This window comes from Streptomyces sp. NPDC050508 (genome assembly GCF_040655155.1).
Lineage (GTDB): Bacteria > Actinomycetota > Actinomycetes > Streptomycetales > Streptomycetaceae > Streptomyces.
Genome location: NZ_JBFAJJ010000001.1, coordinates 761,695 through 818,769 on the forward strand (window position 1 = coordinate 761,695; position 57,075 = coordinate 818,769).

53 protein-coding genes (1 of these 53 only partly in view) are annotated in these 57,075 nt (G+C 69.8%); 25 read left to right on the forward strand and 28 right to left on the reverse strand.

The genetic code is table 11. The annotated features are described in order from the left end of the window. Positions 1–319 carry the start of a TetR family transcriptional regulator gene (locus tag AB0I69_RS03435; protein ID WP_363094160.1) on the reverse strand. 371 nt of this gene lie to the left of the window's left edge, so the window shows 319 of its 690 coding nt (coding positions 1–319); it begins with the start codon at positions 317–319; its stop codon lies off the left edge, out of view. A 206-nt stretch (positions 320–525) separates the two neighbouring features. Here AB0I69_RS03435 and AB0I69_RS03440 point away from each other — a divergent pair, with 206 nt between their 5' ends. From AB0I69_RS03440 to AB0I69_RS03450, 3 genes are all read left to right on the forward strand, one after another. Further along, positions 526–1,617, forward strand: a complete 1,092-nt coding sequence (locus tag AB0I69_RS03440) for a substrate-binding domain-containing protein (protein WP_363093816.1) — start codon at positions 526–528, stop codon at positions 1,615–1,617. A 58-nt stretch (positions 1,618–1,675) separates the two neighbouring features. Then, on the forward strand, positions 1,676–2,503 hold the full coding sequence (locus tag AB0I69_RS03445; protein WP_363093817.1) for a hypothetical protein: 828 nt from the start codon (positions 1,676–1,678) through the stop codon (positions 2,501–2,503). 92 nt (positions 2,504–2,595) lie between these two features. After that, positions 2,596–3,246 carry a peptidoglycan-binding domain-containing protein gene (locus AB0I69_RS03450; RefSeq protein ID WP_363093818.1) on the forward strand — a complete coding sequence of 217 codons (651 nt, stop codon included), beginning with the start codon at positions 2,596–2,598 and terminating at the stop codon, positions 3,244–3,246. Between the two features lie 56 nt (positions 3,247–3,302). On the opposite strand, the gene AB0I69_RS03455 is transcribed toward AB0I69_RS03450, so the two are convergent. From AB0I69_RS03455 to AB0I69_RS03475, 5 genes are all read right to left on the reverse strand, one after another. Then, on the reverse strand, positions 3,303–3,677 hold the full coding sequence (locus tag AB0I69_RS03455; RefSeq protein ID WP_019064417.1) for a hypothetical protein: 375 nt from the start codon (positions 3,675–3,677) through the stop codon (positions 3,303–3,305). A gap of 413 nt (positions 3,678–4,090) precedes the next feature. Beyond that, positions 4,091–5,014 carry a MurR/RpiR family transcriptional regulator gene (locus AB0I69_RS03460; RefSeq protein ID WP_363093819.1) on the reverse strand — a complete coding sequence of 308 codons (924 nt, stop codon included), beginning with the start codon at positions 5,012–5,014 and terminating at the stop codon, positions 4,091–4,093. A 67-nt stretch (positions 5,015–5,081) separates the two neighbouring features. Continuing rightward, positions 5,082–6,812 carry a phospholipid carrier-dependent glycosyltransferase gene (locus tag AB0I69_RS03465; protein ID WP_363094161.1) on the reverse strand — a complete coding sequence of 577 codons (1,731 nt, stop codon included), beginning with the start codon at positions 6,810–6,812 and terminating at the stop codon, positions 5,082–5,084. Between the two features lie 92 nt (positions 6,813–6,904). Further along, on the reverse strand, positions 6,905–8,833 hold the full coding sequence (locus AB0I69_RS03470) for a phosphatase PAP2 family protein (protein ID WP_363093820.1): 1,929 nt from the start codon (positions 8,831–8,833) through the stop codon (positions 6,905–6,907). A 199-nt stretch (positions 8,834–9,032) separates the two neighbouring features. Next, positions 9,033–9,932, reverse strand: coding sequence for a BadF/BadG/BcrA/BcrD ATPase family protein (locus AB0I69_RS03475; protein WP_363093821.1), 900 nt, complete (start codon positions 9,930–9,932; stop codon positions 9,033–9,035). 296 nt (positions 9,933–10,228) lie between these two features. On the opposite strand from AB0I69_RS03475, the gene AB0I69_RS03480 reads away from it, so the two are divergent. The 6 genes from AB0I69_RS03480 (at position 10,229) to AB0I69_RS03505 (ending at position 18,452) form a co-directional block, all read left to right on the forward strand. Further along, positions 10,229–11,362 (forward strand): ROK family protein, encoded by a 1,134-nt coding sequence (locus AB0I69_RS03480; RefSeq protein WP_363093822.1) that lies wholly within the window; start codon positions 10,229–10,231, stop codon positions 11,360–11,362. Positions 11,363–11,640: 278 nt separating this feature from the next. Next, a complete protein-coding gene (locus AB0I69_RS03485) occupies positions 11,641–12,963 on the forward strand; it encodes an extracellular solute-binding protein (RefSeq protein WP_363093823.1) in 1,323 nt (440 codons plus the stop codon). A 124-nt stretch (positions 12,964–13,087) separates the two neighbouring features. Continuing rightward, positions 13,088–14,002, forward strand: coding sequence for a sugar ABC transporter permease (locus tag AB0I69_RS03490; protein WP_363093824.1), 915 nt, complete (start codon positions 13,088–13,090; stop codon positions 14,000–14,002). Then, entirely contained in the window at positions 13,999–14,901 is a 903-nt protein-coding gene (locus AB0I69_RS03495) for a carbohydrate ABC transporter permease (protein ID WP_363093825.1), read from the forward strand. Before AB0I69_RS03490 ends, AB0I69_RS03495 begins: the two co-directional genes overlap by 4 nt. A 2-nt stretch (positions 14,902–14,903) precedes the next feature. Beyond that, on the forward strand, positions 14,904–16,610 hold the full coding sequence (locus AB0I69_RS03500) for a hypothetical protein (RefSeq protein ID WP_363093826.1): 1,707 nt from the start codon (positions 14,904–14,906) through the stop codon (positions 16,608–16,610). Between the two features lie 9 nt (positions 16,611–16,619). Beyond that, positions 16,620–18,452, forward strand: a complete 1,833-nt coding sequence (locus AB0I69_RS03505) for a hypothetical protein (RefSeq protein WP_363093827.1) — start codon at positions 16,620–16,622, stop codon at positions 18,450–18,452. Positions 18,453–18,487: 35 nt separating this feature from the next. Here the strand turns inward: AB0I69_RS03505 and AB0I69_RS03510 are convergent, their stop codons facing one another. The 4 genes from AB0I69_RS03510 to AB0I69_RS03525 form a co-directional block, all read right to left on the reverse strand. Continuing rightward, on the reverse strand, positions 18,488–19,981 hold the full coding sequence (locus AB0I69_RS03510) for an MFS transporter (protein WP_363093828.1): 1,494 nt from the start codon (positions 19,979–19,981) through the stop codon (positions 18,488–18,490). 113 nt (positions 19,982–20,094) lie between these two features. Further along, positions 20,095–20,910 carry an alpha/beta hydrolase gene (locus tag AB0I69_RS03515; RefSeq protein WP_363093829.1) on the reverse strand — a complete coding sequence of 272 codons (816 nt, stop codon included), beginning with the start codon at positions 20,908–20,910 and terminating at the stop codon, positions 20,095–20,097. Positions 20,911–20,972: 62 nt separating this feature from the next. Beyond that, positions 20,973–21,431, reverse strand: coding sequence for a cupin domain-containing protein (locus AB0I69_RS03520; protein ID WP_363093830.1), 459 nt, complete (start codon positions 21,429–21,431; stop codon positions 20,973–20,975). Positions 21,432–21,569: 138 nt separating this feature from the next. After that, positions 21,570–22,352: an SDR family oxidoreductase gene (locus AB0I69_RS03525; RefSeq protein ID WP_363093831.1), complete on the reverse strand. Its 783-nt coding sequence runs from the start codon at positions 22,350–22,352 to the stop codon at positions 21,570–21,572. A 209-nt stretch (positions 22,353–22,561) separates the two neighbouring features. Between AB0I69_RS03525 and AB0I69_RS03530 the strand changes: the two genes are divergently transcribed. Next, positions 22,562–23,563 (forward strand): helix-turn-helix domain-containing protein, encoded by a 1,002-nt coding sequence (locus AB0I69_RS03530; RefSeq protein WP_363093832.1) that lies wholly within the window; start codon positions 22,562–22,564, stop codon positions 23,561–23,563. Here AB0I69_RS03530 and AB0I69_RS03535 read toward each other — a convergent pair. The 3 genes from AB0I69_RS03535 to AB0I69_RS03545 all read right to left on the reverse strand — a co-directional run bounded on the left by AB0I69_RS03535 (position 23,555) and on the right by AB0I69_RS03545 (position 26,256). Beyond that, the gene (locus AB0I69_RS03535) at positions 23,555–24,091 is read right to left on the reverse strand and encodes a GNAT family N-acetyltransferase (RefSeq protein ID WP_363093833.1); all 537 of its coding nucleotides are present in this window, start codon (positions 24,089–24,091) and stop codon (positions 23,555–23,557) included. The two genes, AB0I69_RS03530 and AB0I69_RS03535, sit on opposite strands and share 9 nt — an antisense overlap. Before the next feature lie 88 nt (positions 24,092–24,179). After that, positions 24,180–24,845 (reverse strand): nucleoside/nucleotide kinase family protein, encoded by a 666-nt coding sequence (locus tag AB0I69_RS03540; protein WP_363093834.1) that lies wholly within the window; start codon positions 24,843–24,845, stop codon positions 24,180–24,182. A 547-nt stretch (positions 24,846–25,392) separates the two neighbouring features. After that, entirely contained in the window at positions 25,393–26,256 is an 864-nt protein-coding gene (locus AB0I69_RS03545; RefSeq protein WP_363093835.1) for an LLM class flavin-dependent oxidoreductase, read from the reverse strand. A gap of 211 nt (positions 26,257–26,467) precedes the next feature. On the opposite strand from AB0I69_RS03545, the gene AB0I69_RS03550 reads away from it, so the two are divergent. Further along, a complete protein-coding gene (locus AB0I69_RS03550) occupies positions 26,468–27,031 on the forward strand; it encodes a TetR/AcrR family transcriptional regulator (protein ID WP_363094162.1) in 564 nt (187 codons plus the stop codon). A gap of 124 nt (positions 27,032–27,155) precedes the next feature. Further along, the gene (locus AB0I69_RS03555; RefSeq protein ID WP_363093836.1) at positions 27,156–28,790 is read left to right on the forward strand and encodes a TauD/TfdA family dioxygenase; all 1,635 of its coding nucleotides are present in this window, start codon (positions 27,156–27,158) and stop codon (positions 28,788–28,790) included. 25 nt (positions 28,791–28,815) lie between these two features. Here AB0I69_RS03555 and AB0I69_RS03560 read toward each other — a convergent pair whose 3' ends face one another. Next, the gene (locus AB0I69_RS03560; RefSeq protein ID WP_363093837.1) at positions 28,816–29,589 is read right to left on the reverse strand and encodes a GntR family transcriptional regulator; all 774 of its coding nucleotides are present in this window, start codon (positions 29,587–29,589) and stop codon (positions 28,816–28,818) included. A 40-nt stretch (positions 29,590–29,629) separates the two neighbouring features. Next, entirely contained in the window at positions 29,630–30,022 is a 393-nt protein-coding gene (locus AB0I69_RS03565; protein WP_363093838.1) for a DUF5997 family protein, read from the reverse strand. Positions 30,023–30,080: 58 nt separating this feature from the next. Between AB0I69_RS03565 and AB0I69_RS03570 the strand changes: the two genes are divergently transcribed. Beyond that, on the forward strand, positions 30,081–30,848 hold the full coding sequence (locus tag AB0I69_RS03570) for a LysR family transcriptional regulator substrate-binding protein (protein ID WP_363093839.1): 768 nt from the start codon (positions 30,081–30,083) through the stop codon (positions 30,846–30,848). A 31-nt stretch (positions 30,849–30,879) separates the two neighbouring features. Here the strand turns inward: AB0I69_RS03570 and AB0I69_RS03575 are convergent, their stop codons facing one another. After that, entirely contained in the window at positions 30,880–31,887 is a 1,008-nt protein-coding gene (locus tag AB0I69_RS03575; RefSeq protein WP_363093840.1) for a LacI family DNA-binding transcriptional regulator, read from the reverse strand. A 160-nt stretch (positions 31,888–32,047) separates the two neighbouring features. Here AB0I69_RS03575 and AB0I69_RS03580 point away from each other — a divergent pair, with 160 nt between their 5' ends. Genes AB0I69_RS03580 through AB0I69_RS03595 form a run of 4 tightly spaced genes read left to right on the forward strand, consistent with a single transcriptional unit; the run spans position 32,048 to position 36,176 of the window. Then, positions 32,048–33,229 carry a Gfo/Idh/MocA family oxidoreductase gene (locus AB0I69_RS03580; protein ID WP_363093841.1) on the forward strand — a complete coding sequence of 394 codons (1,182 nt, stop codon included), beginning with the start codon at positions 32,048–32,050 and terminating at the stop codon, positions 33,227–33,229. 11 nt (positions 33,230–33,240) lie between these two features. After that, complete coding sequence (locus AB0I69_RS03585; RefSeq protein ID WP_363093842.1) at positions 33,241–34,236, forward strand: sugar phosphate isomerase/epimerase; 996 nt, start codon at positions 33,241–33,243, stop codon at positions 34,234–34,236. A 52-nt stretch (positions 34,237–34,288) separates the two neighbouring features. After that, positions 34,289–35,314, forward strand: coding sequence for a sugar ABC transporter substrate-binding protein (locus AB0I69_RS03590; protein ID WP_363093843.1), 1,026 nt, complete (start codon positions 34,289–34,291; stop codon positions 35,312–35,314). Positions 35,315–35,318: 4 nt separating this feature from the next. Continuing rightward, positions 35,319–36,176 carry a sugar phosphate isomerase/epimerase family protein gene (locus AB0I69_RS03595; RefSeq protein ID WP_363093844.1) on the forward strand — a complete coding sequence of 286 codons (858 nt, stop codon included), beginning with the start codon at positions 35,319–35,321 and terminating at the stop codon, positions 36,174–36,176. A 7-nt stretch (positions 36,177–36,183) separates the two neighbouring features. Here the strand turns inward: AB0I69_RS03595 and AB0I69_RS03600 are convergent, their stop codons facing one another. The 5 genes from AB0I69_RS03600 to AB0I69_RS03620 form a co-directional block, all read right to left on the reverse strand. Then, positions 36,184–37,077 (reverse strand): M48 family metalloprotease, encoded by an 894-nt coding sequence (locus AB0I69_RS03600; protein ID WP_363093845.1) that lies wholly within the window; start codon positions 37,075–37,077, stop codon positions 36,184–36,186. Then, the gene (locus AB0I69_RS03605) at positions 37,074–37,457 is read right to left on the reverse strand and encodes a BlaI/MecI/CopY family transcriptional regulator (protein WP_363093846.1); all 384 of its coding nucleotides are present in this window, start codon (positions 37,455–37,457) and stop codon (positions 37,074–37,076) included. The genes AB0I69_RS03600 and AB0I69_RS03605 overlap by 4 nt, the downstream gene beginning before the upstream one ends. 10 nt (positions 37,458–37,467) lie before the next feature. Beyond that, the gene (locus AB0I69_RS03610) at positions 37,468–37,662 is read right to left on the reverse strand and encodes a hypothetical protein (RefSeq protein ID WP_363093847.1); all 195 of its coding nucleotides are present in this window, start codon (positions 37,660–37,662) and stop codon (positions 37,468–37,470) included. A gap of 45 nt (positions 37,663–37,707) precedes the next feature. Continuing rightward, complete coding sequence (locus AB0I69_RS03615; protein WP_363093848.1) at positions 37,708–40,380, reverse strand: ATP/GTP-binding protein; 2,673 nt, start codon at positions 40,378–40,380, stop codon at positions 37,708–37,710. An 85-nt stretch (positions 40,381–40,465) separates the two neighbouring features. Beyond that, positions 40,466–41,290 carry a GntR family transcriptional regulator gene (locus AB0I69_RS03620; protein WP_363093849.1) on the reverse strand — a complete coding sequence of 275 codons (825 nt, stop codon included), beginning with the start codon at positions 41,288–41,290 and terminating at the stop codon, positions 40,466–40,468. 118 nt (positions 41,291–41,408) lie between these two features. Here AB0I69_RS03620 and AB0I69_RS03625 point away from each other — a divergent pair, with 118 nt between their 5' ends. From AB0I69_RS03625 to AB0I69_RS03645, 5 genes are all read left to right on the forward strand, one after another. Then, a complete protein-coding gene (locus AB0I69_RS03625) occupies positions 41,409–41,672 on the forward strand; it encodes a hypothetical protein (RefSeq protein ID WP_363093850.1) in 264 nt (87 codons plus the stop codon). A 66-nt stretch (positions 41,673–41,738) separates the two neighbouring features. Then, on the forward strand, positions 41,739–42,671 hold the full coding sequence (locus AB0I69_RS03630; RefSeq protein WP_363093851.1) for a zeta toxin family protein: 933 nt from the start codon (positions 41,739–41,741) through the stop codon (positions 42,669–42,671). A 15-nt stretch (positions 42,672–42,686) separates the two neighbouring features. Beyond that, the gene (locus tag AB0I69_RS03635) at positions 42,687–43,532 is read left to right on the forward strand and encodes a zeta toxin family protein (RefSeq protein WP_363093852.1); all 846 of its coding nucleotides are present in this window, start codon (positions 42,687–42,689) and stop codon (positions 43,530–43,532) included. A gap of 450 nt (positions 43,533–43,982) precedes the next feature. Beyond that, entirely contained in the window at positions 43,983–44,708 is a 726-nt protein-coding gene (locus tag AB0I69_RS03640; protein WP_363093853.1) for an SDR family oxidoreductase, read from the forward strand. 296 nt (positions 44,709–45,004) lie between these two features. Next, positions 45,005–47,977: an Ig-like domain-containing protein gene (locus AB0I69_RS03645; RefSeq protein WP_363093854.1), complete on the forward strand. Its 2,973-nt coding sequence runs from the start codon at positions 45,005–45,007 to the stop codon at positions 47,975–47,977. Here AB0I69_RS03645 and AB0I69_RS03650 read toward each other — a convergent pair. The 4 genes from AB0I69_RS03650 to AB0I69_RS03665 all read right to left on the reverse strand — a co-directional run bounded on the left by AB0I69_RS03650 (position 47,926) and on the right by AB0I69_RS03665 (position 50,880). Next, a complete protein-coding gene (locus AB0I69_RS03650; RefSeq protein ID WP_363093855.1) occupies positions 47,926–48,186 on the reverse strand; it encodes a transposase in 261 nt (86 codons plus the stop codon). The two genes, AB0I69_RS03645 and AB0I69_RS03650, sit on opposite strands and share 52 nt — an antisense overlap. A 41-nt stretch (positions 48,187–48,227) precedes the next feature. Continuing rightward, positions 48,228–49,355 (reverse strand): serine hydrolase domain-containing protein, encoded by a 1,128-nt coding sequence (locus AB0I69_RS03655; RefSeq protein ID WP_363093856.1) that lies wholly within the window; start codon positions 49,353–49,355, stop codon positions 48,228–48,230. Beyond that, on the reverse strand, positions 49,340–49,861 hold the full coding sequence (locus AB0I69_RS03660; RefSeq protein WP_363093857.1) for a pyridoxamine 5'-phosphate oxidase family protein: 522 nt from the start codon (positions 49,859–49,861) through the stop codon (positions 49,340–49,342). The genes AB0I69_RS03655 and AB0I69_RS03660 overlap by 16 nt, the downstream gene beginning before the upstream one ends. A gap of 191 nt (positions 49,862–50,052) precedes the next feature. Beyond that, on the reverse strand, positions 50,053–50,880 hold the full coding sequence (locus AB0I69_RS03665) for an oxidoreductase (protein WP_363093858.1): 828 nt from the start codon (positions 50,878–50,880) through the stop codon (positions 50,053–50,055). Positions 50,881–50,976: 96 nt separating this feature from the next. On the opposite strand from AB0I69_RS03665, the gene AB0I69_RS03670 reads away from it, so the two are divergent. Beyond that, complete coding sequence (locus tag AB0I69_RS03670; RefSeq protein WP_363093859.1) at positions 50,977–51,429, forward strand: MerR family transcriptional regulator; 453 nt, start codon at positions 50,977–50,979, stop codon at positions 51,427–51,429. A gap of 664 nt (positions 51,430–52,093) precedes the next feature. On the opposite strand, the gene AB0I69_RS03675 is transcribed toward AB0I69_RS03670, so the two are convergent. Further along, positions 52,094–52,228 (reverse strand): hypothetical protein, encoded by a 135-nt coding sequence (locus AB0I69_RS03675; protein WP_363093860.1) that lies wholly within the window; start codon positions 52,226–52,228, stop codon positions 52,094–52,096. Continuing rightward, positions 52,225–52,908: an AMP-binding protein gene (locus AB0I69_RS03680; protein WP_363093861.1), complete on the reverse strand. Its 684-nt coding sequence runs from the start codon at positions 52,906–52,908 to the stop codon at positions 52,225–52,227. Before AB0I69_RS03680 ends, AB0I69_RS03675 begins: the two co-directional genes overlap by 4 nt. Between AB0I69_RS03680 and AB0I69_RS03685 the strand changes: the two genes are divergently transcribed. Together AB0I69_RS03685 and AB0I69_RS03690 are read left to right on the forward strand one after the other, a co-directional pair. Next, the gene (locus AB0I69_RS03685; protein WP_363094179.1) at positions 52,828–53,133 is read left to right on the forward strand and encodes a hypothetical protein; all 306 of its coding nucleotides are present in this window, start codon (positions 52,828–52,830) and stop codon (positions 53,131–53,133) included. The two genes, AB0I69_RS03680 and AB0I69_RS03685, sit on opposite strands and share 81 nt — an antisense overlap. A 10-nt stretch (positions 53,134–53,143) precedes the next feature. Continuing rightward, a complete protein-coding gene (locus AB0I69_RS03690) occupies positions 53,144–54,370 on the forward strand; it encodes a helix-turn-helix domain-containing protein (protein ID WP_363093862.1) in 1,227 nt (408 codons plus the stop codon). Between the two features lie 122 nt (positions 54,371–54,492). Here AB0I69_RS03690 and AB0I69_RS03695 read toward each other — a convergent pair whose 3' ends face one another. Next, the gene (locus AB0I69_RS03695) at positions 54,493–56,805 is read right to left on the reverse strand and encodes an FdhF/YdeP family oxidoreductase (protein WP_363093863.1); all 2,313 of its coding nucleotides are present in this window, start codon (positions 56,803–56,805) and stop codon (positions 54,493–54,495) included. Positions 56,806–57,075: the final 270 nt, after the last annotated feature.

Sequence of the window (57,075 nt, forward strand, 5' to 3'; positions counted from 1 at the left end):
GCCCCGGCACCTTCTTGGTGAGGCGGTAACGCTGCACCGAGAACGTCGGGTTCTCGTTGTACATCCGCAGCACGAGCCGGGCCGCGTCGCAGACCCGTCGCACGGGCTCGTGCTCGTCGCCGCCGGACGAGAGGAAGGCCGTCATGTCGGCCAGGCAGCGCTCGTGGTCGGGGAAGACCACGTCCTCCTTCGACGGGAAGTAGCGGAAGAACGACCGCCGCCCCACCCCGGCCAGCGCCACGATGTCGTCGATGGTGGTCTGTTCGTAGCCCCGCTCCAGGAACAACTGGAAGGCGGCCGCGACCAGGGCGTCCCGCATGGGCGGCTTGGAGCTCATGGACGGGAACGTAGCACCAGGCCGGTTCGGATGGCACTCAGTGCGCATTCCGCGGGGAACTGAGTCCCCTGGAGTATCTGGAGTATCTGGAGGCGTCCCTTGTCGATCGAACCGACCGAACCGATCGAAGTGATCGATACGATCCGGCGCATAGAGTGACCGCGACCGGCTCTGCTCCAGGGGGATCCATGCGACTGCACGTCGACCAGCGCCATGAGCGGGTGCTCGAACTCGTCCGCGAGCGCGGCAGCCTCCGGGTCGCCGAACTCGCGGCCGAACTCGGCGTCTCCGCCGTCACGTTGAGACGTGATGTGGAGACACTGGCCACCCAGGGCCGGGTGCAGCGGCTGCACGGCGCCGTGGTGTGGCCGGACGAGGCCTCCGCGGAGATGGGGGCACGGCAGGAGTCCGCCGAGAGCGTCGTGATCGGAATGATCGTGCCGACCACCGCCTCGATCTTCGCCGACATCGTGCGGGGCGCCCGCGAGGCCGTGGGGGAGTGGGGCGGCCGGCTGGTGCTAGGGGTGTCCGGGTACGTCGACACGGAGGACGCCGTCCAGGCCGGGCACCTCGTCGCGGGCGGCGCCGCGGGCCTGCTCGTCGCGCCCAGCTGGTCCGGCGGCGTGCCCGTCGACGGCCAGGAACAGTGGCTCCTCGACCGGGACGTGCCCACCGTCCTGGTCGAACGCTCCGCGCCGCCCGGCAACCCCGCCGCGGCCCTCGACCGGGTGCGCACCGACCGCGCCCACGGAGCGGCGGTCGCCGTCGGCCACTTCGCCGCCCTCGGCCACCGCAGGATCACCGCGGTACTCCAGGAAGGCCCGCACGCCGCGCAGATCATCGCGGGCTACGAGTCGGCCGTGCACTCCCTCGGCCTCGACGGCGACCCGGGCGCCCCGTCCGTCCGCGAACACGGCGACTACGAGGCGAGCGTGGACTACCTGGTCGACGCGGTCCGGGCGCGCGGTGTCACCGCAGCCCTCGTGCACGGCGACGAGGACGCGATCGTGCTCGTGCCCAGACTCCAGGCACGCGGCATCCGCGTCCCCGACGACCTGGCGCTCATCGCCTACGACGACGAGGTCGCCGGACTCGCCGACGTCCCGCTCACCGCCGTCGCCCCGCCGAAGCGGTCGGTGGGGGAGCTGGCCGCGAAGCTGCTGCTGCAACGGCTCGCCGAGTGCGGGAGCGGACGGCCGCCCGCGCCCCGCCAACACGTGGAACTCCTCCCCGAGTTGAGGATCCGCGCATCCTGCGGAGGCGGAACGCTCGCCCGGTGAACACGGGTCGATCGTTTTGATCATTACGCGCGAACGCTCTCAGCCAAGGAGAACCGGCATGCCCCTCGCCCGACCCCGCATCCTGTACGTCACCGACCTGGCGTACCCGGCACGCGGGCGCCGCTACTGCGACGAGGACATCGACCTGACCTCCCGGCTGCGCGAGGACTTCGACCTGGCACTGTGTCATCCGCTGGACGCGGTCTCACTGATGGACGGCTTCGACGCGGTCGTGGTCCGCAACAGCGGTCCCGTCCTCGGGTACCAGGCGGCGTACGACGCGTTCCGCGAGCGCGCGATCAGCACCGGGGCCCGCGTCTACAACCAGCTGTCGGGCCGGGCGGACATGGCCGGGAAGCAGTACCTCCTCGACCTGAGCGCCGCCGGGTTCCCGGTCATCCCGACCGTCGACCGCGTCGAGGACCTGCACCTGCTGCCACGCACGGACCGGTACGTGGTCAAGCCCAAGCTCGGCGCCGACTCCATAGGCCTGGAGATCGTCCCGGCCGACCGCCTGCCCGCCCTGACCGACGGAAGCGTCCTGGTCCAGCCGTGCGTCGACTTCTCGTACGAGGTGTCCTTCTACTTCGTCGACCACGACCTCCAGTACGCCCTCCACGCCCCGGACACCGAGCAGCGCTGGCGGCTGGAACCGTACGAACCCACGCCCGCGGACCGGGAGTTCGCGCAGCGGTTCGTCGACTGGAACGGCATCGACCACGGCATCCAGCGCGTCGACGCCTGCCGCGCCCCGGACGGCGGGCTGCTGCTGGTGGAACTGGAGGACCTGAACCCCCACCTCTCCCTGGAGGCACTCGACGACGCGCGGCGGGACGCCTTCGTCGCCGCGCTGAAGGAGTCCCTGCGGCGGTTCGTCCGCGCGTGAGGGCGGAGCCCGCGCTGAACTCCTGGGGCCGTGGATGCGTATCTCTTCCAGGGGGATGGGGATCCGTGCGCGCGGAACGGAAGGAGAGCAGTGTGTCTACACCGCCCGAACCGGGATCGTCGTCCGGCGGCCCGGCCCTGGAACCCGCGCGGGTACTGCGCCCCCGCCGCTCCGACAACCTCGCGGAGCTGCTGCGGGAGACCCGCAGGGACTCGGCGGGCTTCGAATCCGTGGCCCTGCCCCGGCCGTTCTTCGGCTCCGACGACGAGACGCAGGAACTGCCGCCCGTACGCGGTGACTTGTACCCGGCGCCGAGCACCAGTCCTCTCGGCCCCGGTCTGCGCCGGGCCGCGATAGTCGTCGGCGTGAGTGCCGCCGCCCTGGTCGGCTTCGCCTGCGCCCTGCTGCTGCCCGGCAAGGGCGAGGCCAGCACGGCCGCATCCGTCGGGACACCCACCCCCTCGGCGTCGGTCACCGCCGCCGGCACGTCCGACCCCGACGGCGCCGGCACCCTCCGCGAAGGCGACAGCGGCCCCCAGGTCACGGAGCTCGAACAACGCCTCCTGCGCATCCCCAACGTCTACGAGAACGGCTCCACCAGCGGCCGGTACGACGCGACCCTCACAGCGGCAGTCGCCCGCTTCCAACTCTGGTACGGCATCAGGGGCGACGAGAACGGCGTCTACGGCGACGACACCCGCAAGGACCTGGAGTCACGCACGACACTCGACCACGGCCAGTAGGACAGACACCGACTCCCACGGCACCGCCCCCTGTTCAGTGCGCCGTTCGACGTCGGTCAGCGTCCCGTGCTGTGACCGACCAGTGCCTCGGTCACCGCCCGTACGCTGCGCGCGATGTGCTGCAGCTGGAGGACCTCGGCGGCGTACAGCTTGATGGTGTGCTCGATGACCGACTCGGGCAGACCGATGCCGGGCAGGTCGGCCCGCGCGGTCTGCAGGGCGGTCCGGGCCACGCGGATCTCGTGCTGGACCTGGATCTGCGCATGACGGGCGAGCAGCACGGGGTGGCGGATGAACGCGGGGTAGCTGGCGTAGCGGGCCGGCACCAGCTCGCGCAGCCACTTGGCCGCCGATCGCTCCCAGTCGTAGCTGCCGGGTGTCTTGACCTGACAGGGCCAGTCCTGGCTGATGCGCGTGGTGGTCAGTTGCATGTCATCGCTTCCCGGTGTGCGGCGTCGCGGGGGGTGGTTCGACGGTGTGTGGCGGCCCCGGTCCAGGGGATTGACCGAGGCCGCCCTGGGCGCTCGCGCAGGCGATGCCCGACCGAACACCCCTGGCGCCGACGCGGGTAGGAGACGGCGGCTGAGGGTGTTCGTGCAGGAGCCCCGGAGGACGGGTGTCGCCGGCGCGGCGGGTGGAGCGGCGTGCGCATGGGCGGACCGGGCTTTCTCGGGGCGGGTGCGAGCGGTGAGCTCACGGGTGCGGAACGTGCCTGGAGTGGGCCGGACGCGATCCGTGAGCAGTATTTATATATGCCGTTCGCTTTGCAAGGCGTATGAAAACATTCATGCGCGAAATGGGCGGAATGATCCCTGTGTGAAGTCATCAGAGGGGGAGTGGCGGGTCAGTCCCGCATGAAGAACTGGTGCTGTTCGGCGATCTGCTCGTAGTCCTCCAGGCGGGCCTGGGTGCGCTCGGGATCGGCGTCGGTCATGGCCTGGAGCAGTGCGGCGGCCACCACGCCGGGCGCCGCGTACGAGTCGAAGACCAGGCGGGAGCCGGTGCCCGTGGCGAAGGTGACGTCGGCCTCGTCGGCGAGCGCGCCGAGCGCGAGGTCGGTCACTAGGGCCACCTTGAGGCCGGCGCTGCGGGCCACACGGAGCGTGGTGAGCGTCTCGTGAGCGTGCCGCGGCATGTCGAACGCCAGCAGCCAGGTGCCGCCCGCCTCGCGTGACTGCAGGATCGCGTCGTAGGCGACGCTGCCGCCCCTGGTCACCAGCCGTACGTCGGGGTGGATACGGCGCGCGGCGTACGCGAAGTACTCCGCCAGCGAGACGGAGATGCGCAGCCCGAGGACGGTGAGCGGGGTGGACGCCGACAACTCGCGGCCGACGTCGATCAGGCGGTCGGGGTCGGCGAAGTCCCGGCGCAGGTTCTCCAGGTTCTCGATCTCGGCGTCGACCGCGGCCTGCAGTTCGTTGCTGCGGTTCACCTCGGCCGCCGCCGGACCGCCCGCGAGGGTGCGCAGGGCGATGGCCTGCAGCCGCTCCCGTAGCGCCGGGTAACCGCTGAAGCCGACCGCGGCGGCGAACCGGGTCACCGAGGGCTGGCTCACGCCGACGCGCTCCGCGAGATCGGTGATGGAGAGGAACGCCGCCTCCGTGATGTGCTCGATCAGGTACTGGGCGATGCGCCGCTGCCCCGGCGACAGTCGTGGCCCGTCGAAGAGTTCCCTGAGTTGGGACGTCGGTGCCGCGCCGACTTCCGGGTCGGTTTTTCCCGAGGTGATCACGGATGCCTGGGCGCGTGCCTGCTGCGGCGATGGCACCGGTGCGCCTCCTTTGTCTCCCACAGCCACTCAACATAGCTCACAGAGCGTTGTGGTCAGAGGGTGATCAACGCCGGTAAATGGTGATCGAATGACCGACTTGATCGATCGGGCGACTGCTGTCGATCAACTCGGCCAGTTTCCCGCGCGCTTTGTCGATCGCGGTGTCCGAGACGACCAACAGTCCGTGCACCTCGCGCACTCCTACCTTGCGCGGATCGGACGACTCGATGCCGTAGTACGACGGCACACCACTGCCCTTGTAGACGAGCCAGATCCGTTCGCCCGGGTAGCGCTCACGGAGTCGGTCGGCGAGGCGGCCGAGGTCCTGGCCCCAGTCCACGTTCGAGTCGTGCAGCCGCAGATAGGTCTTCGACGGACCGCCGAACGCCTCGTTGGAGTACGGCAGATAGTAGGGGAACGTCCGCAGCGAACTGACCGCGACGAACGCCACCAGCAGCCCCGTGGACAGCGGAGCCCACCGCCACCACGACCGCAGCGCCGGCACACAGGCCGCCGCGACCGCCAGGAACATCGGCACGAAGATCGCGTAGCGCGTGCCGAAGTCCCGCGAGCCGTCCATCGCCGCGGCCAGCAACACGGCCGTGGGTACGAGGAGATACGGCGCCGCGGGCCGCAGCCGCCGTACCGCCACGACCGCGACGGCACCCGCCGCCCACAGCGCGATCATGCCGAGCGGGGTCTTCACCATGAGCGCCACCGGCAGGTAGTACCAGTGCGACCCGGTGTAGAGGTGCCCGAACAGGAAGCCCTGCCACGGGTAGTCCTCCAGACCGAACTGGATGAGCATCCCGTCGAGGAAGGCCCGCGGGAACGGCAGCAGATCGACCAACCGCCCGCGCAGTCCGTGGATGACGGGCACCGGTTCCGTGGACGTGAACCGCAGCTGCGGATCGACGACGAGATACGACGCCCATACGACGGCGAGCGCCACCAGCGCCACCACGGCCGCGCCCGCGACCCCGAGGGCCAATGCCCGGCGCCGGGCGTCGCGGTCGGCCGGGCGGCGGGCGGACCACACCGACACGACGGCGAGGAGCATGAGGACCGGGACGGCGGGCAGGGCGCTCATCTTCGTCGCCACGGCGGCCCCGAGCGCCGCCCCCGCGAGCGGCAGGTACAGCCGTGGGCGCCGCCGAGCCCGCCACAGCAGCCACACCGACGTCAGCAGAAAACCGGCCTGCGGCACGTCGAGCGTGGCCAGCGAGCCGTGCGCGACGACGTCCGGCGAGAACGCGTACAGGGCGAGTGCCACCAACCCCCGTGCCGGGCCCACGAGTTCACGGGCGAACGCGAACACGACCAGCCCGAACAGCAGCGTCAGCAGGATCACCGGCAGCCGGGCCCAGAACATCAGCCGCCACGGGTCGTTGCCCGACTCGTACAGCAGATGGCGGCCCAACTGCCCCTGGTCGCCCTTGTAAGAGGTGTCGAAGTGCGGGTCGGCGAGGGCGATTCCGGCGGCGATCACCAGCTTCCCGAGGGGCGGGTGCTCGGGGTTGTAGTCGAGACTGTGCTCGCGCAGATAGACGGTGGCCGTCGCCACGTACACCGGCTCGTCGATGGTCGGTGTCTGCTGTACGGCGGTCGTGACCATCACGGCGGCCATCTGCGCGAGGAGCACCACCACGAGGAGCGGCAACAGCCATCGCTTACGGCGCCGCAGCCCGGCGTAGAGGCGTGCCGACCGGCCGTCCGCCGCGCGCGGCAGCGACTGCCCGCCGTCGTCGTCGAGCGTGCCGGGGTCGAGGACCAAGTGCTGTTCGCGCGCCATCATCCGCCCTGCGGTGAGGCCGGCCACGGGGCGGCGGGAGCGAGGCGGAGCCGGGTCATGGCCCTACTGTCGCATCGCTCCCGCCACCAGGGGCGTCACCGCTTCAGGAGTCGTACCGACAGACCTTCCGCCGTATACACCGGTACGGCCCGCAGCTTGTCCGAGTTCAGCGTGATGCTGTCGAACTGGCCGCGCAGCGTGAGCGCGCCCAGGACGCGGACCGTCGAGCCCGCGGCCGGCGGGTGCTCGGCGTCGAGCTGCAGGGACAGCGCGCTGCCCTTGCCGAGCACTGCCCGCCGGGTGACCTCGACGGCGGGCTGGTGGCCCGAGCGGAGAGTGGCCTCAAGAGTGGCGGACTGCTGGGCGTACGCGCCGTGGATCTGCACGGACTGGGACACCCGCAGCGCACCGCCGAGCACACTCACGTCACCGTGGCCCAGCGCGTGCGCCGAACCGGCCACCAGCGCACCGGACTTGAGCACGGTTCCGCCGGTGTACGCGTTGTGCCCGGTCAGGGTGAGCGTGCCGGTGCCCTGCTTGGTCAGGCCGCCGCAGCCGTCGATGTCGTTGCGCCAGGCGTCGGCCGCGCCGAAGCCCCCGGCCGCCGCGTCCAGGGCGACGACGACGTCGGACTCGAAGGAGCCGTAACCGTCCGCCGCCGCGAAGAGGTTGAGGCGCCCCCACTGCTCGAACCCGTCGAGCAGGACGTACCCGGACGGCAGCGCGGTCGAGCGCAGCACGTCACGCCGCTGTGCCGCGTCGAGGTACGGCAGGCGCGTCTCCAGCAGCACCTCGGCGCCCTTGGGCACGGTCAGCGGCTTGTCACGGCCGCTGCGGGTGAGCACGTAGGTGAACTTGGGCTCCACGACACGGGAGTTGGCGGTCCGGTCCGCGTACGGGTCGGTCGCGGTGGACGCCGAGTGGGCGTAGGCGTACAGGGTGTCCGCCGTCGTGCCGGTCTTCGCCTCGAAGTAGGCGAGGGCCTGGGCGCGCGCCGCGGCCTTGAGCGCCGCATTGGCCGGGTCGGCGAGCGTGGCGGCGGCCAGCGCGGTGGCCATGATGCGGCCGCCCATGACGTCGACCGTGGAGTGCATGCCGGCCATGATCCGGGTGTGGGCCAACTCGAAGGTGCGGGTGACCAGTTCCTGGAAGCGCTCCGGTACGGCGTACGCGTAGGCGAGGCCCGCCAGGTGGAAGGCGTTGGTGTGACCGCTGGGGAAGCCGCCGTCGTCGACCGGTGACGTGCTGCGCTGGCGCAGGAGTTGGGGCGCGACGACCACCTTGGAGTCGTAGACCGGGAAGCCGAGCGCGTCGGTCGTGCCGGTGTCGACGACCTCGCTCCTCTCGTTCATCCGCCACGGACGCGGGTACTGGTAGGCGTACTTGCTCGGGTTGCCCGAGGCGTAGTTGCCGCGCAGCGTGTCGACCAGTTCGGCCACCTTGCCGAGCGCGGAGTCGTGCGAGCCGGCGCCGAGCGCGGAACCGGCGGGCGCGTCGGCCGGGACGGCGTCGTCGATCTTGGTGGCGGGCGTGCCGTCCGGGGCGCTGGTGATCGAAGTGACCGCCAGGGCACCGGACTTGTACAGGTCGGCGAGCGGACCCAGGCCCGCGATCATCGCGTAGCTCTGGTGCTGGCGGTCGTAGAGGAACGCCTCCTTCGCCTGGGCCTCGGTGCGGTGGGTGGTGAGGTCGATGCAGTACCGCATGTTGGCGCGCAGGATCTCGGGGCGGAGCGGGGTGCCGGTGTTCCAGGCGGCGCCGGTCTTCCATATCTGGGCCATGCCGCCGAGGACCCGGACCACGGCGTTGGTCTCGGGCGTCAGGTTCGCGATGACGTTCGTCCTGTAGTCGTCGACGAACGCGAGCGGGACCGTGGTGGCCTTGGCGTCCGCGGCGGCCAGCCAGCTGACCAGCGTGGGCGCGGCGACCACAGCGGCCGAGGCGCCGAGCGAGGTCTTGAGGAAACCACGTCTGTTCACGGCGGGTCGAACGGCGTTCGTGCGCTGCCCGGCGGGTGACGGCATGGGTGTGCCTCTCTTGAGTTCTACGGCCGTGAGGCCGGCGGGATCGTGCGATCGGCTGTGGTTCGGGGTGCGCGGTGCGACGCGAGAAAGCGCATACGTCGATTGGTGCGTACGTGCGAAGGTTTACGGCGAGCCGTGTCCCGGTGGAGGAAGTTCGGCGTCCACGACATGACCCCCGGGTGAACGGGGGCCGTGCGGTTCACAGGATCGATCGGGCCAACGCCACCGCGCCCTCGACGGGCGGTACCTGGATCGGCCACGGCCGTGCCCCCGGCACCTGCTCGGCGAGCGCGCCGGTGAGGGCGTCGTAGAGGAGGGGCTGCGCGAGGACGGTGCCGCCCGAGACCACGACGTCGTCGACGGGTACGCCCCGTTCGGCGAGCCGTACGACGAGTGCGGCGAGGGAGCGGCCGGCCTCGGCTATCACCTCGCGCGCGAGGAGCGAGCCGGCGTCGGCCGCGGTGAAGACGACACGGGCGTGCCGGCCCCATTCGGCGGAGACGTCGGAAGCGTTTTCCAACGCGGCGCCGAGCGCGGGCACTTCGGCCACACCGAACGCCTCGACAAGTCCCGTCGCGAGCGGGTCCGGAGCCTCACCGCGGTCGTGCGCGGCCCAGACGGCGCGGGCCGCCTCCCGGACGAGACCGGCGGCGCCGCCCTCGTCGCCGAGTACCGCACCCCAGCCGCCCACTTGGAGCCGGCTGCCGTCGGCGAGCAGGCCCACCGCGACGGAACCGGTGCCGGCGACCAGGCCGACGCCCTTGTCCAACCCCGCGGCGGGGACGAGCAGTTCGGCGTCTCCCACGACCAGCACGGGCACCCCGAGACGTTCCTCCAGCGCGGCACGGATCTCGGCGCACTGGCGGGGTGTCTCACAGGCGTGCCCGCCCACGGCGACCGCGGACGGGCGCGTGTGTGCGGGCAGGGCGTCGTGGATCAGCGCGGTGAGCCAGTCGGCGGCGGTCGCGGGGTCGTGCGGCCGCCAGCCGCTGCTCGTACGGATGTGGTCGGCGACGACATCCGTACCCGCGCAGGCGCGCAGATGCGTCTTGGTGCCACCCACGTCGATGCCGACCACGAGGGGCGTGAAGTCCTGCACGGAACCTCTTTCGTCGTTGCGCTGTGCTGCGACGGTTGGGCGAACCGTGTCCTGGGGAACGGCAGTTGGAGCACTAGGGAAGCCCCGGGACGGGCTTCTGACGGACCACGGCAGGCGAGTACCGTGACGTTCGTTAGGAAGTTAACTAACGAAGTACAGTGCGTCAAGACTCATCGCGTACTCGGTCACAGGGACCAGTGCCCGGGCCCGCGCGACGTCAGGACATCCCATCGCCGTGTCCCGCAGACATCCTGCGGGAGAGCGGCCTGTGAACTGGGGGAAGTGTGGAACACGTCGTGGCGCAGGCGTCTCGGCTGACCGAGAGCGCGAGCGCGGTGTTCGAGGTGCTGGCGAGAGCCGGCAGCGCGACCCGGCCGCAGCTCGCGACGCTGGCCGGCCTGTCCAAGCCGACGGTGTCCTCCGCCGTCGTGGAACTGGAGAACGTCCGGCTCGCCGCGCACTCCGGCACCGCATCCGGCGGAACGGGCCGTAACGCCGCCGTCTACCGCCTCGGCCCGGCCGCCGGCGCCGTACTCGCCGTCGATCTCGGCCCCGCCCTCACCCGGGTGCGCGGCTGCGCCCTCGACGGCACCCTGCTGGCCGAGGCCGACAGACCCCGGGAGGACGCCGCCGGCGCCGTGCGCGAGGCCCTTGCCGCGCTGCCCGTAGGTATCCCGCTGCGCTCGGTCGTCGTCGCCGTCGGTGACGTCCTGGCGCGGAACCAGGCGGGCGCCGGGATGCGCCCCGCGACCGCCAAGGCCGGGCCGGTGTTCGACGCCATGACGGTCGCCCTGCCGCCGGGCGTGCCGGTCCACCTGGAGAACAACGTCAACTGTGCCGCCCTCGCCGAACTGCACGAAGGGGCCGCCCGGGGCCGCCACACCTTCGGCTATCTGCGCATCGGCGTCGGTATCGGCCTCGGCATCGTCGTCGGCGGCCAGGTGCTGCGCGGCGCGAACGGCGCGGCCGGTGAGCTCGCCCGGCTGCCCTACCCGTGGGACGAGGCCGTGGAGCCGCGCCGTGAGGCCCTGGAGGAGTACGTGGGCGCCCGCTCGCTGCTGCGCAGGGCTGCCGCGGCCTGGCGGGACACCGACGGACCGTGCCCCGGCACCGCGGACCAGCTCTTCGCCCTCGCGGGGCAGGGGCAGGTCACCGCGCGTGCCGTGGTCGGCCGACATGCCGCCGACGTGGGCAGACTCGCCGCCGCCGTGGCCGCCGTACTGGACCCGGGACTGATCGTCCTTGGGGGCAGCACAGGCACGGACCCGCAGCTCCTGCCCGGTGTGCGCGCCGAACTGGGGCGGCTGAGCTGGCCCACCGAGGTGGTCAGCAGCACGGTCGGTGATCTCGGCACCGTGGTGGGCGCAGCCCGGCTCGCGGTCGCCAGAGGAGTCCAAACCGTGACCGATGGTGCGGGGGCGAAGGATTGACGGCCTCCGACTTGGTCTGCCAATGTCCGGACAAGCGCTTTCTAAGTCGGTCGGGACACCGACTTGGGGTGAGCCTTCTCAGCCCGTACGTGACGTACGGCAACCGCACGAGGGTGTGCTTGTGCGGTGACGGCCATGTCGGCCGGGGAGCTCGCTCCGTGTGGACGATGCGGCCGGGCGAGGCCGCGCCCCCGGAAAGTGACTTTTCCTGCAAAATGCACCCGTGCCGCCTCAGCCGGCGCCGTGCTCCGTCCCCTACGACGAAAAAGGGATCGAAGATGACCACTGTGGGTGTGCGGCGCTCCAGCCGACTCGGCCGCGGCGGCATGCGCCGCCTGGTTCCCCTCGCTGCCGTCGCTGTGTCCGGTGCCCTGCTGCTCTCCGCCTGCGGGTCGGGGTCCAGCTCGGGCGGTACCTCCAAGTCGCTGACGTTCTGGATCTCCACGGTTCCGGGGCAGGACGCGGGCTGGAAGAAGCTGGTGGCGCAGTACAAGAAGGAAACCGGCGTCAACGTCAAGCTCGTCAACATCCCCTACGACGGGTACCCGACGAAGCTGCACAACGCCGCGCAGGCGAACTCGCTGCCCGATGTTGCCGACGTGCCGGCCCTTGACCCGATCTGGTCGAGCAAGCTCATCGACCTCAAGTCCATCGCCAACAACAAGAGCTACAACATCAACGCCAACTTCCTCGCCAAGGACTCGTCCGGCAAGGTGCTGGCCATCCCCTCGGACGTCACCGCGTCCGGCCTGTTCATCAACAAGTCGCTGTTCAAGAAGGCCGGTGTCGCCTTCCCGACCTCGCCGTCGAAGACCTGGACCTGGGACGAGTTCATCGCGGCGGCGAACAAGGTGCGCGAGAAGACCGGCGCCAAGTACTCGCTGACGTTCGACCAGTCGCCGTCCCGGCTCCGCGCCATGGTGTACGAGATGGGCGGGAAGTACGTCCACGCGGACTCCTCCGGCAAGTTCTCGGTGGACGCCGCGACCAAGAAGGCCGTGAAGTACTTCGTCGGACTGAACGACGACAAGGTCATGCCGAAGTCGGTGTGGACCAGCGGCGCCGACCCGTCGGCCATCTTCCAGAGCGGTGACGTGGTCGCCTACTGGTCCGGCGTGTGGCAGGTCGCCTCCTTCGCGGACAGCATCAAGAAGTTCGACTGGGCGAGCGTCCCGACTCCTGCCCAGCCGGTGCAGGCCAGTGACGTCAACAGCGGCGGCATGATGGTGGGCTTCAACAACAACGGCGCCGCGGCCACCGCCGCGACGAAGTTCATGTCCTGGGTGTACGAGCCGACGCACTACACCGAGCTGGTCCAGGCCTCCGGGTTCCTCCCGGTCGAGAGCGGTCTGAGCCCGAAGTACCCCTTCACCTCCGCGGCGGCGCAGGCGGCGTTCAAGCTCTACAACGAGGAGATCCCGCTCTACGCCCCGATCTCGGGCTACTTCAACGGCGCGCAGACGAACTGGGTGCTGAAGGGCAAGAGCCTCACCACCGACCCGACCAAGACGGAGCTCGGCAAGGCGATCAACGGCCAGCAGTCGGCCGACAAGGCCCTGCAGAACATCGTGGACGGCTACAACCAGGCGGTAGGCGGCTGATCGTGGGCCGCAGGGCCGGGCGGCGGTGCCTCGACCCCGCCGCCCGGCCCTGGGCGCGCACGTGGTGCCGGGCTCATGGCGTGAGCCCACAGCAATCCATTCCACCAGCACGGAAGTCAGGAAGATGACAAAAAGCGCCGCGGACGTGTCCGTGAGGCCGCCCAGGAAACGACGCAGCACCTACACCCTCGCGCCGCTGGTCCTCATCGCGGCCAATGTCGTGCTCTTCGCCCTGTTCTTCGCGTGGCCGGCGGTGATCGGGCTCGTCTACTCCTTCACGAACTACACCGGTGTGGGGGCGTTCCAGTTCATCGGACTGGACAACTACCACAACCTGTTCGGGGACTCCGCCTTCTACGACGCGCTGACCCGGACGCTGCTGTACGCGGTGCTCTTCGTTCCCCTGAACTTCGTGCTCTCCCTGCTCGCCGCCAACCTGGTGGTGAGCAAGCACGCCAAGGGCGCGTCCGTCGCCCGTGTCATCTTCTTCATTCCGTGGCTGCTGTCGCCCATCGTCGTGGGTGTCCTGTGGCGGTGGCTGTTCGGCGAGAACTTCGGACTGGTCAACTACGTCATCGAGAAGCTCGGCGGGTCCGCCGTTCCGTGGCAGTCGAACGCGGACCTGTCGCTAGCCGTGGTGGTGGTCGCGGCATCCTGGGCCTGGACGGGCTTCTCGATGCTGCTGTTCATCGCGGCGATCAAGAACGTACCGGTGTCGTACTACGAGGCGGCCTCGCTCGACGGCGCCGGTCCGTGGCGCCAGTTCATCAGCATCACGCTGCCGAGCATCGCGCCCACCTCGTTCATCGTCATCCTGCTCAACACGATCAACGCGATGAAGGAATACCCGCTGTTCGTCTCCCTGAACAACGGCGGACCCGGTACGTCGAACAACCTGATGGTCCAGTACATCTACCAGACCGGCTTCCAGCGGGGCCAGATCGGCTACGCGAGCGCCGCGTCGTTCGTGCTCATGCTCATCCTGATGGCCGTCGCGATCGTCCAGCTGATCGTCAACCGACGGGTGGAGAACCGATGACAACCACAGACACGCCACGCCCGGTCGACGCCGGTCCCGGACGGACCGTTTCCAAGAAGCGGACTCGCGGCTCGCGCGAGGGTGGGGTCCGGCGGGCGGTGCCCGCGACGACACTGCTGTGGTTCATGGCATGCCTCTACGGGCTGCCGGTGCTGTGGTTCATCCTCAGCTCCCTCAAGCCGGCCGGGGACCTGTTCTCGTATCCGCTGACGCTGATCCCGCACAACCCGACCCTGTCGGGCTACCTGACGGCGTGGCGCAGTGCCAACTTCTCCCAGTACTTCATCAACACGGCCATCGTGTGCGTGATCACGACGATCCTCACCGTGGGCGTCAGCTGCTGCACCGGGTACGCGCTGGCCAAGTACGACAACAAATGGCTCAAGGCGTTCTTCATCTGCATCCTGGCCACCACGATGCTGCCGTCCGAGGTCATGCTCGCCCCCGAGTTCCTGGTGGTCCGCAACCTCGGCCTCTACAACTCGTTCGCCGGCATCATCCTCCCGGCCGTGCTCACCGCGACCGGATGCTTCATGTTCCGCCAGTTCTTCCTGACGGTTCCCGACGAACTCGTGGAAGCCGCACGCATCGACGGCGCCCGCGAACTGTCGATCTTCCTGCGGATCATGGTGCCGCTCTCCCGGCCCATCATGCTGACCCTCGCCATCCTGTCCTTCCAGTGGCGGTGGAACGACTACATCTGGCCGCTGCTGATGCTGAACGACCCCAACAAGTTCACCGTGCAGATCGGCATCCAGAGCATCGTCGGCGCGCAGAACATCAACTGGTCGGTCCTGCTCGGCGCTTCGGTCATCTCGATGATCCCGCTGATCCTCATCTTCCTGGTCTTCCAGCGCTACGTCATGGGCGCCGACATCAACGCCGGACTTAAGGACTGACCGTGCCCACCCCGCTCGACCACGAGTTCGTCCGCGCGGCGGCCGGCGCCGCCGACCGGTCGGCCGCCCCGCTGGCGGCCGGCCCCGACGAGGAACCCGCCGGTGTGCCGCACCGTGGTCTGGCGCGGCGGGTGAAGACCCTGATCGCGGCGTACCGTTCCCCGGACTCGGCCCTGCACGGCAGCGGACAGGCGGTCGCCGCCGCGATGACCCACCTCCGCGCCCTGCGGGCCGTGCAGACGCCCTCCGGTCTCTTCGCGGGCGGAGACAACGTCCAGTCACCGCCCGACTCCGCGTTCACCGTCAACGACGTGTGCGACGCGTACGTCCTCGCCGCCGACGCGGGACCGGAACTCGGCGAGGTGAAGGCTGTGCTCGCCGAGATCGCCGGCGCCGCCACCGCCAGTCTCCTGACCGGTGGCGTGCACACCCCGAACCACCGCTGGGAGCTGAGCGCGGCGCTCGCCCGTCTGCACCGGTCGTTCCCCGACGACCGGCTGCTCGACCGCGTCGAGGAGTGGCTCGCCGAGGGCGTCGACATCGACACGGAGGGCCTGTACTCGGAACGCAGTGCCGTCTACGCGTCCATCGTGACCAACCCGGCGCTGCTGTTGCTGGCCGAGGTGCTCGGGCGCAGCGACCTGCTGGACGCCGTCGAACGCAACCTCGCCGCGACCCTGGACCTGATCAGGCCGGACGGCACGGTGGAGACCGTCCACTCGCGCCGCCAGGACCAGAAGCTTTCGTTCGCGCTGTGGCCCTACCTGCCGCACTACCGGCTGCTCGCGATCCGCACCGGCCGGGGCGACTTCGCCCGCGCGGCCCGCCTGGCGGCCGCCGACGGCATCGACGACCCCGACCTGCTCGCCCAGACCCTCCTCACCCCGGATCTGTGCCGCGCCCTGCCGGCCCCGGACGCGGAGCAGCTCCCGCGCGACCGGTACCTCCCCACCGCACGCCTCGCCGCACACGTCTCGGCCACCGCGCACACCGTGGTGTACGGCGGCTCCGACGTGCCCGAGCACCGGCGCATCCGCTCGGGCCTCGCCTGCAACCCCACCTTCCTGCGCCTGTTCGCCGGTGCCGCCGTCCTCGACGCGGTCCGCCTCTCGCGGGTGTTCTTCGACCTGGGCCCGTTCCGTGCCACCGACATGGAACAGCTCGCCGACAACCGGTACCGGCTCACCCAAACCCTCACCACCGCCTACTATCAGCCGCTCCCGAAGGACCGGAGGCGCGACGACGGCGCCTACCGCCTGGTGGACGAGGGCCGCTTCTCCGCGGCGATGGCCTTCCCCGACCGCCCTCAGGACGAGGTCTCCCACACGACCCGGGTCGAGGTCGACCTGCGGGAGGACGGGGCCGACCTGCGGATCGACATCAGCGGCCCATCGGTGCCCTGGGCCCTCGAACTGACCTTCCGGCCAGGGGGAGTTGCAGAGGGCGCCGTACCGATCGGCGACGGACGCTGGTGCCTGACGACCGGGCCGATGACCTATCGGGTCGGCGACGACGAGATCCGCGTCGAGGCCACCGTCGAGACAGGCGAACCCCTCGCCGGACCGGACCGCAGCGACGTACTACGGTACGACCCGGGGCAGGACTACACGGTGGTCGGCGGCACCGACGCGACGACCGGGAACCGCGTCTACCTCGGCGGAAACGGCCCCCAGACACTGACCGTCGCACTCCGCGCCATGAAGGGCTGATCCACCGCGATGCAACTCCCTCACCAGCGCGGCCCGTTGCACCACCTCCCCGACACCCCGGAGGCCTACGACGCGGTCCTCGCCGACGTCGTCGAGCAGGCCCTGCGCCGCATCACACCGGCCGGCAACCTCGAACACCCCGACTGCTACGACGACATCGGGGACACGTCACTCGGGATCACGTCCCTGCTGGCCTTCGCCTGGCAGTGCGGCAAGGACCCGCGGCTGCCGGAGGCGGTACGGCGCAGCCTCGCCTTCCACCTCCGGGAGCGCGTTTACACTGAGGACAACCCCGGCTACCCGAACCTGAAGATCCGCAACTCCGGCTTCCCGTACGCCCGTTACGTCCTGGAAGCGGGCGCGCACCCCATCGGGGACTGGCCGAGCACGGCGTGGGCGCTGCTCCAGGCGGTCAACATCCTGGACGCGGCGGACGGACTCGTCGACGACGAACAGCGCACCGCGCTGGTCGAGTTGGCCCACGGCTACTGGCGCTGGCTCACCGAGGCGACCTTCTTCAACCCACAGGAAGCCGGCAACCAGGCCATCGGCTGCGTCGTCGGCGGCCTGATGCTGGCCCGCCATCTCCCTTCGGAAGAAGGGGAGTTGATCCGCACGCGTGCACTCAGTGTGTACGGCGACGAGATCCGCGCCCACCGTGTGCGCGACCGCGGCGCCCTCCTCCCGCCCGAGCACGGCGGGGCGTACGACAACAACTACGGCCCGATCTCCCTGTCGTTCCTCGCGCAGGCCCACATCGTCAGCGGCGAGGACGTCTTCGCCGAGGACGGGGAGGCGCTGGCCCGCTACATCGACGCCCGCCTCACCAACGGCGGCTTCGACAACGGCGGCCCCCGCTACAGCGAGCAGCACTCCGCCTTCGAGTCGGTCCTCGGCCTGCGCTACTTCGGCAGCCGTATCGGCTCGGACATCGGCCGCTATCGGGGCGACAGCCGTTGGGCCCGGCACGCGGTCAAGCCGGACGGGGGAGTGGACGGTCACTTCGCCTGGATGCTGGTCTGGCAGATCCAGGACACCACGCGCTGGCATCGCGAGCCGTCGACAGAAGCGGCTCGTCATCAACTGCGCGCCGGCACCGTGTCGGTGGCCTTCGACAGCAAGATGACCCCGTCACTGATCGAGGCGGACGGCACCTACTACCTGCCCGCGGCTGTGAACCGTCAGCACGGCTTCGGCCCGGTGCTCGACGGCTTCCTGCTGTGCCGCCCGATGGGCGAGGTACGGGTCCGGGACGTCCAAGTCGAGGGCCTGGCCGCCAAGTTGGTCACCAAGCCGGTCGTCGGCCGCGACCACGTCCTGCGGCACATCCAGTCCCTGTACGTCACGGACGGCGCGCGACTCTGGACGACGGTGGCCGTCGAACGGCTGGACGGAGCACCGTACTTGCTGGCCGGGCTGCCGTACGCGGCGGACGACGGGGACCGGGTGCGCAGGACGGCCGAGGGCGACGTCACGGCCGCGGGCTCCCTGCGCCTCACGCACCCGTCCGGCGAGGGCGCCGGGCACTTCGACGCCCGCTCCGAACTCACCCAGGAACAGGCGGCGTTCGCCCTCGCCGCCGACCCGCGCGGCTATGGCAACCCCGACGAGGGCTGGCGCCACCTGGTCACCTCCACAGCACTGGAGGCCGACCCGGCACCGGGTGCGCCGGAGGGCCTGCACGTGTTCGCCGTACGGTACGGACCCGGGGACGGTGTCTTCACGCCCGCGTTCGAGGTCGGCGAGGACGGTCTGACCGTGCGTACAGAGGCGTTCACCGCGGTGATCGGGGACGCGACGGGCGATGCCCACGGGGAACCCGGGCTGACGCTGCGGGCCTGAGGACGGGACAGGTCACGACCTGGCCGCCGCAGCTGTCAGGCCTGGGTGCCTCCGCGTACCCCGGGTGCGCTGCTCACCGCTGCCATCGGATCGGGATCGGCCGGGAAACGTGCGGCGACCCGGCCGGCGGTGGCGGTGGCTCGGGCTGTGGTGGTCACCAGGCCTATCGCCGCGATCACCAGGCCGCTGGTGGCGAGGATCCACCAGCCCGGGTGGCTGGCGGTGGCGAATCCGGCTCCGCCCGGGGTCCGGGTGCGCGCGGTGACGACCGAGCCCAGAACCGCGACGCCGAGGTTGTTGCCGACCTGGCGCCCGGTGGTGGTGATCGCGGCGGACACCCCGGCCTGGGCGCGTGGCATGCCGGCTACGGCGGTGCTGGTGATCGGCGCGTTGACCAGGCCGAATCCGATGCCCAGCAGCACGTAGGCGACGAGCAGGGTCGCCCAGGGAGTGGTCGGCGTGAGCGTGGTCAGGGTCAGTGCCGCGGCGGCGATCAGCAGGCCCGCGGCGACCAGCGGCGGGCGTGGGCCGCGCGCGGCGGTGAGGCGTCCCGACAGCGGTGAGGCGACCGCGGTGCCGACGGCCATCGGCATGGTCAGCAGACCGGCCTGCAGGGCGCTGCAACCGCGTACGTCCTGCAGGTAGAGGGTGTTGAGGAACAGGAAGCCGGACAGTACGAGGAACGCCGTGACGGCGGCGACGAAGGAGCCGGTGAACGGGACCGAGCGGAAGAACACCGGGTCCACCAGCGGCTGTTCGCGGCGCCGTTCGTAGGCGGGCAGCGCTGCGGCCGCGACGGCGGCCAGGGTGAACAGGGCGATGATGGGGGCGCTTCCGTAGCCCTGGCGGGAGCCCTCGATGATCGCGAAGATCAGAGAGGTCAGGATCGTGACGACGAGTACCTGACCGACCGCGTCCGGGCGTCGTGGCGCCGCTGCCCTGGATTCGGGTACGAACAGCGCGGTGAGCACCAGGGCGGCCACCCCGATCGGGATGTTGATCCAGAAGATCGAGCGCCAGCCCGCCGAGGCGACCAGCAGGCCGCCCACTACCGGGCCGGCAGCCAGGGACAGGCCGACCGTGGTGCCCCACAGCCCGATCGCGCGGGCCCGCTCGCGTGGATCTGGGAAGGCGTGCGTGATGATCGACAGGGCGACCGGATTGAGCATGCTGGCGCCCAGGCCCTGGGCGACACGGAAGGCGATCAGCCAGCCCAGCGACGGGGCCAGGGAGCAGGCCAGCGAGCCGGCGGTGAAGACGACCAGGCCGGCCTGGAACATCCGGCGCCGTCCGATCCGGTCGGCGGTGGATCCGGCCACCATCATGAAGGCGGCGACCGCCAGGGTGTAGCCGTCGACGGTCCACTGCAGCCCGCTCACCGGGGCGCGCAGATCGCGGCCGACGGCGGGCAGGGCGACGTTCACGGCGGTGGTGTCCACGGCGGTGATCAGCAGGCTCAGGCAGCACACCGCCAGGACGAGCCCTCCCCGCCGACTGCTGTCCTGCGCCAGGGGCGTGTGCGTCGTCATATCCGGACTCCTTGAGTGAGGGGTGGATCAACTCCCCTTGGTCGATGGGGACTTCGTGGTCGGGCACGGGTCGGAGCGCGCAGGACGAATATGAGGTGGCAGCCGGTCGAGGTTCAGCGGGCGAACGCGGGGAAGTCCGTCTCGGCGCTGTCCCGGATCGCGTGGATGACCTGGTCGGGGGTCTCCAGCTGCGGGGAGTGGCCGGTCTCGGGGAGCAGTTGGAACCGGGCCATGGGGATCGCGGCGGCGTACGCGCGCCCGTAGTCCACGTCGACAATCCCGTCGCTGTCGCCCCACAGCACGAGGGTGGGTATCTCCAGGGACCCGAGACGTCCGAGGAGGGTGGGGTCGGCCATGTCGGAGCCCGCGTAGACGCCGATCGTGGCCCGGTTGCCCGCGGCGATCGTCTGCGCCGCCGGGGGCAGGGTCGCCGGGTCGATGCGGAACGGCTCGGGGTTGTGGAAGCTGAGCCGGAAGAGCTGATCCATGGTCAGGGAGAAGAAGTCGGCCACCGGATGGCCGGGCACCTCGATCCCGACCGCGTCGATCAGGACGATGCCGCTGACGCGCGGCGACTTCAGCAGCGCGATCTCGGCGGTGATCCAGCCGCCGATCGAGTTGCCGATGACGGTGACGTCGGTCAGCGCAAGCTGGTCCAGCAGCGCGCCGTAGAGCATGGCCAGGCCGGACACGGAGGTCAATGTCCCGGGTCGTACGGTGCCGTCGAAGCCCGGGTGGGTCGGGACCAGTACGCGTATGTCGTGAGCGGCGGCGAACTTCTCGGCGAACCCTGTCACCGACTGCGGGCCGGCCCCGCCGTGCAGCAGCAGGAACGGCTGCCCGGAGCCGTATGCGGCCACGGACACCTCGACCGGGCCGACTCCGTCGAGGCTGACGGTGTGCTGAGTGGTGGTTTCCATGGATCCCATGGCCTTCTCCTTGATCAATTCGGGTGCCGGGGCGAGAGGGAGCGGGTTACCGGTGCGGGTGGTCAGGCGAAGTCGGTGGCCGGCTCGGTGGCGTACCGGCTCATCGCCTCGATCGTCACCTCGGGCGTCAGCGGCCGGCCGGCGGCGATCATGTCGCGCAGCTCCCGGAAGTAGTCGACGTACAGGTCCGGGGTGAACGTGTTGAGCAGGACCGTTGTGCCGTCGGTCGGGTTGGCGAAGGTGTGCGGGGCGCCGGGCGGGATCATGACCAGCGTTCCGGCGGGCGCGTCGTGGACGGTCTCGCCGACGGTGAACCGGGCCGCGCCTGACACGACGTAGAAGCCCTCGTCGTGCCGGGCGTGCCGGTGCTGCGGCGGACCGTCGGTGTGCGGGGCGAGTGTGATCTCCCCGATACCGAGGCGGTGGCCGGTCGTCGTGCCGTCCTCCAGGATCCGCATCGTGGTCGGGCCGAGCTGGATCGACTCACCGGAGTCCGGGCCGACCACTGAGACGTCTGTCATCTGAACTCCGCATAAGAGAGTGGGGTGTATTCGCTGGGGTTGACTCTCATGAATGTAGGCCAGTCGACCTCTTTATGCAAGTGCACTCTCACGATGGGGGTGTGCACTCGGAATCGGAGCTCTGCCTACGGCGAGGCGTTACGCGATGTCGATGTGCGGATTGCCGTTCGAGGCACCGAGACCCCCGTCGACGCGGATATGAGCCCCGTTCACGTAACTCGCCGCCGAACTGGCCAGGAACGTGATGACGGAAGCCGCCTCGGCAGGCTCGCCGAAGCGCTGCATCGGTACTCGGTTCAGCGCGGCGGCGACGAGCGCGTCGTGCTGCAGGAATCCCGCGGTCATGTCGGTGGAGATCATGCTGGGATGGACGGCGTTGACCCGCACGCCTTCCGCGCCGTGGTCGAGCGCCATCGCGTTGGTCAGGTTGGTCACCGCGCCCTTGGCGGCGTCGTAGGCGGCCAGGCCCCAGTCACCGCCGAGCCCGGATGCCGAACCGACGTTGACGATGCTGCCGCCCACGGCGCGCAGATGCGGAAGCGCGGCCCTGGAGGCGAAGAAGACCCCGTCGACATCGGTGGACATGATGCGTCGCCAGCCCTTCGTGTCGAGGTCGGACACGGTGCCCAACGGCTCGACGATCGCGGCGTTGTTGACCAACGTGTCCAGCCGGCCGTGGTCGTGGGCCACGGCATCCACGAGCCCGGTGATCCCCTCCTCGTCAGAGACGTCACCGACCCGGGCGATCAGCGTCGAGCCCGTCGGCGCCTCGGACACCACTTGGTCCAGCTTGGCCTGCGTCCGGCCGATGATCACCACCGTGGCACCCTGGGCGGCGAAGCGGTGAGCGGTGGCGGCGCCGATGCCCGATCCACCGCCAGTGACGATGACGACCTTGCCGGTGAACGTGTTCTCAGCCATCGCAGAACCTCAACTCCTCATGTGTCACATGGTGTTGTCGGCCGTGGGTGTCCGCAGCCGGAAAAGCGGACGGTGCCCTGAGCCCTGGGCTTGTCTCTGTCGACGAAGCCTAGGAAGATCGCGACAGCACAGGCTTGAACCACAGCGCCATCCCGGCAGAACATCCGCGCCAGATGACGCCGGAGCTACGAAGGCGGGGACGACCGTCGATGGACCGCACTGGAGTGGAGGCCGACGGGTCGACCCCGGGGCTCTCCGGGGACTCCGGCCCCTCCGGTACCGAGCCGGGAGCGTTCGACGCCTTCCGCAGCGGCTGGGAGACGGAAATCGGCGACGGCTTCCCGTTGCCGACCTTCAGCCCGGCCACGACCCGTGACTTCCGGGTCAAGAGCCGCGCCACCAAGGTCGGCGACGTGGCCGTCACCGATCTCCACGGAGCGTCGGCCATCCGGACCGAGGGCCCCCTCAACGGCGTCGAGGACCAGGTACGGATGTACATCGTGCAGCGCGGCTCCTGGACCCTGGGCGCACCACTGGCCCGGGGTGAACAGACCGTACCGGCCGGGCAGTTCCTCATCCGCCACATCGGACGGCCCCTGCACTTCGAGACGGTGCCGGACACGAGGGCGAAGGTCCTCGTCCTACCCGCCGCCATGCTCAAACCGCTGCTCGGCGAGCGACAGAGCGTCAGCGGTCCGGCCGACTCCGCCGAGGTGCGCCTGTTGGTGGCCCACTCGAACATGATCTACGAAACGGTCGCCGGCCTGGGAGCGGCCGGAGTGCAGGCCGCCCACAGCACACTCATCGAACTGACCAAGGCGGTGGCCAGGCGCCAGGTCGACGACACGGAACCCCAACTGGCCCTCGCACTCGCCCAGGCCGCGAAGGACCTCGCGGACAACCACCTGACCGACCCCGAACTCTCCGGCACGATGCTGGCCCGTGAACTCAACGTCTCCGTACGCAGCCTGCAACGGGCGTTCGCCGCGGCGGGGGAGTCGGTGACCGCCTACATCCGACAACGGCGGCTGGAAGAGGCCCGACTCGCCCTCACCGCACCCTCCGGCCGGCTCAGCGTCTCGGAACTCGCCGCCCACTGGCAGTTCGCGGACAGCAGCCACTTCATCCGGGCCTTCAAGAAGCACTACGGCCGCACACCCACCGACTACGCCCGCTCGGGCACCTCTTCGGGCCCGCCCGGCCTACAGTGAGTGGTCGGCCGGCCTGACGAAGACCTGGGCCGTCCCCTCGTCCAGCAGGCGCTCGCCCACGGACAGGAACCCCAGTCGCCGGGCGAACCTGATACTCGGCGCGTTCCCGCTGTCGACCAGCGCCCATACGGCGGGCAGGCGCAGGTCCGACAGTGCGTAGTCCAACAGCGACCGGATCGCCTCGGTGGCCAGGCCCCGTCGCCACAGGTCGGGCCGGACGCACCAGCCGGTCTCGATCAGCTCACCGGGCAGGTCCCGCGCCGGCTGCAGATGCCCCAGCCCGACCACCTCCCCGTCCAACAGCCAGGTCCAGTAGCCCAGTTGAGGCGGACCCGCGAAGGCCAGTCGGCTGGTCACAAGAGCCCGCGCGGCCCGTTCCTCGCTGAAGTCGACCGGGAAGTAGCGGCTGGCCAGCGGGTCGGCGAACAGCGCGACGAGTCCCTCGGTGTGGTCCGGGACCAGCGGCGCCAAGGTCAGCCGCTCGGTGGTCAGGATCGGCTGCGCGCGATCGACGGCTCCACTGCTCATGATCGCCACCCTAGGACGCGCGTCTCGGCAACGGCAATCGCCCGCAACCGAGTTGGGGGGCGGCAGTGCGCGACAGGCACCGCCGTGTTCACCCGTTGCCGACGCCGTACGGCGCGGGCAGCACGTCCGTGGGCACCACCAGATCCGCCCGGCCACGTGTCCTGGCGACCAGGTCGGCGTTGCGCTGGTCGGTGCCCGACACCCAGGCCACGGCGGTCTCGTGGTCCTTGCCGAACTCCTCGTGCCGGGCGACGAGTCGGCGTACGCGTTCGTCCTCGTCGGCCTCGCAGAACCACACCTCGTCCAGACACGGCCGTACCCGCGCCCATGAACCCGCCTCCAGCAGCAGGTAGTTGCCCTCCGTCACCACCAGCCGGGCCGTCGGTTCCACCGGGATCGCGCCGGCGATCGGCTGTTCGAGCACCCGCTCGAAGCTCGGCGCGTACACCACCTCGTCGGTGTCCTCCCGCAGCCGCCGCAGCAGCGCCGCGTAACCGGCCGCGTCGAAGGTGTCGGGCGCGCCCTTGCGGGCACGGCGGCCGAGTCGGTCCAGTTCGACGTCGGCGAGATGGAAGCCGTCCATGGGGACGTGGGCGACCCACGGATCCCCGGTGCCGTTCAGCGCGCGCACCAAGTGCTCGGCGAGGGTCGTCTTGCCCGCGCCCGGGCTGCCGGCGATACCGAGGACGGCACGTCGGCCGGGGCCGGCGAGAGCGGTGGCACGGGTGAGGAGGTCGTAGAAAGTCGGCGGCACACGGAGAGTGTGCCATCCGCCTCGGACGCTCGGCCGGGGCGATGTGCGGGACAGAGGGGAGCCGGCTCCATGCCCGACGACGCGACACAGATCCGCACCCTGATCACCGGCTGGGCCGAGGCCGTCCACGAGCACCACTCCCCTCGACCTCACGCGAGGGTTTCTGACGGGTGGTGTGATCGGGACGTCGCTGATCGAGGACCCGACACCGGAGTGGGCGAACCGGCTCGCCGGGGCCCGCCTCGACTCGGCGCCAGGACCGACCGAGGTGAGCAAGCCGACCGAGGTGAGCAAGCCGTCCGGGGGCTGTGCCGTCGGCTTCGTCACGTTCCTCGGTCTGCTGCTCGGCGCGGGCGGCGTGCTCCTGTTGCTCCGCGGCGACCTCTTCGACCAGGACACCACCGCACGGTCGCCCTCGGCCCGGGCCAGTCGTTTCTCGACCAGGGCGAACTGCGCCGGGCCGTCGACTCGCTCACCAAGAGCGAGGGCAAGGGCGAAGACAAGGCCCTCACCGTCGTCGTACAGGACCGACCTCCCTACTGCGGGTCTACGTCAGCTCGTCGGCCACCCAGTGTGCGACGCCGGTGGGGTAGGGCGCCGACAGCCCGAGGACGATGTGACGGAAGCCGGCCTCGACCGCTTCTCCGATCGCGTCCCTGGTGACCTCGGGCTTGTCGTACGAGACGGACAGATGGATCGAGCGCGCGATGGCGGCGGGATCGCGGCCGATCTCGGCGCAGTAGCGGTCGAGAAGCGCGCTGCGGTTGATCGCGTCGTCGATGTCGCCGCCGGGGATGTTCCACAGGTCGGCGTGCTCGGCGACCACGCGCAGTGTCGCGGCCGAGCGTCCCCCGATCAGGATCGGCGGGTGGGGGCGCTGGACCGGCTTGGGGCTGCCGAACGCTCCGGTGAGGTGGTGGTGGGTGCCATGGAAGTCGAACGGCTCCTCCTCGGTCCACAACCGCCGGATCACCGTGCAGGACTCGGCGAGGCTTGCCACGGCCTGCGCGGAGTCGTGGAAGGGGAGGCCGTGGGCCTCGTACTCGCGCCGGGCCAGGGGATGGTCGGGGCGTGAGCCGACACCGATGCCGAAGTCGAGCCGTCCGCCGGAGACGATGTCGACGGTCGTGGCGATCTTGGCCAGCATCGCGGGCGGCCGGAAGCGGTTGCTGGTGACCATCACGCCGAGCCGCAGTCGTCGGGTCTGCGCGGCGAGGGCCGAGAGCAGCGTCCACCCCTCGTAGGCCGGTCCGTCCGGGTCGCCGCCGATCGGCATGAGGTGATCGAACAGCCAGGCGTGCTCGATCTCCGGGACGGTGTCCGCCTCGCGCCAGACGCGCAGGATGTCGTGGTAGCCGACCTGCATGGGGGCGGTCATGATTCCGAAGCTGGGGCGGGGCGTGTGGGGCATGGTGGAGTCCGTTCTTCTGCGACTCTTCTGCGACGCGTGGTGGCAGGCGTGGCTTGGTCGTCCGGCCTCTGCTCTGGCATCATGGGCAAGCGGAACCTTGTTCCGGAAACGATACGGAACGCGGTTCCGTTTTGGCAAGTCTTAAGGGTGGAGGAGTTGCGCGGTGAGCGAGAACGGCGCGGACGCGGGACGCGTGGACCGGTCCAAGAAGGTGGACACCCCGTCCAAGAGGGCGGACGCGCGGCGCAACAAGGAGACCCTGCTCGACGCCGCCGCCAAGGTCTTCGTCGCGTCGGGTGTCGATGCCCCGGTGCGCGACATCGCGCGCGAGGCCGGCGTCGGACTCGGCACGATCTACCGCCACTTCCCGACGCGCGCGGATCTCGTCATCGCCGTCTACCGGCACCAGGTCGAGGCCTGCGCCGAGGCCGGTCCGGCGCTGCTGACGAGCAGCGCCACTCCGTACGCCGCACTCCGGGAGTGGATCAATCTCTTCGTCGACTTCCTGGTCACCAAGCACGGACTCGCCGCGGTACTGCGGTCCGACAGTGCCGGTTTCGAGGCGCTGCACACCTACTTCCTCGACCGCCTCCTGCCCGTGTGCGCCGAACTGTTCGACGCGGCAGCAGCGGCCGGTGAGGTCCGGTCCGACCTGACGGCCTACGAGATCATGCGCGGCGTCGGCAACCTCTGCGTCGGCGCGGAGGGCGACGACCGCTACGACGCGCTCCGCCTCGTCGACGTCCTCGTCTCGGGCCTGCGCCTGCCGAACTGACGCAGTCGTCAGGCTCGTTCATGCGCTGGTGGTCGGCGCGTCACCTCTCGGTCATCCGACGCTGAGACGTTCCCTCTGTCGGAGAAGTTGGCTATACAACTTTGAGAGGGAGGGAGTGATAGTCATGTCACCTTCCGTAGAAGATCTGCCGCTCACCTGGCTGCGGGACAACTGCCCCTGCCCCAGGTGTCGCGACCCGCGCAACGGGCAGAAGCTGTTCCAGATCACCGAACTGCCCGCCGACCTTGCGCTCGGCTCCGTGCGGCGGACCGCCGACGGCGTCGAGGTCGACTGGGCGCCGGACGGGCACCGGTCCGCGTACCCGGCGCAGTGGTTGACGACCAACCGGCCCGAGGCCGCCGACGGTTCGGGGGACCGGCGTGACGAGAACGGCAAGACCCTGTGGACCGCCGCCGACCTGAACGGCTGCCTCCCCGAGGCGAGTTGGGCGGATTACCTGAACGACACCGTGGCCAAGGCGCGGGTGCTGGAGTCGGTCCTCGGGCTCGGCTTCGCCCTCCTGCGCGACGTGCCGTGCCGCGAGGGTCAGGTGCTGGAGGTGGCGGAGACCTTCGGCTACGTCCGGGAGACCAACTACGGGCGGCTCTTCGACGTACGGGTCGAACCGGACCCCAACAACCTCGCCTTCACCGGCGCCCGGATCACCCCGCACACCGACAACCCGTACCGCGACCCGGTGCCCACCCTCCAACTCCTGCACTGCCTGTCCAACGCGGCGGTCGGCGGTGACTCAGGACTGGTGGACGGGTTCAAGGCCGCCGCGCTGCTGCGCACCGAGGACCCGGAGGCGTTCGCCGTACTGACGCGCACCCCCGTGCCGTTCCGCTTCAGCGACGCGCACACCGTGCTGGCCGCCGACCGGCCACTGGTCGACGTGGACGGCCGCGGCCGAATCCGCGAGGTGCGCTTCAACAACCGTTCCATCGGCACCCTGTTGCTGCCCGCCGACGAACTGGAGGCCTTCTACCGGGCCTACCGCACCTTCGCCGAGATCACCCTGCGCCCCGAACTCCAGCTGGAGTTCCGGCTGTTGCCGGGCGACTGCCTGATCTTCGACAACGTCCGGCTCCTGCACGCGCGGACCGCCTTCGAGGAGAGCGGTGCCCGTCACCTCCAGGGCACCTACGCGGACCTCGACGCACTGGCCGGCACGTTGGCCGTACTGCGTCGCGAACGGGCCGTAGCGGCAAGGGAGTTCGTGGGCGAGCTGGCCGAACTCTTCGCGGGCGAGGGCGCGAGCGCCTACCTGGGGGAGGAGGTCACGATGGCACAGCACATGCTCCAGGCCGCGGCGTGTGCCGAGGAGGCGGGGGCGCCCGACGCGCTGATCGCCGCCGCGCTGCTGCACGACCTCGGGCACTTCGACGGAGCGGTCAGCGGCGAGGAGTTGATGGAGGGCACCGACAACCGGCACAGCCACACCGGGGCGGACCGGCTGGCCGAGTGGTTCGGTCCCGAGGTCACCGAGCCGATCCGGCTGCACGTGGCGGCCAAGCGGTATCTGTGCGCGGTCGAGGCGGGTTACTTCGGCCGGCTTTCCGAGGCCTCTGTGTACACACTGGAGGTGCAGGGTGGTCCGATGTCTCCGGGCGAGGTCGCCGCGTACGAGGCGAATCCCTACGCGGCGGACGGGGTCGCGGTGCGCCGCTGGGACGACGAGGGCAAGGACCCCGAGGCGCCGACCCCGGACTTCGCGCACTTCCTTCCGCTGCTCACGGCCTTGCTGCGGAAGGAGTGAACACGGACTGGCTATGAGGAGCGACTCAGGCGTCGTCGGCCGGGCGGCGGGCCAGCGAGCCGGACGCGGCCGAGCTGTGGACGGTGAAGGCCACGGTCTCCGGGAGGTACCGGTCCTCGGACCATTCGACCGGTGTGCCCGCCGGGTCCGTACTGCACCGGCGCTCGCGCAGCAGGGGGTCGCCGGGCCGGCAGCCGAGCAGCCGGGCGTCCTCCTCGTCGGCCCGGCACAGGTCGATCGTGTGCTGGGCGTCCGCGAACAGCACGCCCGACTCCTCCAGGGCCACGGTGTGCGACACGGTGTCCGGCGGCAGCTCGGCGATCAACTCGCCCACGGCGGACGGGTATACGGTGCGCTCGATCATCACCGGCCGCCCCGAGAGGGTGCGCAGTCGCCGTACCTCATAGATCTCCGCCCCTGCGGGCAGGCGCAGTTGCTCGCGCTCGGTCGCGTCGGCAGGGCGTGTTTCCACGGTGACGATCCGACCGCCGGGCTCCTCGCCCGTCGAGCGGGCCCAGCGGGTGAAGCTGAGGAGTTCGCCGAAGCTCTGCGGGCGGGGCGTGCCGATCACTACCCGGCGAGTGCCGCGCCGGGAGGCGATCAGTCCCTCGGTGCGCAGGAGGGCCATCGCCTGGCGGACCGTGCCCCGGGAGACGCCGTACCGTTCGGCGAGTTCGCCCTCGGCGGGGAGGCGTCCACCGGAGCCGTAGCGGCCCTCGCCGATCTCGCGGCCGAGGTCGGCCGCGACCTTCCGGTACATCGCCGGGGGTTTTCCCGTGCCGGCCGGGCCGTCCGTCACCGCGTGCGTCTCCGTCCTGAGCGCTTCCGCCCCGCAGCCGTCAGTCGTTGTCGGCGCTCTCGGCGTTCTTCTTGTTCTTGATCCGCTCGGCTTCCTTGCGGACCTCGGCCTGGGTGGCGCGCTCCTTCTCCAGCCACTCGGGGCCGTCCTTCTTCAGCGCCTCGATCTGCTCGGTGGTGAGTGCCTCGGTGACCCCGCCGCGGGCGAGACCGGCGATGGACACGCCGAGCTTGGCCGCGACGACGGGGCGCGGGTGCGGGCCGTTGGCGCGCAGGTCACGCAGCCACTCGGGCGGGTTGGCCTGCAGCTCGTTCAGCTCGGCGCAGGAGACGTCACCCTTCTGGAACTCGGCGGGGGTGGCCTCTAGGTACACACCCAGCTTCTTCGCCGCCGTGGCGGGCTTCATGGTCTGGGTGGTCTGGTGCGACTTCATACCGTCAAGAGTATCGACCGCGTTCGAGACCTCCGACCACGGCGGGTAACCTTGCGGGGTGACAGGCTCGGAAGCATCCCCCACGTTCCGGCTCGCGTACGTCCCCGGGGTGACGCCCGCCAAGTGGGTGCGGATCTGGAACGAGCGCCTGCCCGACGTCCCGCTGACCCTCGTACCGGTCCCGGCCGCCGAGGCAGCCGATGTGCTGCGGCGCGGTGAGGCCGACGCCGGACTCGTACGGCTGCCGGTCGACCGTGAGGTCTTCAGCGCGATCGCCCTCTACACCGAGGCGACCGTGGTCGTAGCCCCGAAGGACCATGTCGTGACGGCGGCCGAAGAGGTGTCCCTCGACGAGCTCGCCGACGAGGTGGTCCTCCACCCCCTCGACGACGTCCTCGACTGGGAACAGCCGCCGGGGGAGCCCGCGTTCGAGCGTCCGGCGACCACCGAGGACGCCATCGAACACGTGGCGTCCGGCATCGGCATCCTCTACGTCCCCCAGTCCCTGGCCCGCCTGCACCACCGCAAGGACCTCACCTACCGGACCGTCGTCGACGCACCCCAGTCGGACGTCGCCCTGTCCTGGCCCGAGGACGCGACCACCGAACTGGTCGAGGACTTCATCGGCATCGTCCGCGGCCGCACGGTCAACAGCACCCGGGGCCGTACCCCGACCCCCGCCCAGCCGAAGACCAAGGCGAAGGCGAAGCGCACCGAGCCCCCCGCGCGGCGCAAGCCCGCGGCCGGAAAATCGACGGGCAAGAACCCCCGCAACGCGTCCGGCGGCGCCAAGGGAACCAAGCGCGGCAAGCCCCGCGGACGCTGACAGCGGACGCCGTATCCGTATCCGCATCCGTTCAGGCTGACTTCGCTGTCGTAGAACCCCGCACCACGAGACGCGGCGGCAGTACGACCTCACGAGCCGCCGTCCGCCCCTCGTCGAGCCGCTCGACCGCCGCGGTCACCGCGTGTCGGGCCTGCGCCTCCGCGGTCTGGCTGACCGTGGTCAGGCTGAAGCAGCTCAGCCGGGACAGCGCGTCGTCGTCGTAGCCGGCGACGGACACCGCGCCGGGGACGGCGACACCGGCCCGGGTGAGGGCGGCGAGCACCCCGATCGCCGCCTGGTCGTTGAACGCCACTACGGCGCTGGGGAGTTGACCCCCGTCGAGCAACTGACGGGCGGCCCGCTCACCGGCCGCCTCGGTGTGGTCGCCGTGCAGAATCCTGATGTGCTCGTCCAGGCCGTGACCGCGCATGGCCGTGCGGTAACCGCGGCGCCGGTCGGTGGCGATCACGCCCTTGCCGCCGTCGACGTAGGCGATCGAACGGTGGCCGAGGCCCACCAGATGGTCGACGATCTGGCCCACTCCGTCGTCGTCCGCGGTGCGTACGACATCCAGCTCGGTACCGGTCATCCGGCGGCCGACCACGACCACGGGCGCCTTGCGGTGCAGGGCCATGAGGGTGTCGGCGGGGGCGAGCGGGCCGAGGAGGATCAGGGCCTCGCTGCGGAAGGCGAGCAGGGTCTCGACGGCGGTGTGCTCGTCGCGGCTGCGGGTCTGGGTGCTGAGCACCAGGTCGTAGCCCACCTCCTCGGCGGCCGTGTGGAGGTGCTCCACCAAGTCGGCATGGAAGGGGCTGTGCACGTCGACCATCACGCCGAGCAGGCGGCTGCGTCTGCTGGCCAGCAGGCTCGCGTTGCGGTCGGCCTGGTAGCCGAGGTCGGCGGCGGCCTTCAGGACCCGCTGCCGGGTGCGCTCGCTGGGGCCGGGGGCACCGCGCAGGACCAGGGACACCGACGCCGTGGAGAGTCCGACCCGCGCCGCCACGTCCTCCAGACGGGGGCGGGAACCTGCATCGGCCACTGATCCTCCGGTCGGAATCTCCTGCTGCAACACCCTTGACACACCTGCGAAACCGGACTGATAGTACCAGGACTTAAAGCGCTTTAAAAAGTTCTATTGCCCGGACAAAGGGCAGCTCGAAGTGGATTTCAGAGTGGATTCAGAGTGGAGAGGACTTCAGATGACGACGAAGCCGATCGGGGTGGCGGTCATCGGCGCCGGAATGGCGGGCCGGGCGCACCTCAACGGCTACCGGCAGGCCGTGTCCGTGTACGGCGCCGGGCTGCCCGAGGTGCGTCTGGTCGCCGTGGCCGACGCCCACGAGCCCTTCGCCCTCGACGCCGCCCGTCGCTACGGCTACGAGCGCGCCGAGACCGACTGGCGGGCGATCGCCGAGGCCGACGACATCGACGCCGTCAGCGTGGTGGTCGCCAACCATCTGCACCGCGAGATCGTCGAGGGGCTGCTGGCGGCGGGCAAGCACGTGCTGTGCGAGAAGCCGCTCGCGCCGTCCGTCGCCGACGCCGAGGCGATGGTGAAGGCGGCCGAGGACACCGGACTGGTCGCCGTCACCGGCTTCACCTTCCGCCGCTCCCCGGCCGTCAACGCCATCCGGCAGCAGGTCCTGGAAGGCTCGCTCGGACCGGTCCAGCACTTCAACGGGCACTACTGGTGCGACTACGGCCACAACCCGGACGCACCCATGAGCTGGCGCTACCGCGGTCCACTCGGCTCGGGGGCGCTGTCCGACATCGGCAGCCACCTCGTCGATCTCGGCGAGTACTTCTGCGGCCCGGTGCGCAGCGTGCAGGGTGCCGTCCTGTCCACGCAGGTGCACGAGCGGCCCGTGCCGCTGGGCACCGCGGTGGGGCACTCGGCCGACGTACAGGTGAGCCAGGAACGCGAGCCGGTCGAGAACGACGACATCGCCACCTTCACCGCGACGTTCGCCTCGGGCGCCGTCGGCACCTTCTCCGTCTCGCGGATCGCCCGCGGGCTGGCCAACTCCCTTGGATTCGAGGTGTTCACGAAGGGCGGCGCGGCCACGTTCGAGCTGTCGCGTCCGGCGGAGTTCACCCTCGCCGACGCGGCGGCCTCGGACCCCGTGGACGGCTACCGGCGAGTGGTGATCGGCCCCGGCCACCCCTACATCGCCGGCGGTCTGCCCATGGACTTCCCCAGCGTCGGCCACGGCCAGCACGAGTTCTTCGTCTGGCAGGCCCGGGCCTTCCTCGAACAGATCGCGGGCGTCGACGGACTGCCGCCCTGCCCCACCCTCGCCGACGGCCTGCACAACCTGCGGGTGCTCGACGCGATCATCGCCTCCGCCCATGCCGACGGCCAGTCCGTCACCGTTCAGTAAGGACAACCGCCATGAAGCTCGGCGCCTACACCGCCGTACTGCACGACAAGCCGCTCACCGAGACCCTGCGCGTCCTGCGCGAACTCGGCCTGGACAGCGCGGAGATCAACTCCGGCGGGTTCCTGCCCGCGCCCCATCTGCCCATCGCGGAGATACGGGCGAGCAAGGACGCGCGCGACGCCTACCTCGCTCAGTTCTCGGCGGCCGGGATCACCCTGACCGCGCTGAACTGCAACGGCAACCCGCTCCACCCCGACCCCGAAGTGCGCGAAAAGCACGCCCAGGACTTGCGCGACGCGATCGAACTCGGCGCCCTGCTCGGGGTGCGGCGGGTCGTGACGATGTCGGGGCTGCCCGCCTCCGACCCCGGCGGCCGGCTGCCGTCCTGGTCCGTACTCCCTTGGGACAGCGCCTACTTGGACGCCCTCGACTACCAGTGGGACGAGGTGGCGATCCCGTACTGGAAGGACATCCAGGCGCGGGCCGCGGACGCCGATGTGAAGGTGTGCATCGAGATGCATCCGCACAACCTCGTCTATAACGTCGGCACGATGGAACGCCTCGCCACCGAGATCGACGCGACCCACGTCGGCGCGGAGATGGACCCCAGCCACCTGTTCTGGCAGGGCATCGACCCGGTCGCGGCGGTACGGCGCCTCGGCTCCCTCGTCTACAACGCGGCGGCCAAGGACACGCGCATCAACGAAGAAGCGAAGATCAACGGGGTCCTCGACCACCGCCATGTGCGGGTGCGCCCGGACGAGCCGGACGTCGTTCCCCTCGGTGGCCGCTACACCCTCAGCCGCTGGCCGAAGAACGCGTCCTGGGACTTCGTCGCCGTCGGTCGCGGCCACGAGGTGCCCTTCTGGACCGAGTTCCTGAAGGCGCTGCACGAGGTCGACCCGGACATGGCGGTCAACATCGAGCACGAGGACCAGGAACTCGACCAGATCGAGGGCCTGCGCCTGGCCGCGCAGAACCTCAAGTCCGCCGCCGCACAGCTCTGACCCGTCTGCCTACGACCCCATCCGCTCCGCTGCACAGTGAGGTGCACGCACCATGAACAGCACATCCGCTCACCGCCCCCGCTCTCGCAGAGTCCTTCCCGTCGTGGCCGTCGCCGCCGCGACCGCCCTCACCCTCGCGGGCTGCTCCAGCGGCTCCGGCGGCAAGAAGTCCACGGAGTCGGCCGCCGACGCCTCGGCGGGCAAGGCCAGTACGCCCCGGATGACCATCGCGATGGTCACCCACGCGCCCTCCGGCGACACGTTCTGGGACACCATCCGCAAGGGCGCCCAGGCCGCCGCGGCCAAGGACAACGTCGAGCTCATCTACTCCAACGACGAGAACGCGGGCGACCAGGCCAACCTGGTGCAGAACGCGATCGACCAGAAGGTCGACGGCATCGCGGTCACCCTCGCCAAGCCCGACGCCCTGAAGGCCGTCGTTGCCAAGGCCGAACAGGCAGGCATCCCGGTCGTCGGCTTCAACGCCGGGCTGAGCGAATGGCAGAAGCAGGGCCTGCTCTCCTTCTTCGGCCAGGACGAGTCCGTCTCCGGGCAGGCGCTCGGCACGAAGCTCAACTCCACCGGCGTCAAGCACACGTTGTGCGTGATCCAGGCCCAGGGCGACGTCAACCTCGAACAGCGCTGCGCCGGCGTGAAGAAGACCTTCAGCGGCAAGACCGACATCCTCTACGTCAACGGCACGGACATGCCGTCGGTGAAGTCGACGATCACCGCCAAGCTCACCCAGGACAAGTCCATCGACGAGATCGTCACCCTCGGCGCCCCCTTCGCGCTGACAGCCGTGCAGTCGCTGTCCGACGCGGGCAGCAAGGCGAAGGTCGCCACCTTCGACCTCAACGCGAACCTCATCACCGCGATCGAGAAGGGCACCATTCAGTTCGCCGTCGACCAACAGCCCTACCTCCAGGGCTACTTGGCGGTCGACTCCCTGTGGCTCTACAAGATGAACGGCAACTACAGCGGCGGCGGCGAGCAGCCCGTGCTGACCGGCCCGGCCTTCGTCGACAAGACCAACGTCGACGCGGTCGCGAAGTTCGCCGCGAAGGGAACGCGGTGACGCCATGAGGATCGCGCTCGACCCGTACATGATCCGCAACGTGCCGCTGCTCGAACTCCCTGCTGTCGTCGCCGAGTTGGGCTACGAGTGGATCGAGCTCTCGCCCCGCGAGGACTTCATCCCGTTCTTCCGGCACCCGCGCGTCGACGACGCCACCGTCCGCAAGTTCCGCAAGGCGCTGGACACTTCAGGCGTCGGCATCTCCTCCCTGCTGCCGCTGTTTCGCTGGTCCGGGCCCGACGAGGACGCCCGACAGGCCGCCGTACGCTACTGGAAACGCGCCATCCAGATCTGCGCGGACCTCGGAGTGGACAGCATGATCTCCGAGTTCAACGGTCGCCCCGAGGAACAGGACCGCAGCGAGGCCCAGTTCTGGAACTCGATGGACGAACTGCTCCCGCTCTTCGAGCGCGAGGGCATCAAACTCGCCCTGGAACCCCACCCGGACGACTTCATCGAGAACGGCTACGACGCGATCAACCTGATCCGGGGCATCAACCACCCCAACGTCAGCTTCCTCTACTGCGCGCCGCACACCTTCCACATCGGAAACGACGCCCCCGGCATCATCGAGTACGCGGGCGACCTGCTCACCCACGTCCACCTCGCCGACGCCTTCGACCACACCGCGTCGTCGGGCAACCGGTACATCCTCAACCCGCCGGGCACCGCCGCGCGGATCCACCAGCACCTCGACATCGGCGAGGGCGAGGTCGACTTCACCGCACTGTTCCGCGCCCTGCGGACGAGCGGCTTCGACGGAACCCTGACCGCGTGCGTGTTCGCCTGGGAGGAACGGGCCGAGGAATCATCGGTGTTGATGCGGAGGAAGATCGACGAGTACTTGGCCGTCTCGGCCTAGCCTCCACCTAGGCGAGTGTCCCGGCCAGCATCCGGAACAGATCGCCGGTCGCGTCGGCCGCGCCGAGCGCGGGCAGCGTGCCCAGGGCGAGGACGGCCGCCGCGAGGGGCCACAGGCGCGGGGGCGGGGTCGTCTGCAACGCCGCGATCCGGCGGGTGACGGCACGGTCGGTGAAGCTCAACGCGCAGGCGGGGCGCGGGCGTTCGGCGCTCAGGGCGGCGCGGGCCAGGGCGCGGGCGGTGGTCGCGCGGTCGCCGACCGCGTCCGCCGCCTGCTCGTCCGCCCACCGTTCCACCAGGAACGCGATGGTGGAACGGACGGGCCTGAGCAGCGGGTTGGCCGCGGCGGCGAGCGTTGCCGCGGTCACCAACAACGCGTGCCGGTGCGTGAGATGGGCGCGCTCATGGGCGAGCAGGACCCGGCGTTCCGCCGGTTCGAGGGCGCTCAGCATTCCGGAGGTGACCAGAATCCGGCCGGGCCGGCCGGGGATGGCGAACGCCTGTGGCTCGGGAGAGGCGGCGACGATCAACTCGGTGTCCGCCGGGTGCCCTTCGCACAACCGCCGCAGCGCGCGTCGCGTACGACGGTCCGCGCTCACGGCCCCCTGGACGGACACGACGACCACGGCCAGGGCGACACAGGCCACGATCCCGATGATCTCAGGCACCGGTTCGGCCAGCCGGTGCCCGTCCTGCCGGGCCTCGGCGACGACCGGCGGAGCATCGCCGACGAGCGTCGCGGCCAGCAGGAACAGGGACCAGCAGGTGGCCGCCGCGGTCACCACGGCGGCGGCGGTCAGCACCCGCGCTGCCAGCGCCGGAGCCACCCGCCTGCCGATCGCCGGACTGATCGCGGCGAGCAGCACCGACAGCAGCAACGGGGTGTAGACGTCGAACCTCATCCCGCGCCCCCGGCCAGCAGGTCGCGCAGCGCCCTCTCCTCCTCGGGGCGCAGACCGGTCACGAACTGCTGCAGCGCGGCGATCGGGTCGGGGCCCCGGTCCAAGGCCTCGCGCATCGCCTCGGCGGTCAACTCGGCCGCGTTCTTCGCGGGCCGGTAGGCGCCGCGCCGCCCGTCCGCGTCACGCAGGACGAGCCCCTTGTCGTAGAGCCGCTTGAGGATCGTGTGCACGGTGTTGTAGGCGAGCGGGCCGTCGATCTCGGCCTGGATCTCGGCCGGAGTCAGCGGCCGGTCGGTCGCCCACAGCGCGGCGAGGACCTCGCTCTCCAACTCACCGGCGCTGCGCCGCTCCACCCGGACCTGCGGGTCTCTGCCAGCCATGACGCCCACCTTACAGCGTGTAGGGCGTGACATGCCTACTGTTGGCGTTCTGACCAGGCTCTTTTGCCTGGTCGGGGTCGATAGGGTTCCGCTGGACGAGCTCGATCTCGACGTCGATGCCGAGGCCGGCCGCGACGGCGATTTGGTCGAGCAGAGTGATGCCCCGCTTGCGGCCGGGCACGCGTGTGAGCACCGGCTCGATCAACGCCCCATGGACTCACGAACCGCCCACTGAGAAGGTCCCGTTCGCCTAATAGGTGCTGCACCGTTGGGTGACGAGCGTGCGCCAGCGTCGGCGGACGGTCTCTTCGCTCTCCAGCCACCGGACAGGCGAGGCGGCTGGGGTGAGGGGCCGGTTGCCCATGAAGCACGCGATGTCGGCGAGGTGGGCGTGGTCGCCGTCGTTGGTGAGCCGGCGCAGTCGGTGGATGGCGGCGGCGAGGAGTTCCTCGTCGGCGCGGACGGCGTGGTGGAAGCAGACGGCGAGCTCAAGCAGGGGGAGGAGGGACGCCAGTCCGGCGGTCTCGATCTCGGCGCGCAGAGCCTGGGCGCGTTCGTCGATGTGCGTGCTGTGGCCCGCGTCGCGGATGAGGCCGGCGATGTGGACGGTCAGGGAGGTGGCGTGGAGTGTGAGGTCGGTCAGGAGGTGGTGGGCGAGGGCGATTTCACTGTCTGCGGTCGTGGGGTCTGCGAAGGCCAGGGCAAGTGCGCGGTGTGCCTGGGCGGTTGCGCGTTCTCCTGCGATGCCGCGTTGTTCGGCATCGTTGCGGGCCTGTTCGTAGTTCTCGGCTGCTTGTGTGATGTCGCCTTGAGGCCAGTGGATGTCGCCGAGTACGCGGTTTTGCCGGCCGGCCCACCCCAGGTTCTGGGCAACGGTCAGGGCGGTGGGGAAGTCGCCGGCCAGGCGGGCGAGGTGGGCCAGGCCGCGGCGCGCGGCGGGGGCGAGGCGGCCTCCTCCGTCGGCCACCTGCTGCATCCCTGTTCGCGAGGCGACCGAGTTGCCCAGGTCGCGGTGGGCTTTGGCGAGGTAGTAGAGCGCCATCTGCTCCAGTTCCTCAGGCAGCAGACCGGCGTCGATGACGGCGGCGAGCCGGGTGGCCGTGCTGCGGCGGTGTTCGTGTTGTCGACGGCCCAGTGCGGTGAGCAGTTCGACCAGGGCGTCGGCCGGTGTCTGCGGACGTGTCTCGTCGCCGGTGTCCCGCGGGGCGGGGGTGACCGGTTCCCACACCGAGTCGCTGACGTACTGCCAGGCCGCCTCGGTCAGCCAGCCCAGGTCGAGGCGGAACTCGGAGGCGAGGGCGAGACCTTGGCGTAGGCATGCGATCAGCAGACGGCGGCCGGGGCCGGTGTGCCCGGCCCACTGCCGGCCTATGGCGCTGTGGGCGCGTTCGGCCGCGTTTCGCCAGTCCCGGGGTGACCAGCGGTCGTCGGTGGTGTCTTCGGCGGTGCGCAGGGTTGAGCGGATGAGGGCGTGCAGGTGGTAGGGCCACAGGCTGGTGGTGGTGTGGCGGATGAAGGGCCGCTCCAGCAGGCGGAGCACGGGGGCGTCGCGGCTGATTCCGGCGGTGGCGGTGGCGAGCGGGATGTCGAACGCGTCCAGGAGGCTGACCGAGCGCAGAACATGGCGTTCGTCGGGGGTGAGGTCGGTGAGGGTGCGGGCGATCAGGGCGGGGAAGTCGCCGTCGAAGTCGGCCGGTTGTGGGGTGAGGCCGTTGCGGCGGATTTCGAGAAAGCGCATGGCGGCCAGGTCGAGGTACAGGGGCAGGCCGTGGGAGCGTTCGGCGATCACACGTCGTAGCGTCGGGTCGATCAGGGGCCGGCCGTCGGTGGTGAGTCGGTGGGTGAGGTAGTTCTGGCGGTCCTCGTCGCTGAAGTTCCCGATCAGGATCTGATGGCGCGAGCCCGGATCGGCTGGGGTGGCGCGGGGCGTCGGCAAGCCGCGGTCGGCCAGCCCGGGCCAGGCTGCCGGGCCGGTCCAGTCGAGTTGGCCGTGCAGGGCCGGGTCGGCCCACTGCAGCCGGTTGCGTCCGGTCACGACGAAGAAGACGTTCGGCATGAGCCACACCACGTGCTGCAGCAGCCGCTCCATGTCCCGGTGGGTGCGGTCCCCGATGTCCTCGAAGGTGTCCAGCAGCACCACCGGGGCGATCTGCTTGCGGTCGGGTAAGCGGGCCAACTCCCAGGCGAGCAGGTGCGGGTAGTACGAGAGCGCCTCCAGGTCGGTGTCGGCCTCCAGAAGGTCGGCCAGCCGCGCACAGCCGGCCAACGCGCTCACTGAGCGGCGGTGTTCGCGCAGCGCCCTCACCAGCGCCCCGGTGAGCTGCCCGACCGCGGAGCCGAGCATCCCGGGCAGCGCCAAGCCCTGGGCGACCTCGCCGAGAGCCGCCTGCATCTGCTGCGGAAGCGCCTGACCGAAGCGGGTCAGCAAGCCGTCACGGCGCAGGTACTCCTCCAACGGCTCGCCCGGATGCCGGTGGTCCCAGTAGCGGCGCAGCGCGATGTCGAACGCGGGCATGGGCCGACCGACCGCGGCCGCGATGGAAAGCCGGATCATGACGACGACGCGCTCGAAGTCGGTGTTCGCCGAGCGCGCCAGGTCGAGCCGGAGAGGGACGATCCGCGGCCCGTGCCAGACCGGTTCACCCCAATGCGCCGGCCGGTGTTCGGCATTGGCCAGCGCGGCCTCCAGCCTCCGTGACAGCGTCGACTTGCCGATGCCGCCGACACCGTGGAAGACGAGCAGGTTGCGTCGCGGTGCCTCCAGGTCGGCGGCGTCGAAACCCGCAGCGCTCACGTGCTGCAGGTGGCCGTCCAGGGCGCTTACGAAAATCCGCCACTGGTCCTCCCGGTTGGTGAACGCCTCATCCGCCCCCACCCGGTGGTCGTTGGAACCGAACAGAGCCCGCAAATCCCGACCCGCCATGCCAACCCCCTGATGGTCGAACGATCCCGACCTGCGACTGCCGGTCCGCATGGCCGGCATCCCTTCACGACGTGCCACGCAGCGGTCACCGCTCGCGAGGGGTCCCGCCCTGTTTGCTCCGCCGGGTCTCGGCAGTGTGACCGTCGTCCCCTTGCGAGCGATGCCCGTCGCCGAGGGGATCGCAGGCCGGTATCGGGACGTCGTAGACCAGTTCCCAACGAGTCTGCGGGAGAAGGAAGGTGGCGGTCTCGACCGGCTGGCCGGTGTCGGCCAGGTGGGTCCGGTCCAGCTTGACGATCAGCGTGCGGCGGGTGATCCCGAGCCGCAGTGCCTCATGGTCATTCGGGTGCCGGACGTGCGTACGGACCTGGGCGTGGCCGACGCGGACGCCGACCGAGGCCAGCCGGCGAGCCACGCCGGTACCGGCCAGCGGCCCGTCCTCCGGCAGAAGAACGGGCGTGCGATGAGTGAGAGCCATGGGCTCCCACGATTCGCCGAGGGCCAAAGGGCGGGCGTCGCCCAGATACTCGTAGCGGGTACGGACACACAGGGTGTCGACGTCGACCGCCAGCCGCCGGGCGATCGGCTCCGGAGCCGGGACCTTGACGTCCGACCGGTACTCCATACCCGGGGTGAGCCCGGCCTGCCGGATCGCGTCCGGAATGGGCAGCAGCACGGGCAGCGCGATGCGTGTCTGCGGGGCACGGGCGAAGACGCCGATGCTTTTGCGCCCCTCCAGCACGCCGGTGTCGATCAGTAGTTCCTGGCCCCGCTGGATCGCGGCCGGACTCGTCTGGTACTCGCGAGCCAACTGGGCCCGCGGCGGCAGCTGCTCACCCGGGGACCACTCTCCTTCCGCTAGCCGCCTGCGCAGGTCTTCGGCGATGCGCTGATAGTCCGCAGTGGGCACTGCCTACTCCCGGAGAGGAACTCGCTACTCCTTGCAACTCCTTGACACGCTAATCGGTTAGCGGCACGCTAATCGATTAGCGATACGGACAGTAATCAGTGCGATGTGAGGGGGAGGAGTGGATGCGGTCCTGGCAGGGCGCGCCGCGGCACTCGCCGCCCGGCTTGCGGAACTTACGGGTGGCGCCACCCGGATCCAGGAAATCAACCAGGGCGCGCTTGTCCTGTGCACCATCGACCCGGTCAGCTCCGAGGACGCCTGGGTCGACGTGCAGAACGCACTCGACGACGCCGACACCTGGAGCGTGCAGGGCCGCGGCCCCGGTCCCGAACCCCGGTTGCTGCGCGCCGAGCTCCGCTCGGCGGATCCCGGCACCGGATGACTGCGGCACTCCCGCCACGGAACTGAGTCCGCCCCGTGCGGGGGCGCACACGGCGTGGGACGCCGATTGACGCGGCCACATGACGGTGAGCGAGGGTTCGCCCCCGCCGTACTGCCCGAAGAACGACACCGCGACCTGCTGGCCACCACGATCCTGCCGGTCGTCACCAAGCAGGCCACGGCCCAGACCTCCCCGGTCGCGGTGTTCGTCGCGGGTCAGCCCGGCGTCGGCAAATCCACCTTCGCGGACCTGGTGCACCACACGCTGGCCCACCACGGAGGCGCCGTGCGCATCGGCAGCGACGCCTACAAACAGGCCCACCCCTGCTATCCGACGCTCCTGGCGGTCGACGACCGCAGCGCCGGAGTGCGCACGCGCCCGGACACACGCCGCTGGCAGGCGGAGGTGGAGGACTACACCCGCCGTCACCGGCTGCACGCCGTCATAGAGACCGCCCTGGCCGACCCGGAAGAGGCTCGCACCACCGTCGGCGCCTACCGGCGCGCCGGCCACCGGGTCGAACTGGCGGTGCTCGCAGTTCCGCAGGCCCTCAGCAGCCTGGCCGTACTGCACCGCTACCTCCAGCAGGTGCGGGCCACCGGGGTGGGCCGCTACGTGTCGGCGCAGAACCAGGACCACTGCTCCCGAGAACTGCCCGAAGTCCTGCGCATCATCGAAGCCGAGCGACTGGCGAACCTGGTGACAGTGATCGGCGCCCACGGCATTCGGTATCTCAACCGGCTGGCGCCGAACGGAAGTTGGTCGCGCCCACCGCGCGCCGCCCAAGAGGTGAGCGCCGAGCGGACACGACCGTGGACTGTCACCGAAGCCCAGCGTTTCCGCGACACCGTCGCCCGCGTCGGAGAAATCGCGCGCAACATCCCGGGGCCGGCTCGCCGGACGGCCGTTGCCCAGGACATCCGCCACAGCCTCCGATGGGCCGAGCCACTGCTCCGCCGGCGCTGCGGCGATCCGCCCCCTCTCCAAGGAGTCGGCTAGCCCCGTCTTCCACCCGTGGAACACCAACGGATTTTCACAGACCTGATCGTCCCGTTCCATCTCGGCGACCCCGAGCCCCGACGCCACCCGGTAGCGGTCTACGTGGTGGGGCAACCCGGCGCCGGGAAGACAGCAGCCTCCACCCTGGTGTTACGGGCCATGCGTCCCACCGCTGTCCGGGTGTCCAGCGAGGACTTCCGCGCGTTCCATCCCCATTACGCCCGGCTGCTCGCCCAGCGCCCGCGCACGGCGGGAGCCCTGCTGCGAGCCGACTACCGGGCGTGGCAGAACGCGGCAGAGCAATGGCTCCGAAACCGGAGGGCCGATGTAGTGCTGGAGGCCGCACCGGCCACCGACACCGACCTGCTGGCTTCGGCCTCCCGGTTCCAGGCCGCGGGCTACCGGGTCGAGATGCTGATCCTGGCGGTACGCGCGGCCGACAGCCGCCAGGGCACCGCGCACCGGTTCGCTCTCGGCCTGGAACAAGGACTGCCCTCCCGCTTCACCACCCCCCATGGACACGACCGGTGCTACCGAGCGCTCGCCACACTCGCAGCGGCCCTCGACCGCTGTCCGGCAGTGCACACCGTCACGGTGACCGACCGGAACATTCGCCCGCTTCGGAACCGGCACGGTGGTATCGCAGCCATGCTGGAAGGGGAGCGGCAGCGCCCCTACACGAACGCCGAGGCGTCCCGGTTCGCAGCACTGCAGCGCCGGCTGTGGGTATCGCTGCCACGACATCGCTCGGAACTCGCCGAAATCACCGCCTTGGCGGCACCCCTGCTACCACCGGGCTTCCCGCTTCCCGGTCCGGCGAACGGGGCTGCGGATCGCCGCTTGCCGCCGGCGCGATGCTGAACGCTGCCGCAGTCATCGACAGCGTACGGCCATCGCCGTGATCGAGGGCTTCTGGACCACCCGCACGAGCCCGACAGGCCGTTGCCATGACGCCTGGCCAACCGGACCTTCGGTCAACAACCGATGCGGCAGAGCGGCCACGTCCTCCCGCGGGACAAAGCGGTGTGGGGAACGCACGGCGCCGACCACATCCCGTGACCACTCGTAGTGCGGGCGCGGACGCACCACGCAGACGCTGTCGCCGAACGAGTGGTGCGCTGCGTACCGCTCCACCCCGGCCGTACGTAGTCACCCGCCGACCCACACCACGAACCCCACGTGATGCGAGCGGCCCGCGCACGCAAAACCATGAACGTGGCCCCCGCCGCACCACGCAGGGATCGGTCTGTCGTATGCGAGCCCGTGCCGCACCGAACAACTGCGGCAACCTGTGAAACGAGGTGTCCGACCATGAAGATCGAGGGTTCGGTCGCGCTGGTGACCGGAGCGAACCGCGGAATCGGGCTGGCGTTCTCGCGCGCTCTGCTGGCCCGGGGTGCCGCCAAGGTGTACGCGGGCGTCCGCAGGCCGGAGGACTTCCAGGAGCCCGGCCTGGAATCACTACGACTCGACGTCACCGACCACGACCAGATCGCGGCCGCCGCGGCAACGGCATCCGACGTGACGATCGTCATCAACAACGCCGGTATCCAGGCCGGACCGGGCCTGCTGGACGGCTCCTTGGAAGGCGCGCGGCGGGAACTGGAAGTGAACTACCTGGGCGCCTGGGCGGTGTCACGGACCTTCGCACCGGTGCTCGCCGCCAACGGTGGCGGCGCCCTGGTGAACATGCTGTCCGTGGCCTCTTGGCGGGCGAACAGCCGGTTCCCCGGCTACGCCGCGTCTAAGGCCGCCGAGTGGTCGCTGACCAACGCGCTGCGCATCGGACTGCGAGAGCAGGGAACGCTGGTCGTCGGGGTGCACGTCGGCTGGGTGGACACCGATGCCACGGTAGGGGTCGACACCCCGAAGGTGGAGCCGGCTGAGGTGGCCGCCAAGACCATGGACGCGATCATGCGTGATGAGCCGGAAGTACTCGTCGACGACACGGCTCGCCGGGTACGCGCCGCGTTGTCCGGCCCTTGGAGTTCCTCCACCGGACCGCGTGAGCGTGCCCACCGACTTCGGCGTCGTTGACTTGGGTTCCGACTCGGGTCGCTACGCGGCCGTCCCTGTCCGCTGCCGGCGCTCTCCATGCGTAACGGCGGCGGCTCACCCTTGACCTGAAGGCCTGTCACCTTCGGTGCGTAAAACTACCTATACATCCGATCTATTACTCCGGGATTCGCTTACTCGGAGGCCACCTCTTTCGCATCGAACCGCACACAACCCGTTGACAGCGCCAATCGTATGCTGCCACGTTGACCCCATTCATCGGATGTCTCAGTCTCCCCTGCGGGCATGCCCGCGGCTTGACGGATCCCGGAGCGGTCATGAAATGGATGGCGTCGACGTGCAAGATCATCGGTTCTGTACTCGCCTTCGGACTGGTCGGCGCGGGAGCGCTGGGCGTGTCGGCAAGCCCGGCGCAGGCAGCCACCGCATCGGTGCTGTGGGCAGCGCCTGACGGCCACGGTGCGGCGTGCACATCGAAAAATCCCTGCTCCCTGACCACCGCGCAGGCAGAAGTACGCGCTCTTGAGCACGGCCGGAACCCGGTGAGTCCCCGAGTCGAACTCCTCGGCGGCACGTACCGGTTGAGCAAGACGTGGAAGTTCGGCACGGAGGACTCCGGCCGGCCCGCGCACCCCGTGGTGTGGGAGGCCGCGCCCGGCGCCCACCCGGTCATCTCCGGCGCCTCCCGGGTCACCGCCTGGCACGAGGTGGGGAGCAGCGGTGTGTGGTCCGCACATGTGCCCCACGGCAGCGCCACCCGCCAGCTCTACGTGGAGGGCAGACAAGCCCCCATCGCCCAGGCCACCCCGGCGGCCCTGCACTTCACGGGCAACTGGGCCGGGTCGGCCACGGGATACGACCTGTCGAACGACGCCGCGGCCCTGGCCTGGTTCGCACACCTCACGCCCACGCAACTGGCGCAGGTCGAGTTCGACTATCCCGCGGGCAACGGCGCGTGGACCGACTCCAAGTGCGGGGTCGCACGGATGTCCGGCAGCACGCTGGTCATGGACCAGCCCTGCTGGACCAACGTCACCGACATCGCCCCGTTCAGCCAGGGCACCGGCGGCCTGCCGTCGATGCCCACCTCACAGCTGCCGGCCACGATCCAGGGCGCCCGCAGCCTCCTGACGCCCGGTCAGTGGTTCCTGGACAACGCCACCGACACGCTCTACTACACGCCCAGGAGCGGTCAGCGGATGGCCGGCCTGGACGTCGAACTGCCCCGGCTGGAGAAGCTGGTGCAAGGTGCCGGCAGTCTGGCCAGGCCCCTGCACGACATCACCTTCGCGGGCCTCCAGTTCTCGTACGCCACCTGGAACGCCCCCTCGTCACCGACGGGCTTCGCGGACGTGCAGAGCAACCTGCACAGAACCGGCGACAGCAACCAGGGGCTGTGCACCTTCTCCACGCCCGCCGGCAGCTGCCCCTGGGGCGCACTCACCCAGCCCCTCGCCAACGTCGCCTTCACCGGGGCCAGTCACGTGACGATCAGCGGCAACCGGTTCGTCAACCTGGGGGGCGCAGGCCTGAGTTTCATGTACGGGGGATCGCACAACGTCATCGACGGCAACGAGTTCACCCGGATCGCCTCCACCGCGCTGTCACTCGGCTGCACGTACGACCCGACTCCCACCGACACGCCGGCCTCGGTGATCAAGGACAACTGCACGCCTGACCCGAAGACCGTGCAGGCGGACCGGGTCGGGACGAACGAGATCCTGGACCACACCACGGTCTCGAACAACGTGATCCACGACGTCGGCACCGACTACCGCTCGGCCTGCGGCATCACGCTCCTGTTCAGCCGCCACACCACGATCACGCACAACGAGCTGTACAACCTGCCGTACACCGGGATCACCGCGGGCATCATCCAGGGCCACGTCGACGACGCCAACCATCCGCAGAACTCGACCAACATCAACGCCGACAACACGATCAGCGACAACCTGATCTTCGACGTCATGCAGGTCCTCGACGACGGCGGCGCGATCTACATGGAAGGCCACCAGGCGCAGTACGTCCACCAGCCTGACGGCACCATCGACGCGACAGCCACCCTGGCCCACGGCCTGCACGTCACCGGCAACGTCGTCTACAACGACGGCTCGCGCTTCAACGCCTTCTACGACGACGCCGGTTCGGAGTGGATCAGCTTCAGCGGCAACGTCGAGTTCCACCCGCTGGCCGCACTCGGCGCCCAGGGCGGCTGCTCGGCCACCGGCCACTTCTGGGTCACCGGCAACTACTTCTCCGACCCCGCGGAGAGCTACTTCTGCACGCAGCCGATCGACTCCCACGCCGGCGACAACACCACCGTCCCCGCGTCCCCGGGCCCGGGTGACATCCCCGTCTCCCACCTCGCCGGCGCAGGCGTCACCGACGGATACGGGCCACTGGTGGACGCCCTCCCTCTCACCGCGAGCTACATCTCCGCGCCCACGCCCATCGCCGGCTCCTCGACCGAACGGGTCCTCATCGCCGGTGCCGGCTTCTCGCCCGGCACCCCGGTGTACTTCGGCGACCGGCGCGCGACCGACGTCCAGTCGGTCTCCTCCGGATTCCTGATCGCCGCGGTACCGACCGGAGCCGACGGCACGGACGTCACCGTCGGCACCTACGTACCCCGTCCGGCCATCACCGCCCCCACGAGCGGCACCACCGGCCTGGCCGACACCTTCACGGTCCGCGGTACAGCGCTGGCCGGCAACACCGTCGCGGTCACCGACAGCGCGAACCAGGCAGGCTGCACCACAACCGCTGCCGCCGACGGCGCCTGGTCGTGCACGCTCACCGACGTCTCGCCCGGCCAACAGTCGCTGTCCGCCACGCAGTCCGACAAGGACGGTGCCACGTCCAAGCCGTCGGCAGCCGTCCTCGTCTACGTCGGCACGCCGCCGACCGCAGCACGCCTCAACGACACCGATGCGTCGATCGTCTACAACTCCTGGGACTACTTGGGCAGCCGTGGCTACGGCGACCACGACGACGACGTCCACTATGCGACGACCGACGGCAGCAGCATCACGTACGCGTTCATCGGCACCGGGATCAAGGTGTTCGGCGAGGAGTTCACCGATCAGGGCGACATCGGCGTGTCGATCGACGGCGGGCCCGCCACCGTCGTCGACACGGTGCCTGCCGACGGCGCGCGCCACACCGATGCCGCTGTCTACACCAACACCGCACTCGCCGCCGGTGTCCACACCATCGTGGTGACCAAGCTCTCGGGCACCTACGCCACCTTCGACGGCTTCGAAATCGACAACTCCGCCTCCTCCCAGTAGCCCTTCGGTCGACCGCCCCACCCCTGAAGCCACGCAGGCACCGGCAGCAACAGCCGGACGACCTGCCACTCCGCCTCCGTCAGGTCGGAGCCGTAACACCGGACGCCCTGCGGACCGTCTGCCGCGTTGCCGAACCTGTGCGCGAGGCAGTCGCAGTCCGGTGACAGCGCGTTGGACTTCGCAGCAGCGAGCACGAGAGACCGCGGCACAGGGCCTCCTGGTGCTGCTCGGTTGGGATCGCAACCCCGAGCTACCAGGAGGCCCTGCTGTTATGCCCGGGCGCAGGTGGGTTGATCTCGGCTGTGGTCAGGTCTGCGAGTCGTTGTGCGGTGTTGAAGTGGGGGGTGAGACGGGTCTTGGTCATGGCGAAGGAGGTGCCGGTGGCGGTGTCGGCATAGACGTAGCTGCCGCCACCACCGACCCAGCCGAACGTGGTGGATGCCTCCTCCGGCCGAGTACCGATGCGGCCGAGCGGATAGCCCAGGGCCAGCCGCGCATGGTTGCCGAAGACCTGGTCGGTGCCCTCGAAGGCCACCGCCGTCACCTCCTTGAGCTGATGTGAGTCGATGAGCCGACCGTCGAGGACCGCGGCGTTCATGGCAGCGATTCCCCGCGCGGTGAAGGTGCCGACCGACGGGATGTCCGCTTGCAGGATCTCGTGGCTGTTGCCCATGGCCGCGGTCGGTTGCCGTTCCCAGGGCGCAAGAACGGCATCGCCGTCAGGTGGGGCGACCGGGCGCGGTGCGGCGTCTTCGAGTCGCGCCAGCCGGGCGAGGTCGGTGCGGGGCACACCGAAGAACAGGTCACCGTCGATGCCCAGGGGCACGGTGACCCACTCGTGCAGGAGCTGCCGCATCGGTTTGCCTGTGGCCCGGCGTGCGACCTCGCCGACGAGGAAGCCGAAGGTGAACGAGAGGTATCCCGTCTCGGTCCCGGGCCGCCACCGAGGTTCGGCGTCGGCGAGCGCGCTGCAGACCCGCGACCAGTCAGCCAGGTCGGCAGGACCGATGTCACGAGGCATTGCCGGCACGCCGGCCGAGTGGGTCAGCACGTGTCGAAGAGTCGCGGTCTCCTTGCCGTGGGCACCGAACTCCGGCCACAGGTCGACCACCGGTGTCTCGTATCCGACAACGCCGGTCCTGACGAGCAGGTGAGCGATCAGCGACGTCATGACCTTGCCGGCAGAGAAGCTGAAAACCGGGGTCTCCGGGGTCATCCTGCGCCCGGTCTGGCCGCCGGCGACGGCATCGACAACAAGAGCACCGTGGTGGTAAACGGCAACCTGCAAGCCGGTTTCGGCTCCGGTATCCACGAGTTCGTCGAGGACGCTTTGAACCTGTTGCTGCAGTGAGGGCATCATCGTCACCGGCTCGGCCACGTGTAGCGGGTCTGGCTGGATGTCGGCAGCTTGCCGAAAGCGAATCCGACAGTCGGCGCGACTCGATACAGCCTGACGTCGCCGGCGATGACGGCCTCGTCCAACCGGTACCAGGAACCCTCGGGACTGGTCAGATGCGCACCGTACTTCCGCTCGAAGTCCGCGACAGCCCGTTCACGCCCGGAACGCTCGTCCACCACGGATGCGACACCCTCGATGACGACGTCCACACCGGTCAAGGCGTTCGTGCCAGTCGTCAGCGCACAGCGGGGATTACGTTCAAGGTTTCGCGCCTTGCGCTCCTGACCTCCCGTGGTGAAGCACATGCCACTCAGACTCCAGGCCGCCAACAACGGCGTCACGTGTGGTCGCCCGTCCGGCCGCACCGTGGAGAGCCAGAACACCTCCGCCTCACCGAGGACCGCCAACGCCGACGCCCACGGCGTCGCCTGCGCGCCCGGGGACGAGAACGGTCCCAGCACAGCATCCGGTTCGCTGTCCAACATGTCCCATCCTCAACGAGGCATGCTCAGCCGACCGGCACTGGTGAAGCAGCGACAGCAGGCCGACCCGTCATGCCCTCCGGTAGGTGTTACGTGCCGTCTTGATGATGACCTGAACCCGCCGAGAAACTCATCGCTCCGCGCGCGCACCAGCAAGCCACGGCAAGCGGAAGGATTCCAATGGGGATGGCTTCTCAGATCCCGGTGGAGAGGGCTACGTGGCGCCATTGGTCGAGTTCACGTCGCACCAGATTCAGCTTGGCCTCGACGCGCTCGATTGCGTCCGCGCCCAGCTGTAGGCGCAGCGGCGGCTCGGCGACCTCGGTGATGTCGACGATGGCTTTCGCTGCCTTCACCGGATCGCCCGGCTGGCGGCCGTCGTTCGCAGCCAGTGCCTCGCGCACCGGCCCCGCGCCGGCGGCGTAGTCGGCGATGGAGGCCGGTTCGACCTGGATGCTCGAACTGCTGAGGAAGTCGGTGCGAAACCCGCCCGGCTCCACGATCGTGACGCGTACGCCGAGCGGGGCCAGCTCGCCGCGCAGCGCCTCGGAGACGCCCTCAAGGGCGAACTTGGACGCACCGTACAGGCCCGCCGCCGCAACGGTGGCGAAGCCGCCCACGGAGCCGATGTTCAGGACGTGTCCGGAACGTTGGGCGCGCAACGTCGGCAGTGTCGCCCGCAACGTGTTGAGCACGCCGAAGACGTTGACGTCGAACAGTGCTCGGGCGGCCTTGTCGGAGATCTCCTCGACCGCGCCGATGAGGCCGTAACCTGCGTTGTTGGCCACGATGTCGATCCGGCCGAACTCCGCCAGGCCGGCCGTCACCGCAGCCGTCAGCTGCTCCGGTTCGGTCACGTCCGCGGCCACCGCCAGCAGCCCGTCCGGCTCTTGCGGGTACGCCCGGCGCACCGCTGACACATCCCTCGCCGTAGCGATCACGCTGTGCCCTCGGTCCAGCGCCTCGCGAGTGATCTCCGCGCCGAGTCCACGCGATGCCCCGGTAACGAACCAAACGCTCATGTTCTCCCCTGTTTTCCATGGCCCGATGAGCCGACAACCCGACGCTAGAACCTAGAGTCGGGTCTAGAACAACAGCTAGGTGAGGGAGGGGTGTTCATGGACCTGAGCATCGGCGAGGTGGCACAACGCACTGGGCTGAGCGTGCACGCGCTGCGGTTCTACGAGCGGGAGGGCCTGTTCGCCAACCCGGTGCGCCGCCTGTCCAACGGCCGCCGGATCTATCACGAAGAAGACCTGGAGTGGCTGGCCATCTGCACGAAGCTCCGCTCCTCCGGCATGCCCCTGATGATGATCCGGCAGTACATCGAGCTGGTTCGTCAGGGCCCGGGCAATGAACATGAGCGCCTTGAGGTGCTACGCCGACACGAAACCCACGTGGAGACGCAGATCCGCGAGCTGCAGGACACCCTGGACGTGATGCGGCACAAGGTACGGATCTACGAGGACCATGTCGCCCGCGGCGAAGCCGACCGGCTCTGGAACCCGTCCCACCCGGTCGCCGCACAGGCCGCCGCCCACCAGGAATGCCATCCGCCAGAAGCCACGTGATCGTCCGGTCCACCAGAGCGTCATTGCCGCGAGAAGGGCTTACGTATCGTGCAGCACTGCGCGATGGTGCTCCGATTTCGAGATCCTCGTACAGTGTTTGGCACTTTTCCTTCAGCGAGGCGCCGTGGCGCACAACGGACGGGCCCGTACGCGGATGAATCCGGTGCTGGGCGCCCCTCGGTACTTCTCGTCAATGCGGGTCAGCTGGGCCGGGGGTAGCGGCGGGCGAGTGTCGTCCACTCCTCTTCCGGCCGTCCGGGGACGAGACGGCCGGCTGTTTCCCACTGCCGAGCGAGTTCGGTGAAGATCGGCTCCAGGTTGGGACGCGGAACCGCTTCATTGCCTCTGTGCCGCGCACGGGTGACGGGCGTGAACCACATAGTCGTGGTGGCCCCGTCTGGCTCGAAGCCGCATGGGTCATCGGGTTGGCCTGCGTACGTCATGGTCTTCCTGTTCGCCGGGGCTGCCTGCGGGCAGGTCCATGAAGGTCGCGGCCAGTGGCCGGGGCGGTGGAGGGACAGTGGGGTTCACCGGGTGTCTCCTTGGATCTCCCCGGGCAGCCCGTACGGTCCGTCCGGGTTCCATGCGACCGGCCCGGATTCTTGTAGGGCGGGGCGGGTCTGATCGGTGTCGATGACGAGCGTGAACTCCGGGAACGTCACGGTCATGACCTCGTCGGGGGTGGGTTGTCGCCCTCGGCGAGCTGGGCGGCGCGGCCGGCCACGAGGTCTGGCCGCTCGGCATCGTCGAGGGTGTCGCCCTCCTTGAGCACGGTCAGGATCTGCCGCCAGAGCGTCAACGCCGGCTCCTGGCGTTGGGTGCAGGCATCGTGGCGGCCGAGTCGTCAGGTGCGGCTCGTGCGGGGGGTGTTTGTCCCGCAGGCAGGCATGCTGTGGCGAGGAGCACCGCGCTGAGGCCGTAGGTCCGACCGGCGGAGGAGAACGCCGGCACAGGCTCCGAGGCGTCGTCCACGGCTGCCTCGTCGAACAGCGCCCTGGCGGTCAGGGCCGGATTGCTGCGCATCGCGCCGTGCGTGAGCGCGGTGCCCCACGGGCCCTTGGCGCCTTCCCCCGTGCGGAGAATGACTGCCGGGTCATCATCGGCACGGTCGACCACGGCGGAGTGGTGGGGCCAGAAGGCCACCTGGTCGAGGAAGGCGGGGCTGATCGGGACGAGCGTCGTATCACCCGTCTCGGCTTCCTGGGCCCGCTCGGCGTCTGCCCCGTAGAAGACAAGTCGTGCGCCGCCGGCGGTGCCGCGGGGTCTCAGCGCAAGCAGCCGAGGCCGGGGGTAGAGCGGCACGACGATGGCCCCGGCGCGCAGAGCACCGAAGAAGAGGGCGGGAAAGGCCGGGACATTGGGCAGTCTCATCCCCACTCGATCGCCGGGGCGCACTCCGTGGGCGAGCAGTCCGCCGGCCACCCGGGCGCTGAGCTCGTCCAGCTCGGCACAGCTCAGGACTCTCTCGTCGACGCTCAACGCTGGTCGCTGTGGCTGTCGTTCGGCCGCTTCCGCCAGGGCAGTGGCGAGATTGCTCACGTCAGTTCGCTTTCATGCATGCAGGTCTGGTCTTTACGTGACGATCCTGGCAACAGGGACCTGCCGGACGCCATGTCGTCAGCGACACGGTTTTCTGTCCTCGTCGACAACGACCGTGTGGGGATTGAGTCGTTGGGGAGAAACCCATGGCTGACGCTGCCCTAGGCTCGGCCACGTGCACGTGACACAGCCCAGACGCATCGTGGCCGAACTGGCCAAGATCCTGCTCGGCAGGCTCGATGCCATCGCCGCGGAGATGGCCGAACTGACCTACGAGAACATCGAGTTCTACCGAACCATGGTGGTGCGCCCGGAGGATCTGCGCGCGTCCATGCGCCACAACTTCCATGGCTCCATCAGCTACCTGGCCGACCCCGACGGGCCGTCGATCGACCTGTCCGGGCCCGCGGAGACAGGCCGCAAACGCGCCCTGCAGAACGCGCCGTTGCCGGAGATCCTGCGTGCCTACCGCCTGGGCGCCCAACACCTCTGGGAGCAACTCCTCCACGAGGCCAGGAAGCTGGGCGGAGACGCGCCCGACGCACTCCTGGAATCGGCGGGGCAGATCTGGGAGATCGCCGACGCGCAGTCCTCGGTCCTCACCGACGCCTATCGGGAAACACTCGCGGAACGGATGGTGGAGACCGACCGGCGCCGCTCCGCTCTGGTCGCCGAGCTGATCGACGGGCCGTCCTCGGACGGTGACACCGTCTGGGAGGCCGCACGCATGCTCGGCTTCCCGTTCCAGGGGTCGTTTCTCGTCGTGACCGCTGAGGCCCTCACCGTCGGCGATCCGCCGCTGCCGGGACTGGACGGCCAGCTGCGCGCCCTCGATGTCGGATCGGCGTGGCGTGCGCAGCCGAGTTCCGAGACAGGGGTGCTCTCCTGCCCGCAACGGCAGCCGGTGGAACGGATCCTCGATGCCGTACGTGTCATCGCGACAGGCCGCGTGGGCGTGAGCCCGCTCTACGACCGTCTCGACCAGACGAGCCGTGCGCTGCGGTACGCGCAAGTCGCAGCGCAGTCACTGCCCCCAGGCGCCGCGGCGGTGCGCCAGCTCGACGACACACCACTGACGGAACTGGTGATGCACAACCTGGAAACCACTCAGCGCGCCGTCCACCGCATTCTCGGCGGCGTGCTCTCCCTGCCCGAGGAGGACCGGACCACTCTGCTCGCCACCGCCCGAGCGTGGCTCGGAGCACACGGATCGGCGGCCGGGGCGGGGCGGGCTCTGTACTGCCACCAGAACACGGTGCGCTATCGCATGCACCGCCTGGAGGAGTTCCTGCGCGGTCCCCTGGACGACCCGAGGATCGTCGCCGAACTCTCCATGGCACTCGACGCCGTGGGCACCTTCCCCACTCTCCTGGAGCACCGCCCGCTACCGCTTACTTCCTGACTCAACGACGCGGGCTGGAGAGACACCGCGGACGGAACGCCAACGCGCCGTGCGGTCCTCACCGGGCCAGGAGTCAGAGCCTGCGGCGCTGGGCCATCTGTCCCCGCCTTCGAGTCCGTCTCTCAGCCGGAGGCAGTGATGGTGACCTTGACGTGTTTCATCAATGGCTGGTCGCTCTGGGTGCTGTAATCGCCGATCGCGCACAGTACGTTCATCTCCGGCATGTAGCCGGCGGCACAGCCGCGGGGGATGTCGTAGGGAATGGCCAGGTAGCCGTCGAGGTGACGGTGGCTGCCGTCCTTGGCGGTGCTGGTGATGTCGACCGGGTCGAGTTCGGACAGGCCGCGTTCCCGCATGTCGTCCTGGTTCATGAAGACGAGTGTGCGCAGGTTCTCGATGCCCCGGTAGCGGTCGTTGTCGGAGTAGATCGTCGTGTTCCACTGGTCGTGGGAACGCATGGTGCCCAGCGCCAGGGTGCCCGGGGCAGGGACCACGTCGGGCAGGGTGGCGGTGGAGAACTCGGCGCGTCCCGTCGGGGTGAGGAAGACCAGTTCGCGGGCGGGCTGCTTGATCCGGAAGCCGAGCGGCAGGCGCACCCGGCGGTTGCAGTCCTCGAACCCGTTGAGGGCCTGGGCCATGGTGTCGCGGATACGGTCGTAGTCCTCGATGTACCACTCCCAGGGCGTGTTGCTGTCCGGGAGGGCGGCGCCGGCCATGCCGGCGATGATGGCGGGCTCGGAGAGCAGGTGCGGCGAGGCGGGGCGCTTCATGCCTACGGAGAGGTGGACCATGCTCATCGAGTCCTCGACCGAGGTGCTCTGGACGCCGCCTTTCTGGTGGTCCTTCTCGGTCCGGCCCAGGCACGGCAGGATGAGCGCTCGCCGACCGTGGACGAGGTGGCTGCGGTTCAGTTTGGTGCTCACCTGGACGGTGAGGTCGCACGTGCGCAGTGCCTCGTAGGTGTAGACGGTGTCGGGTGCGGCGAGGGCGAAGTTGCCGCCCATACCGACGAACACCTTCACATCGCCGCGGTGCATCGCCTGGATGGTGGCGACCGTGTCCAGGCCGTGCTCGCGGGGCGGGTCGATCTTGCAGACCTCGGCCAGGCGGTCCAGGAACTCCTCGGTGGGCCGGTGGTTGATGCCGCACGTCCGGTTGCCCTGGACATTGCTGTGCCCACGTACCGGTGACGGTCCCGCTCCCTCCCGGCCCAGATTCCCGCGCAGGAGAAGGAGGTTGACGATCTCCCGGACGGTGTCGACACCGTGTTCGTGCTGGCTGACGCCCAGGCACCAGCTGATGATGCTGCGGTCGGCGTCGCGGTAGACCCGGGCCGCCTTGAGGATGTCGTCCCGGCCGACACCGGACTGATGCTCGATCTCCTCCCAGGATGTGGCCTCGCACACCGCCCGGTACTCGTCGAAGTACGCCGTGTGGCGATCGATGAACTCCTGGTCCACGGCCTTGGGATCGGTCCTGACCCACTCCAGGACCGCCTTGGCCATGCCGCGCAGAAGCGCCATGTCGCCGCCGATGCGGGGCTGGAGGTTCAGAGTGCTGGTCCGGGTCGCCTTGAAGAGAGCCATGTCCTTGAAGTCGTGCGGCACGATGGTGCGCGTGGCAGCCGCCTCCACCAGCGGGTTGACGTGCACGATCTGGGCGCCACGGCGGTATGCCTCGGCGAGAGCGGTGAGCATCCTGGGCGCGTTCGAGGCGGCGTTGACGCCCATGATGAACAGGGCGTCGGTGGCTTCCCAGTCCTTCAGGTCGACGGTCCCCTTGCCGGTGCCCAAGGACGCCTGCATGGCGCGACCGCTGGCCTCGTGGCACATGTTCGAACAGTCGGGCAGGTTGTTCGTGCCCAGTTCACGGGCCATCAACTGGTACAGGAAGGTGGCTTCGTTCCCGAGGCGGCCGGAGGTGTAGAACGACGCCTGGTTCGGATCGTCCAGTTCACGCAGAGCCTGGCCGGCCAGCTCGAATGCGTCGTGCCAGCTGATGGGGACGTAGTGGTCCGACTCCGGGTCGTACGTCATCGGTTCGGTCAGCCGGCCCTGGTCCTCCAGGTCGAAGTCGCTCCAGCCGGACAGCTCGGTCACCGAGTGGGCGGCGAAGAACTCGCGGCCGACCCGTTTGCGGGTCATCTCCCAGGTGACGTGCTTGATGCCGTTCTCGCAGATGTCCAGGTGAAGGCCCTTGGTGTCATCAGGCCAGGCGCATCCGGGGCAGTCGAAGCCCTTGTTCTCGTGGTTCATCCGCATGATCGCCCGCGGCCCGTCCACCAGCGCGCCCTCGCTCACCAGCACCCGGGTCACGCTCTTGGCGGCCCCCCAGCCTGCGGCGGGGTGGTGGTACGGGCCGAATCGCGGCTTCTCCGCGGGAACGGGCCCCACCCGGGGCCCCGGCTGTTGCTGGTCGTCATCGGAGGCGTTCAAAAATCTCACCCCTTCGCGACCCGGGCGTGGGCCGATGGCGGTCACTGTTTTTCAGGCTATGCCGGTGGTTCACACGATGCATGCGGTGGACCGGCCATCGAACGGCGCCTCGCCGCACCTCACTCAAGGCGGGGCGGTGGCGGGCCGAGGAGGCCGCGATCTGGGCCATTGCCCGGGCGGACACAGGCGAGGCCGCGGGTCCGATCGCCTGGGTGTCGTCGTCGAGGCGACCGAGCCGCTCAGCCGGTGGGCCTTTGAGGACCTGGGCCT

What these genes read in the sequence shown, in the direction of transcription:
- AB0I69_RS03615 (WP_363093848.1), bottom strand. Translation starts at nt 40,380, where the DNA reads ATGGCGGGTCGGGATTTGCGGGCTCTGTTCGGTTCCAACGACCACCGG.
- AB0I69_RS03555 (WP_363093836.1), top strand. Translation starts at nt 27,156, where the DNA reads ATGTCACCTTCCGTAGAAGATCTGCCGCTCACCTGGCTGCGGGACAAC.
- AB0I69_RS03585 (WP_363093842.1), top strand. Translation starts at nt 33,241, where the DNA reads ATGAAGCTCGGCGCCTACACCGCCGTACTGCACGACAAGCCGCTCACC.
- AB0I69_RS03600 (WP_363093845.1), bottom strand. Translation starts at nt 37,077, where the DNA reads ATGAGGTTCGACGTCTACACCCCGTTGCTGCTGTCGGTGCTGCTCGCC.
- AB0I69_RS03490 (WP_363093824.1), top strand. Translation starts at nt 13,088, where the DNA reads ATGACAAAAAGCGCCGCGGACGTGTCCGTGAGGCCGCCCAGGAAACGA.
- AB0I69_RS03535 (WP_363093833.1), bottom strand. Translation starts at nt 24,091, where the DNA reads ATGAGCAGTGGAGCCGTCGATCGCGCGCAGCCGATCCTGACCACCGAG.
- AB0I69_RS03645 (WP_363093854.1), top strand. Translation starts at nt 45,005, where the DNA reads ATGAAATGGATGGCGTCGACGTGCAAGATCATCGGTTCTGTACTCGCC.
- AB0I69_RS03440 (WP_363093816.1), top strand. Translation starts at nt 526, where the DNA reads ATGCGACTGCACGTCGACCAGCGCCATGAGCGGGTGCTCGAACTCGTC.
- AB0I69_RS03470 (WP_363093820.1), bottom strand. Translation starts at nt 8,833, where the DNA reads ATGCCGTCACCCGCCGGGCAGCGCACGAACGCCGTTCGACCCGCCGTG.
- AB0I69_RS03605 (WP_363093846.1), bottom strand. Translation starts at nt 37,457, where the DNA reads ATGGCTGGCAGAGACCCGCAGGTCCGGGTGGAGCGGCGCAGCGCCGGT.
- AB0I69_RS03545 (WP_363093835.1), bottom strand. Translation starts at nt 26,256, where the DNA reads ATGCCCCACACGCCCCGCCCCAGCTTCGGAATCATGACCGCCCCCATG.
- AB0I69_RS03590 (WP_363093843.1), top strand. Translation starts at nt 34,289, where the DNA reads ATGAACAGCACATCCGCTCACCGCCCCCGCTCTCGCAGAGTCCTTCCC.
- AB0I69_RS03665 (WP_363093858.1), bottom strand. Translation starts at nt 50,880, where the DNA reads ATGAGCGTTTGGTTCGTTACCGGGGCATCGCGTGGACTCGGCGCGGAG.
- AB0I69_RS03505 (WP_363093827.1), top strand. Translation starts at nt 16,620, where the DNA reads ATGCAACTCCCTCACCAGCGCGGCCCGTTGCACCACCTCCCCGACACC.
- AB0I69_RS03520 (WP_363093830.1), bottom strand. Translation starts at nt 21,431, where the DNA reads ATGACAGACGTCTCAGTGGTCGGCCCGGACTCCGGTGAGTCGATCCAG.
- AB0I69_RS03640 (WP_363093853.1), top strand. Translation starts at nt 43,983, where the DNA reads ATGAAGATCGAGGGTTCGGTCGCGCTGGTGACCGGAGCGAACCGCGGA.
- AB0I69_RS03515 (WP_363093829.1), bottom strand. Translation starts at nt 20,910, where the DNA reads ATGGGATCCATGGAAACCACCACTCAGCACACCGTCAGCCTCGACGGA.
- AB0I69_RS03595 (WP_363093844.1), top strand. Translation starts at nt 35,319, where the DNA reads ATGAGGATCGCGCTCGACCCGTACATGATCCGCAACGTGCCGCTGCTC.
- AB0I69_RS03485 (WP_363093823.1), top strand. Translation starts at nt 11,641, where the DNA reads ATGACCACTGTGGGTGTGCGGCGCTCCAGCCGACTCGGCCGCGGCGGC.
- AB0I69_RS03525 (WP_363093831.1), bottom strand. Translation starts at nt 22,352, where the DNA reads ATGGCTGAGAACACGTTCACCGGCAAGGTCGTCATCGTCACTGGCGGT.
- AB0I69_RS03660 (WP_363093857.1), bottom strand. Translation starts at nt 49,861, where the DNA reads ATGTTGGACAGCGAACCGGATGCTGTGCTGGGACCGTTCTCGTCCCCG.
- AB0I69_RS03530 (WP_363093832.1), top strand. Translation starts at nt 22,562, where the DNA reads ATGGACCGCACTGGAGTGGAGGCCGACGGGTCGACCCCGGGGCTCTCC.
- AB0I69_RS03580 (WP_363093841.1), top strand. Translation starts at nt 32,048, where the DNA reads ATGACGACGAAGCCGATCGGGGTGGCGGTCATCGGCGCCGGAATGGCG.
- AB0I69_RS03510 (WP_363093828.1), bottom strand. Translation starts at nt 19,981, where the DNA reads ATGACGACGCACACGCCCCTGGCGCAGGACAGCAGTCGGCGGGGAGGG.
- AB0I69_RS03465 (WP_363094161.1), bottom strand. Translation starts at nt 6,812, where the DNA reads ATGATGGCGCGCGAACAGCACTTGGTCCTCGACCCCGGCACGCTCGAC.
- AB0I69_RS03495 (WP_363093825.1), top strand. Translation starts at nt 13,999, where the DNA reads ATGACAACCACAGACACGCCACGCCCGGTCGACGCCGGTCCCGGACGG.
- AB0I69_RS03445 (WP_363093817.1), top strand. Translation starts at nt 1,676, where the DNA reads ATGCCCCTCGCCCGACCCCGCATCCTGTACGTCACCGACCTGGCGTAC.
- AB0I69_RS03455 (WP_019064417.1), bottom strand. Translation starts at nt 3,677, where the DNA reads ATGCAACTGACCACCACGCGCATCAGCCAGGACTGGCCCTGTCAGGTC.
- AB0I69_RS03565 (WP_363093838.1), bottom strand. Translation starts at nt 30,022, where the DNA reads ATGAAGTCGCACCAGACCACCCAGACCATGAAGCCCGCCACGGCGGCG.
- AB0I69_RS03670 (WP_363093859.1), top strand. Translation starts at nt 50,977, where the DNA reads ATGGACCTGAGCATCGGCGAGGTGGCACAACGCACTGGGCTGAGCGTG.